Source organism: Candidatus Stoquefichus sp. SB1, from assembly GCF_001244545.1.
Lineage (GTDB): Bacteria > Bacillota_I > Bacilli_A > Erysipelotrichales > Coprobacillaceae > Stoquefichus.
In genome coordinates this window covers 346,028-403,698 of record NZ_LN852693.1, presented here as the reverse complement: position 1 = coordinate 403,698, position 57,671 = coordinate 346,028, and the positions used below count along the sequence as shown (strand labels likewise).

The 57,671-nt window shown below is 31.4% G+C and carries 59 protein-coding genes and 1 CRISPR repeat array (2 of these 60 running past the window's edge); of the genes, 48 read left to right on the top strand and 11 right to left on the bottom strand.

The features are described 5' to 3' along the window. The 7 genes in view from rlmN to BN1865_RS03090 are tightly spaced (at most 17 nt apart) and all read left to right on the top strand, a layout consistent with a single transcriptional unit that may run on beyond the window. Positions 1-392 carry the end of a dual-specificity RNA methyltransferase RlmN gene (gene rlmN, locus BN1865_RS03120; RefSeq protein ID WP_050635803.1) on the top strand. The gene continues 640 nt to the left of window position 1, outside the view, so only the last 392 of its 1,032 coding nucleotides appear in the window; its start codon lies off the left edge, out of view; it ends in the stop codon at positions 390-392. Continuing rightward, positions 389-1,144 (top strand): Stp1/IreP family PP2C-type Ser/Thr phosphatase, encoded by a 756-nt coding sequence (locus BN1865_RS03115; RefSeq protein ID WP_050635802.1) that lies wholly within the window; start codon positions 389-391, stop codon positions 1,142-1,144. The genes rlmN and BN1865_RS03115 overlap by 4 nt, the downstream gene beginning before the upstream one ends. Beyond that, positions 1,128-2,915, top strand: a complete 1,788-nt coding sequence (pknB, locus tag BN1865_RS03110; RefSeq protein WP_050635801.1) for a Stk1 family PASTA domain-containing Ser/Thr kinase — start codon at positions 1,128-1,130, stop codon at positions 2,913-2,915. The genes BN1865_RS03115 and pknB overlap by 17 nt, the downstream gene beginning before the upstream one ends. 16 nt (positions 2,916-2,931) lie before the next feature. After that, complete coding sequence (rsgA, locus tag BN1865_RS03105; protein ID WP_050635800.1) at positions 2,932-3,807, top strand: ribosome small subunit-dependent GTPase A; 876 nt, start codon at positions 2,932-2,934, stop codon at positions 3,805-3,807. Next, entirely contained in the window at positions 3,800-4,444 is a 645-nt protein-coding gene (gene rpe, locus BN1865_RS03100) for a ribulose-phosphate 3-epimerase (RefSeq protein ID WP_050635799.1), read from the top strand. The genes rsgA and rpe overlap by 8 nt, the downstream gene beginning before the upstream one ends. Further along, a complete protein-coding gene (locus BN1865_RS03095; RefSeq protein ID WP_050635798.1) occupies positions 4,441-5,031 on the top strand; it encodes a thiamine diphosphokinase in 591 nt (196 codons plus the stop codon). Before rpe ends, BN1865_RS03095 begins: the two co-directional genes overlap by 4 nt. A 17-nt stretch (positions 5,032-5,048) precedes the next feature. After that, on the top strand, positions 5,049-5,942 hold the full coding sequence (locus BN1865_RS03090; protein WP_050635797.1) for a DegV family protein: 894 nt from the start codon (positions 5,049-5,051) through the stop codon (positions 5,940-5,942). Positions 5,943-6,333: 391 nt separating this feature from the next. Beyond that, positions 6,334-7,088: a CRISPR direct-repeat array (repeat unit 30 nt; unit sequence GATTAATATCAACATATGGTGTTTTGAAAT). Positions 7,089-7,146: 58 nt separating this feature from the next. On the opposite strand, the gene BN1865_RS19060 is transcribed toward BN1865_RS03090, so the two are convergent. From BN1865_RS19060 to vanG, 5 genes are read right to left on the bottom strand one after another with little or no spacing between them, the layout of a single operon-like run. Next, the gene (locus BN1865_RS19060) at positions 7,147-8,355 is read right to left on the bottom strand and encodes a M15 family metallopeptidase (protein ID WP_050635885.1); all 1,209 of its coding nucleotides are present in this window, start codon (positions 8,353-8,355) and stop codon (positions 7,147-7,149) included. Continuing rightward, positions 8,306-9,499 carry a serine racemase VanT catalytic subunit gene (gene vanT / locus BN1865_RS03080; RefSeq protein WP_050635796.1) on the bottom strand — a complete coding sequence of 398 codons (1,194 nt, stop codon included), beginning with the start codon at positions 9,497-9,499 and terminating at the stop codon, positions 8,306-8,308. Before vanT ends, BN1865_RS19060 begins: the two co-directional genes overlap by 50 nt. Continuing rightward, positions 9,477-10,490, bottom strand: a complete 1,014-nt coding sequence (locus BN1865_RS03075) for an acyltransferase (protein ID WP_050635795.1) — start codon at positions 10,488-10,490, stop codon at positions 9,477-9,479. The genes vanT and BN1865_RS03075 overlap by 23 nt, the downstream gene beginning before the upstream one ends. Further along, a complete protein-coding gene (locus BN1865_RS03070; RefSeq protein WP_050635794.1) occupies positions 10,483-11,226 on the bottom strand; it encodes a D-alanyl-D-alanine carboxypeptidase family protein in 744 nt (247 codons plus the stop codon). Before BN1865_RS03070 ends, BN1865_RS03075 begins: the two co-directional genes overlap by 8 nt. Continuing rightward, positions 11,198-12,262 carry a D-alanine--D-serine ligase VanG gene (vanG, locus tag BN1865_RS03065; RefSeq protein ID WP_102134056.1) on the bottom strand — a complete coding sequence of 355 codons (1,065 nt, stop codon included), beginning with the start codon at positions 12,260-12,262 and terminating at the stop codon, positions 11,198-11,200. Before vanG ends, BN1865_RS03070 begins: the two co-directional genes overlap by 29 nt. Before the next feature lie 204 nt (positions 12,263-12,466). Here vanG and BN1865_RS03060 point away from each other — a divergent pair, with 204 nt between their 5' ends. From BN1865_RS03060 to BN1865_RS03015, 10 genes are all read left to right on the top strand, one after another. Further along, positions 12,467-15,037, top strand: a complete 2,571-nt coding sequence (locus BN1865_RS03060; RefSeq protein ID WP_050635792.1) for an ATP-dependent Clp protease ATP-binding subunit — start codon at positions 12,467-12,469, stop codon at positions 15,035-15,037. Positions 15,038-15,119: 82 nt separating this feature from the next. After that, complete coding sequence (locus BN1865_RS03055; protein WP_050635791.1) at positions 15,120-15,854, top strand: RsmE family RNA methyltransferase; 735 nt, start codon at positions 15,120-15,122, stop codon at positions 15,852-15,854. After that, positions 15,854-16,624, top strand: coding sequence for a hypothetical protein (locus tag BN1865_RS03050; protein WP_050635790.1), 771 nt, complete (start codon positions 15,854-15,856; stop codon positions 16,622-16,624). The genes BN1865_RS03055 and BN1865_RS03050 overlap by 1 nt, the downstream gene beginning before the upstream one ends. A gap of 11 nt (positions 16,625-16,635) precedes the next feature. Beyond that, positions 16,636-17,946, top strand: coding sequence for a tRNA (N(6)-L-threonylcarbamoyladenosine(37)-C(2))-methylthiotransferase MtaB (mtaB, locus tag BN1865_RS03045; RefSeq protein ID WP_050635789.1), 1,311 nt, complete (start codon positions 16,636-16,638; stop codon positions 17,944-17,946). Then, positions 17,930-19,405, top strand: a complete 1,476-nt coding sequence (locus BN1865_RS03040) for a UDP-N-acetylmuramoyl-L-alanyl-D-glutamate--2,6-diaminopimelate ligase (RefSeq protein WP_050635788.1) — start codon at positions 17,930-17,932, stop codon at positions 19,403-19,405. Before mtaB ends, BN1865_RS03040 begins: the two co-directional genes overlap by 17 nt. Further along, positions 19,383-20,045 carry a deoxyribose-phosphate aldolase gene (deoC, locus tag BN1865_RS03035; protein ID WP_050635787.1) on the top strand — a complete coding sequence of 221 codons (663 nt, stop codon included), beginning with the start codon at positions 19,383-19,385 and terminating at the stop codon, positions 20,043-20,045. The genes BN1865_RS03040 and deoC overlap by 23 nt, the downstream gene beginning before the upstream one ends. A gap of 645 nt (positions 20,046-20,690) precedes the next feature. After that, positions 20,691-20,873: a 30S ribosomal protein S21 gene (gene rpsU, locus BN1865_RS03030; protein ID WP_028043837.1), complete on the top strand. Its 183-nt coding sequence runs from the start codon at positions 20,691-20,693 to the stop codon at positions 20,871-20,873. 56 nt (positions 20,874-20,929) lie between these two features. After that, complete coding sequence (locus BN1865_RS03025; protein WP_050635786.1) at positions 20,930-21,133, top strand: YabP/YqfC family sporulation protein; 204 nt, start codon at positions 20,930-20,932, stop codon at positions 21,131-21,133. Beyond that, complete coding sequence (locus tag BN1865_RS03020; protein ID WP_232780304.1) at positions 21,117-22,055, top strand: sporulation protein YqfD; 939 nt, start codon at positions 21,117-21,119, stop codon at positions 22,053-22,055. Before BN1865_RS03025 ends, BN1865_RS03020 begins: the two co-directional genes overlap by 17 nt. Beyond that, positions 22,039-23,016 (top strand): PhoH family protein, encoded by a 978-nt coding sequence (locus tag BN1865_RS03015; protein WP_050635784.1) that lies wholly within the window; start codon positions 22,039-22,041, stop codon positions 23,014-23,016. Before BN1865_RS03020 ends, BN1865_RS03015 begins: the two co-directional genes overlap by 17 nt. Here the strand turns inward: BN1865_RS03015 and mutY are convergent. Next, positions 23,013-24,029 (bottom strand): A/G-specific adenine glycosylase, encoded by a 1,017-nt coding sequence (gene mutY / locus BN1865_RS03010; RefSeq protein ID WP_050635783.1) that lies wholly within the window; start codon positions 24,027-24,029, stop codon positions 23,013-23,015. The two genes, BN1865_RS03015 and mutY, sit on opposite strands and share 4 nt — an antisense overlap. A 57-nt stretch (positions 24,030-24,086) precedes the next feature. Here mutY and BN1865_RS03005 point away from each other — a divergent pair, with 57 nt between their 5' ends. From BN1865_RS03005 to BN1865_RS02965, 9 genes are all read left to right on the top strand, one after another. Then, on the top strand, positions 24,087-25,274 hold the full coding sequence (locus tag BN1865_RS03005; RefSeq protein WP_050635782.1) for a deoxyguanosinetriphosphate triphosphohydrolase family protein: 1,188 nt from the start codon (positions 24,087-24,089) through the stop codon (positions 25,272-25,274). 59 nt (positions 25,275-25,333) lie between these two features. Further along, complete coding sequence (locus BN1865_RS03000; protein WP_008789799.1) at positions 25,334-25,660, top strand: cyclic-di-AMP receptor; 327 nt, start codon at positions 25,334-25,336, stop codon at positions 25,658-25,660. Positions 25,661-25,697: 37 nt separating this feature from the next. Continuing rightward, positions 25,698-27,371, top strand: coding sequence for a GNAT family N-acetyltransferase (locus BN1865_RS02995; RefSeq protein WP_050635781.1), 1,674 nt, complete (start codon positions 25,698-25,700; stop codon positions 27,369-27,371). A 278-nt stretch (positions 27,372-27,649) separates the two neighbouring features. Further along, positions 27,650-29,215 carry a DEAD/DEAH box helicase gene (locus BN1865_RS02990; RefSeq protein ID WP_050635780.1) on the top strand — a complete coding sequence of 522 codons (1,566 nt, stop codon included), beginning with the start codon at positions 27,650-27,652 and terminating at the stop codon, positions 29,213-29,215. 171 nt (positions 29,216-29,386) lie between these two features. Then, complete coding sequence (gene ppdK / locus BN1865_RS02985; RefSeq protein ID WP_050635779.1) at positions 29,387-32,023, top strand: pyruvate, phosphate dikinase; 2,637 nt, start codon at positions 29,387-29,389, stop codon at positions 32,021-32,023. A 115-nt stretch (positions 32,024-32,138) separates the two neighbouring features. Then, the gene (locus tag BN1865_RS02980) at positions 32,139-33,134 is read left to right on the top strand and encodes a DNA-processing protein DprA (protein ID WP_050635778.1); all 996 of its coding nucleotides are present in this window, start codon (positions 32,139-32,141) and stop codon (positions 33,132-33,134) included. Position 33,135: 1 nt separating this feature from the next. Next, entirely contained in the window at positions 33,136-33,777 is a 642-nt protein-coding gene (locus BN1865_RS02975) for a rhomboid family intramembrane serine protease (RefSeq protein ID WP_050635884.1), read from the top strand. An 11-nt stretch (positions 33,778-33,788) separates the two neighbouring features. Then, positions 33,789-34,682 carry a UTP--glucose-1-phosphate uridylyltransferase GalU gene (gene galU / locus BN1865_RS02970; RefSeq protein WP_050635777.1) on the top strand — a complete coding sequence of 298 codons (894 nt, stop codon included), beginning with the start codon at positions 33,789-33,791 and terminating at the stop codon, positions 34,680-34,682. Beyond that, entirely contained in the window at positions 34,682-35,158 is a 477-nt protein-coding gene (locus BN1865_RS02965; protein WP_050635776.1) for a hypothetical protein, read from the top strand. The genes galU and BN1865_RS02965 overlap by 1 nt, the downstream gene beginning before the upstream one ends. A 20-nt stretch (positions 35,159-35,178) precedes the next feature. Here the strand turns inward: BN1865_RS02965 and BN1865_RS02960 are convergent, their stop codons facing one another. Together BN1865_RS02960 and BN1865_RS02955 are read right to left on the bottom strand one after the other, a co-directional pair. Then, positions 35,179-35,760: a manganese catalase family protein gene (locus BN1865_RS02960; protein ID WP_050635775.1), complete on the bottom strand. Its 582-nt coding sequence runs from the start codon at positions 35,758-35,760 to the stop codon at positions 35,179-35,181. Between the two features lie 18 nt (positions 35,761-35,778). Further along, positions 35,779-36,201 carry a spore coat protein CotJB gene (locus BN1865_RS02955; protein WP_050635774.1) on the bottom strand — a complete coding sequence of 141 codons (423 nt, stop codon included), beginning with the start codon at positions 36,199-36,201 and terminating at the stop codon, positions 35,779-35,781. A gap of 109 nt (positions 36,202-36,310) precedes the next feature. Between BN1865_RS02955 and BN1865_RS02950 the strand changes: the two genes are divergently transcribed. From BN1865_RS02950 to BN1865_RS02935, 4 genes are all read left to right on the top strand, one after another. Continuing rightward, entirely contained in the window at positions 36,311-36,736 is a 426-nt protein-coding gene (locus BN1865_RS02950) for a hypothetical protein (RefSeq protein ID WP_050635773.1), read from the top strand. A gap of 272 nt (positions 36,737-37,008) precedes the next feature. Then, positions 37,009-37,347, top strand: a complete 339-nt coding sequence (locus BN1865_RS02945; protein ID WP_050635772.1) for a P-II family nitrogen regulator — start codon at positions 37,009-37,011, stop codon at positions 37,345-37,347. Between the two features lie 18 nt (positions 37,348-37,365). Beyond that, positions 37,366-38,619, top strand: coding sequence for an ammonium transporter (locus tag BN1865_RS02940; protein WP_050635771.1), 1,254 nt, complete (start codon positions 37,366-37,368; stop codon positions 38,617-38,619). Between the two features lie 72 nt (positions 38,620-38,691). Further along, entirely contained in the window at positions 38,692-39,966 is a 1,275-nt protein-coding gene (locus BN1865_RS02935) for an O-acetylhomoserine aminocarboxypropyltransferase/cysteine synthase family protein (RefSeq protein ID WP_050635770.1), read from the top strand. 27 nt (positions 39,967-39,993) lie between these two features. Here BN1865_RS02935 and def read toward each other — a convergent pair whose 3' ends face one another. Both def and BN1865_RS02925 read right to left on the bottom strand, forming a co-directional pair. Then, positions 39,994-40,563 (bottom strand): peptide deformylase, encoded by a 570-nt coding sequence (gene def, locus BN1865_RS02930; protein WP_050635769.1) that lies wholly within the window; start codon positions 40,561-40,563, stop codon positions 39,994-39,996. 78 nt (positions 40,564-40,641) lie between these two features. Further along, entirely contained in the window at positions 40,642-40,854 is a 213-nt protein-coding gene (locus tag BN1865_RS02925) for a hypothetical protein (RefSeq protein WP_050635768.1), read from the bottom strand. A 123-nt stretch (positions 40,855-40,977) separates the two neighbouring features. Here BN1865_RS02925 and BN1865_RS02920 point away from each other — a divergent pair, with 123 nt between their 5' ends. From BN1865_RS02920 to BN1865_RS02865, 12 genes are all read left to right on the top strand, one after another. Next, positions 40,978-41,238 carry a UPF0223 family protein gene (locus BN1865_RS02920; RefSeq protein ID WP_050635767.1) on the top strand — a complete coding sequence of 87 codons (261 nt, stop codon included), beginning with the start codon at positions 40,978-40,980 and terminating at the stop codon, positions 41,236-41,238. Then, the gene (locus BN1865_RS02915; protein ID WP_050635766.1) at positions 41,235-42,449 is read left to right on the top strand and encodes an FtsW/RodA/SpoVE family cell cycle protein; all 1,215 of its coding nucleotides are present in this window, start codon (positions 41,235-41,237) and stop codon (positions 42,447-42,449) included. Before BN1865_RS02920 ends, BN1865_RS02915 begins: the two co-directional genes overlap by 4 nt. Before the next feature lie 28 nt (positions 42,450-42,477). After that, positions 42,478-42,786, top strand: coding sequence for a spore coat protein YlbD (gene ylbD / locus BN1865_RS02910; RefSeq protein WP_198527229.1), 309 nt, complete (start codon positions 42,478-42,480; stop codon positions 42,784-42,786). After that, complete coding sequence (locus tag BN1865_RS02905; protein ID WP_232780302.1) at positions 42,779-42,961, top strand: YlbE-like family protein; 183 nt, start codon at positions 42,779-42,781, stop codon at positions 42,959-42,961. The genes ylbD and BN1865_RS02905 overlap by 8 nt, the downstream gene beginning before the upstream one ends. An 8-nt stretch (positions 42,962-42,969) precedes the next feature. After that, positions 42,970-43,317 carry a YlbF/YmcA family competence regulator gene (locus BN1865_RS02900; protein ID WP_050635764.1) on the top strand — a complete coding sequence of 116 codons (348 nt, stop codon included), beginning with the start codon at positions 42,970-42,972 and terminating at the stop codon, positions 43,315-43,317. A gap of 8 nt (positions 43,318-43,325) precedes the next feature. Beyond that, positions 43,326-43,877 (top strand): 16S rRNA (guanine(966)-N(2))-methyltransferase RsmD, encoded by a 552-nt coding sequence (gene rsmD, locus BN1865_RS02895; protein ID WP_050635763.1) that lies wholly within the window; start codon positions 43,326-43,328, stop codon positions 43,875-43,877. Positions 43,878-43,881: 4 nt separating this feature from the next. Further along, positions 43,882-44,358 (top strand): pantetheine-phosphate adenylyltransferase, encoded by a 477-nt coding sequence (gene coaD, locus BN1865_RS02890; RefSeq protein ID WP_050635762.1) that lies wholly within the window; start codon positions 43,882-43,884, stop codon positions 44,356-44,358. Positions 44,359-44,469: 111 nt separating this feature from the next. Then, positions 44,470-45,342, top strand: coding sequence for an aspartate carbamoyltransferase catalytic subunit (locus tag BN1865_RS02885; protein ID WP_050635761.1), 873 nt, complete (start codon positions 44,470-44,472; stop codon positions 45,340-45,342). Next, positions 45,335-46,609, top strand: coding sequence for a dihydroorotase (locus BN1865_RS02880; protein WP_050635760.1), 1,275 nt, complete (start codon positions 45,335-45,337; stop codon positions 46,607-46,609). The genes BN1865_RS02885 and BN1865_RS02880 overlap by 8 nt, the downstream gene beginning before the upstream one ends. Beyond that, entirely contained in the window at positions 46,610-47,368 is a 759-nt protein-coding gene (locus tag BN1865_RS02875; protein ID WP_050635759.1) for a dihydroorotate dehydrogenase electron transfer subunit, read from the top strand. It abuts the gene before it with no gap. Next, positions 47,361-48,278 (top strand): dihydroorotate dehydrogenase, encoded by a 918-nt coding sequence (locus BN1865_RS02870; protein WP_050635758.1) that lies wholly within the window; start codon positions 47,361-47,363, stop codon positions 48,276-48,278. The genes BN1865_RS02875 and BN1865_RS02870 overlap by 8 nt, the downstream gene beginning before the upstream one ends. Positions 48,279-48,395: 117 nt before the next feature. After that, the gene (locus BN1865_RS02865; RefSeq protein ID WP_050635757.1) at positions 48,396-49,277 is read left to right on the top strand and encodes a DMT family transporter; all 882 of its coding nucleotides are present in this window, start codon (positions 48,396-48,398) and stop codon (positions 49,275-49,277) included. Here the strand turns inward: BN1865_RS02865 and BN1865_RS02860 are convergent. Beyond that, positions 49,252-50,109: an NAD(P)-dependent oxidoreductase gene (locus tag BN1865_RS02860; RefSeq protein WP_050635756.1), complete on the bottom strand. Its 858-nt coding sequence runs from the start codon at positions 50,107-50,109 to the stop codon at positions 49,252-49,254. The genes BN1865_RS02865 and BN1865_RS02860 overlap by 26 nt on opposite strands. A 186-nt stretch (positions 50,110-50,295) precedes the next feature. Here BN1865_RS02860 and rpsO point away from each other — a divergent pair, with 186 nt between their 5' ends. The 6 genes from rpsO to BN1865_RS02830 form a co-directional block, all read left to right on the top strand. Then, positions 50,296-50,562, top strand: a complete 267-nt coding sequence (rpsO, locus tag BN1865_RS02855) for a 30S ribosomal protein S15 (protein ID WP_050635755.1) — start codon at positions 50,296-50,298, stop codon at positions 50,560-50,562. Between the two features lie 156 nt (positions 50,563-50,718). Then, entirely contained in the window at positions 50,719-52,077 is a 1,359-nt protein-coding gene (gene mgtE / locus BN1865_RS02850; protein ID WP_050635754.1) for a magnesium transporter, read from the top strand. A 244-nt stretch (positions 52,078-52,321) separates the two neighbouring features. Further along, complete coding sequence (pnp, locus tag BN1865_RS02845) at positions 52,322-54,454, top strand: polyribonucleotide nucleotidyltransferase (protein ID WP_050635753.1); 2,133 nt, start codon at positions 52,322-52,324, stop codon at positions 54,452-54,454. After that, positions 54,447-55,016: a Maf family protein gene (locus BN1865_RS02840; protein WP_050635752.1), complete on the top strand. Its 570-nt coding sequence runs from the start codon at positions 54,447-54,449 to the stop codon at positions 55,014-55,016. The genes pnp and BN1865_RS02840 overlap by 8 nt, the downstream gene beginning before the upstream one ends. Next, a complete protein-coding gene (locus BN1865_RS02835) occupies positions 55,017-57,017 on the top strand; it encodes a sensor domain-containing diguanylate cyclase (protein WP_050635751.1) in 2,001 nt (666 codons plus the stop codon). Positions 57,018-57,126: 109 nt separating this feature from the next. After that, positions 57,127-57,671 carry the beginning of a 6-phosphofructokinase gene (locus BN1865_RS02830; protein ID WP_050635750.1) on the top strand. It continues 574 nt past the right edge of the window, so only the first 545 of its 1,119 coding nucleotides appear in the window; it begins with the start codon at positions 57,127-57,129; its stop codon lies off the right edge, out of view.

Genomic DNA, 57,671 nt, shown 5'->3' with positions numbered 1-57,671 from the left:
ATGCACCTAATGATGAAATTCGAGATCAGCTCATGCCAATTAATAAGCGTTATCCAATGGATGAGTTAAGAAAATCATTACAGGATTATATTCAAAAAACGAATCGTCGTGTCACATTTGAATATATTCTTTTAAAAGGTGTCAATGATGATATTATTCATGCACGACAGTTAGCCCATTATGTGAAAGGATTGAATGCCTATGTCAATCTTATTCCTTATAATGCGGTTGATGAACATGGCTATCAACAGACAGCACCAAAAGATGTTGAAATTTTTAAAAACGAACTGTTAAGATTAAAAATTAATGTGACATTAAGAAAAGAACATGGTCGCGATATAGATGGCGCTTGTGGCCAATTACGTGCAAAAAAGGTAGGTGGATCTTTTTGAAAATCATAGCAATGAGTGATGTTGGGAATGTACGAACGATTAATCAGGATTATGTGCGATATCATCAAAAAAGTGAGCAAGAAGGTTTGGTTGTTTTATGTGATGGAATGGGTGGACATAATGCTGGTGAGATTGCTTCAAAATTAACTTGTGATGATATTATAGAGCATTATCAGCAACATGGTGCTTTTCAATCAACTGAGGAAATTCATGATTGGATGGAAGAAGTTATCAATCATGCTCATCATTTGGTGATGAATGAAAGTCATACTTCAGAAAATTTAGAGGGAATGGGAACAACAGTCGTTATTGTTCTTTGTATTGATAATCATATTTATATTTCTCATGTGGGAGATTCACGTGCTTATTTATTTAAAGATAATCAATTAATCCAATTAACAAAAGATGATACTTTAGTCAATGTTCTGATTGATTCAGGAACAATTTCACAGGAAGAAGCTTTATATCATCCGCAAAAGAATATTTTGTTGCAGGCAGTAGGAGTCAGTGAACATTTAGATGTATCTTTTACAACCCAGCAAGGAAATGGGCATTTGATTTTAGTATGCTCTGATGGTTTATATAATTCATTATTTGATCCACAATTAATAGAAATTCTTCAAAAAGATATTGATTTAGAAGAAATGGGAAAAGAATTGATGGATGCTGCAAATACATTTGGTGGTAAAGATAATATCGGTTTTGCCTTAATATTAACTAAAGGAGTTGTTGAAAATGAGTCAGATAAATAAAACAATCGCAGGACGTTATGTTTTAAAAGATTTAATTGGTCAAGGTGGGATGGCGGATGTTTATCTTGCTGAAGATAAGATATTAAAAAGAACTGTAGCAGTTAAAATTATGCGTTCATCATTGACAGGTGATCCTGTATATGTGACACGTTTTCATCGTGAAGCCAGTGCAGCAGCAGCCTTATCACATAAAAATATTGTTGAAATTTATGATGTTGGTGATGAAGATGATGAATATTATATTGTTATGGAGTATGTTCCAGGACAGACATTAAAAGAATTGATCCATAAACGTGGAGCTTTACATTATGTTGAGGCTGTTGATATTATGAAACAAGTTGTGAGTGCAACAGCGAAAGCCCATTCTGTTGGGATTGTTCATCGTGATTTAAAACCACAAAATATTTTGGTGACAGATAGTGGCGTTGTCAAAATTGGTGATTTTGGAATTGCTTCTATTCAGTCTTTATCGCAAGTGACACAAACTGATACTATTATGGGGTCACTTCATTACTTGGCTCCAGAAATTGCTCGTGGTGAAAAAGCAACTGCTCAAAGTGATATTTATGCTTTAGGAATTGTTTTTTATGAACTTTTAAGAGGCGAAGTGCCATTTAATGGTGAATCACCCGTTAATATCGCATTAAAACATATGCGAGATGATATTCCATCAGTACGTGCTTTTAATCCGTCAATTCCTCAATCTGTTGAAAATGTGATTATTAAAGCCACTGCTAAAAATACAAAAGATCGTTATTTGCGAGCTATTGATATGTTTGAGGATTTAAATACATGTTTATCTCGTGAAAATGAAGAAAAATTAGTTTTTACTTACGATGATCCTGATGAAACAACAATTGTGGCAGAAGATAAAGATTTCTTTACTCAGACACAAGTCAAAATTCCAGCAGAAGAATTGATGGAAGAAGAACCTGAAAAGAAAGCTTTAGATAAAAAGAAAGTTGGAATTATAGCAGGTTGTGTGGTTGGAGCATTACTTGTATTTGGTTTGATTTATTTCTTTTTCTTAAGGCCTGCCAATACTTTCCAAATGCCTGATGTTGTAACATTGACACAGGAACAGGCTATTCAAACATTAGAAAATAGTGGTTTGAAGGTTGATGAAAATATTAAACATGAATTAAGCGATACTGTTGAGGAAGGAAAAGTGATTTCAAGTAATCCTGAAGCACGTTCGGCAGTTAAAAAAGGTGATATTGTTGAATTAACTGTATCATCTGGTAAATATATTGTTATTGATAATTATGTTGGGAAGACTTATGATGATATTGAAACGATTTTATCAAATCAGGGTTTCCATGTTGTTAAAGAAGAAGAAACAAGTGAAGAAGAAAAAGGCGTGATTTTAAAACAATCAATTGTTCAAGGTGAAAAGATTGATCCAAATTCAACTAATAAAACAATTACTTTAACTGTTTCAAAAGGATATTCAGTAACGGTTCCTAATGTTTATGGACAGGATATTAATAAAGCAGCAGATTTGTTAACAAAGGCAGGATTTAAGGTGACTTTAAAAGTCTTAACACCACCAACAACAGTTGAAGAAATTAAAACAATGAAAATCAATGTTGTTATGAAACAATCTATAGATGCATTTACAGTTGTTTATAAGAAAAACGAAAATATTACTTTAGAATATTATGATCATAAACCTGATCTTCCTAGTGATTCTCAGAATCCAAATGGCGGGACAACAGATCCAAATACTGGAACTGATAACAATACCCAATCAGGGACAACAACAAATTAATGAAAGAGGTGGATGGATGCAAAACGGAATGATTATTAAGGCGTTATCAGGATTTTACTATGTAGAGGCTGATGGCGTTATCTATCAATGTCGAGCACGAGGAAAATTTAGAAAAGATGATCAAAAGCCACTTGTGGGTGATAAATGTGAGTTTTCTATTGAAAATGAAACGGAAGGCTATATTCGAAAACTTTTACCTCGTCGAAACGTCTTAATAAGACCACCTATTTGTAATGTAGATCAGGCTCTTTTGGTATTTTCAGCTCAAGAGCCTGAAATCAATACCCTTTTATTGGATCGCTTTTTGGTTTTTATTGAACATTTGAATATTGAACCGATTATTTGTATTTCTAAAATGGATTTAGTTGTACAAGAGACCATTCAGTCAATTATGTTGCCATATGAGAAAGCAGGATATCGTGTTTATTATGTCAGTGCCAAAGAAAATCAGGGAGTTGAAGAAATTAAACATCTTTTTAAAGATAAAATGAGTGTTATTACTGGCCAAAGTGGTGTAGGAAAATCAAGTCTATTGAATGCTTTAGATATTCATTTGAATATTGATACTAATGAAATTTCTAAAGCACTTGGACGTGGGAAACATACAACTCGTCATGTTGAACTGTTAAAGATGTATGATGGCTATGTGGCTGATACACCAGGTTTTTCATCACTTGAATTGGAGATGGAACCAATTCAAGTTGCCCATAGTTTTCATGACTTTAAAGAACTGTCTTCAGCATGTAAATTTAGAGGATGTTTGCATGATAGTGAACCACATTGTGCGGTTAAAGAGGCTGTTGAAAATGGTGATATATCTTTAGAAAGATATGAGCATTATTTAATGTTTTTAAAAGAAAGTAAGGTATTAAAGGAGAAAAAATATGGTTAAAGTTGCACCATCGGTGTTGTCAGCAAATTTTGCTGATTTAAAAAGTGATTTGGATTCGATAAGAACATATGGAGCAGATTGGATTCATTATGATGTTATGGATGGACATTTTGTCCCTAATATCTCTTTTGGATATAGTATTTTAAAAGATATTGCAAAGGTGACTGATTTGTATTTGGATGTTCATTTGATGATTAGTGATCCGATGAAATATGTTGATGAGTTTATTAAGGCAGGAGCTTCTTTAATTACTTTTCATCTTGAGGCTTTGTCAGATGAAAAAGCAGTTCGTGAATTGATTAAACATATTCATAATCAGGGAGCTGATGTAGGAATAAGTATTAAACCTGCTACACCAACTCAGTTAGTTGAAAAATATTTAGACGATATTGATCTTGTTTTAGTTATGAGTGTTGAACCTGGATTTGGTGGACAAGCTTTTCAGACATCTGCAATTGATAAGATAAAAGCCCTTTATCAATTGAGAGGACATCGTCATTTTGTTATTGAAGTTGATGGAGGTATTAATGCTGAGACTGGAGCACTTTGTAAAGAGGCTGGAGTTGATGTGTTAGTTGCTGGAAGTTATGTGTTTCAATCTCCTGATCGTCAGAAAGCTATTGATTTATTAAAATGAAGATAGGTATTTATTGTGGAGTTGATGCTGGTCTAATCAAGGATGATAAAATTGATTATATTGGTGTTGATCAGGGCGTTTGCCATTTGCTGAAACAGGGAATCAAACCAATTATTGCTTTAGGTGATATGGATTCGATTGAAGATAAGAAATTATTGGAAGGGTTAGTAGTTAATGAAGTTTCATCTATAAAAGATGATACAGATACAGCATTAGCTATTGAGTATGCTATTGATAAAGGTTATGATCAAATTGATTTATATGGCGTTACTCAAAACCGAATGGATCATTTTTTAGCCGTATTATGTTTATTAGAACAATATCAGGATTATGCTATTACGATTTATGATCAGCAAAATAAAATTTATATCTTAAAACCAGGAAACCATAAAATCTTTAAAGATGATTATAAATATTTTTCAGTATTTGCATTAACCCAAAGTGTCATTACACTTCAAGAATGTCATTATCCATTAGACCATTATCTTTTAAAACGAAGTGATCCATTATGTGTTTCAAATCAGATGAATAACAAATATGCAATCATTCAAAATAGTGAAACTGTTTTATTGATTCAATCTTGTTAGAGAAAGAAGGAAAAGTTGTGTATCAAATTGTAACAGATGGTTCTTGTGATTTAGATCAAAATCTAGTTGATCAAAATCAATTACATGTTGTACCATTCTATATTACATGTGATGGAAAAAACCATCAAAAAGAAAAAGAAGAAATTTCAGTTGAAGATTTATATCAATTTATGGTTGATCATAAAGATATTTTTCCAATGACTTCAATGCCTTCAGTCGAAGATTATTTAGAGGTATTTGAACCTATTTTAAAACATGGAGATGATATTATATGTATCTGTATAACAACCAAGTTTTCAGGCTCTTATAATAGTACATATACAGCTAAACAAATATTAGCTGAAGACTATCCTCAACAACAAATAACAATTATCGATGCAACAGTGAATACTGTACTACAGGGATTGTTAGTTTTAGAGGCTGCTCAGATGCGAAAAGATGGAATGACATATGAACAAGTGATTGAGATCATTGAAAAAATAAAAACAACAGGACGTATTTTCTTTACTGTTGGAAACTTTGAGTATTTGATTCATGGTGGAAGAATTGGTAAAGTTGCTGGAGTGGCTGCAAAAACTTTAGGAATCAAACCATTAATTGTTTTACGTGATGGTGAAATTTTTGCTTCCGGCGTAACAAGGGGAAGAGAAAAGTCAAAACGTAAAGTCATTGAGAATATGATTAATCATTTTGTTGATAATCAATTAGATGTTAATCAGTATGCCTTTTGTGTTGGTTATGGCTATGATCAACAAGAAGGACAGAAATTCAAGGAATTGTTAGAAGCAACATTGCATGAAAAATTCCCTGACTTTCATCAAACTGTTCTTTTACAACATATTGGCGCTACCATTGGTGTACATACTGGACCTTATCCAATTGGAGTAGGTATTATTGAAAAGTATAAATAAAGTTTAATGCTATATTATCATAAAGAAGCAATCATCACATAAGTGGTTGCTTCTTTTATCCATATTTAATAAAAATTTTGAAATGAGTGAGAAGAGTAAATGATGCCATTAAATATCAACATAGGATGTTTACTTTAATATATTATTGATTTAGAACTCTTTTAAATTCATTTACATATATGGCTAAAAATAATATAATTATCTTAAAGTTATGTTATTTTTACCAGCTAAGAAATTAAATCAATCTAAAAAGCATTGATTATATCAATACAATTTCTGCTTTTTACAATTATTTACAAAAAGCAATATTGCCTGGTAAAATATTGAAAAAACAATGAATCTATCAACTAAATTATCAATTCTTTGTTTTTGAAATGCACATTTTATCTAGGATTAATATCAACATATGGTGTTTTGAAATGTAGCATTCGAGAATGAAAGAACCGCCTGATACTTGGATTAATATCAACATATGGTGTTTTGAAATGGATGTCAAAGAAGCTGCCATTGAGGAATTCAAGTCGATTAATATCAACATATGGTGTTTTGAAATTTGAGTATTATGCTGGTACAAGCATCTACATTCCTGATTAATATCAACATATGGTGTTTTGAAATTCTTGTATAAGAATACGTATAACCATGGAACGATTAAGATTAATATCAACATATGGTGTTTTGAAATCTACTGTAGTAAAAAAGCTTTCTACGGCCGGCAAACGATTAATATCAACATATGGTGTTTTGAAATAATTCTTCTTGTGTCGTAATTGCTTCAAATTCTGCCGATTAATATCAACATATGGTGTTTTGAAATATGAGTCTCGAGAATCCTTGATGGTATAATAATTAAGATTAATATCAACATATGGTGTTTTGAAATATGGTGGAGGAAACGTCACTGATCAGGAAGTAAAAGATTAATATCAACATATGGTGTTTTGAAATAGTCTTCATGTCCTGTTGTGTGGTATCCGTGATATAGGATTAATATCAACATATGGTGTTTTGAAATGCATATGTAAACAAGTTAATAATCATCATGGTCTTGATTAATATCAACATATGGTGTTTTGAAATAGTGGTATAATATCAAATCCTTGCTTAATGACATGCGATTAATATCAACATATGGTGTTTTGAAATACAAACGAAAAACTCACCCGAATAGGGATTCAAGTGAGTTTAATATCAATATATATTGTTATTTATTTATCTTCTGTAAAGTTGATGAAAATCCGTTGTGTAATATATAATCCTCTAATGTCCAATTGTTTTCGTAGATGATTTGTGAAACATCTTTACCAACATAACGAAAATGCCAAGGTTCATTAGCAGTTCCTGTAAGGGCAGATTTCTGACTTGGATATCTGAGAATATATCCGTAACGATGAGCATTTTTAATAACCCATTGGTATTCAGGTGTATCACCAAAAAAACGCCATTGATGATCAAGAACGCTTTGACTTGTTAAATCAACTCCTAAACCTAATTGATGTTCACTACAGCCAGGTATTGCAACGAGACCATTTGCTGTGACCTCATCGTACTTTTGATGATAGTCATCATAAATTGCTTTTTGTTGCTGATAAGTTCGATAAGCACTATTGATTGCTAAATGTAAATCTTCTTTTAAAGCATCCTGATACATATCCTCTAAAGCATTGGCAGCTTCTTTTCGCAATTGTTTATTGTCGCAATCAGGACTGTATGGTAAATTGGGTGTAACAAGATCTTTTGGTACATAATCTGATGCAATTTGAAATCCTTTTTTTATAAGGGTTGTATAAGCATTAGGTTGAACAATGAGGTAGTTTTGAGTCACTTCATTGTGTGAATCAATAAATGGATAGGATATAGATAATACTGCTTGTAAAGGTTGTTTTTGAGATTGAATATACTGATTGAGATGTTGATAAACCATTCCTTTGATTGACAAAAACGGTTTGGTTTGTTGATAATCTAAATTTTGTTGGATAAGGCTATCAAAATCTTTGATAGAAGCTGTTTCCATCATTTGTAAAAGAATATCATCAGGATAATGAAGTTGTTTGAGTTTCTCATAATGGTTTTGATAAAATGTATCGATATATGTGACAACGTCTTCTTTAGAAATATCTGGATGATATTTTTGATAAGTTATGTATTCAAGGTAGTGCTGTTGATTTTTCAAAGTGTTCCAGGTCTCTAAATGGGCTATTTTAGGCTCTTGTAAATATGTCTTGATATCTTGGTCATCTAAAGATAAAATCATTGTTTGTTCGGTTAGATTATAACCTTTTAAAATAAGTTGGATACGTGTCCATTGAAAATACGTAGTGACTCCTAAAATACCAAGAACAATTCCGATAATAACTAATTTTTTAGGAAATGACTTTGGTTTTTGATAATATTGACGTTTGTAGCGTTTCATGATTGACTCCTTTTTGATAATAAATTTTGGGAAGTCGCTGACCAACTCGACTTAATATTTCATTGCTGATGGTATTTGCGTTGTTGGCTAGTTCTTCTACCGTTATTTGTGCTTGACGATCTTTGCCAATGATAGTGACAATATCACCAACTTGACAATGAGGAAGAGAGGTGATATCAATCATTAACTGATCCATACAAATTCTTCCCACAATAGGAACTTTTTTACCATTCACAATAACATTTTGCCAAGATGATAATTGTCTAGGTAATCCATCAGCATAACCAATTGGAACTGTTGCAATTAGGCTATCTTGTTGTAAAGTATAACTTCTACCATAACCAATTGCGCTATTGGCACTCACTTGATGAATACAGGCAATATGAGAACGCATAGAAAGAACCGGTTGTAATTGGATAGGATGTTTCATAAAATCATTGGGACTTGATAAAACACCATATAAGGCAATCCCAATTCGGGCATAATCATATTGATATTCAGGATAATTAAGTAAACCATAACTACTTTGCATATGTACTTTTCCAACGTTATAGCCTAATTTTTGTAACTTTGAAATGGTTTCATTAAAATGTTGAAACTGTTGATGTGTAAAATCAATATCATCAGTTTTTGAACTATCAGCAACACAGAGATGAGAAAAAATTCCTGTCATATGTAAATGCGGTAATTCAAATATTTTTAGAATATGATAAAGATCATGATAATCTTCTCCTAAACGATGCATTCCTGAATCAATCTTGATATGAATATTTAAAGGAATATGCATTTGAGAAAGTTGTAAAGCATAATTGTAATCAATAACTGTTTGTGTTAGATGATATTGGTGAAGAAATTTAGCCAAATGTGGTGAAGTGTATCCAAGAATTAAAATCTCACTTTGGATATGATGCATTCTGAGTTCAATAGCTTCATCTAATGTTGCTACAGCAAAATAACGGATTCCAGATTTTTCTAGTGTCTGGGCAATGATAGGTGCACCATGTCCATATGCATCAGCTTTAACAACGGCCATAATTTGCGATGGCTTTTTTAATAAAGTAGAAATTTCATGAACGTTATGAATAAGGGCATCAAGATCAATTTCAATCCAGCTTCTTTCTTTATATATTTGTTGATTTATCATGATAAAGACCTCCGTTTTTAATGCAAAGACAAATATAAGAAATCATAAATGAAAAGACTGTAACAAAAAGAAAGTGTAATAAATTGTTTTGGACAAGAATATTTTCTAGATGGATGAATTTGGCTACTAATCTGATTATCACTATTACAAAAGGATGAATAATGTAAACATAAAGTGATAAGTCTTTACAAAGTGAATATCGTTTTCCACTAAAAGATATTAAAATCATGAAAAGACAATACATAACAAAAGGCAATGCTATAGTCATAGCGTCATGGCGTGGAAATTGATAATGATTTAATAAATATGCCTCTATAAACATCACAGCAAAACTCACACCACCAGCAATAAACCAAGCCTTTTTATGAATTTTTTGTGGATGTTGGGCAATGAATGCACCTAAGATTATAAAAAGAGGAGCAAAGAAAACCCCATTTCTGGTATAATCACAAAATAGAAAAATTCCTGAATAAAGATTTTTTAAGAGGGGAATTTGTACAGATAAGCCATAATATGAATCACCACCTAATCCAATAATATATAAAATCAAAACAATCAAAAAACTTTGTTTTATTGATAAATATCGCAACAAAAGATAAACAATCAAAATTCCAATCATTGAAGCAGGTAAATACCATAAATGATAAAATGTTCCATTCATCAAAAGATCTTTAAAAATGATTGATGGACTTAAAGATAAAGAATGATTATAGATTTGAATAGGTAAGTAAAGAATGATACTTATTAAATCAATCATAAACAGTTGTTTAAAGACTTTTTTTAATTTTTGTGATGAGGGTAAACCTGATTGAAAAAGAAAGAATGCTGTTGTCATAAAGAAGAAGGGAACAGCGATTCTTCCAAGAACATGAGTTGTTAAAAAATCAAATTCTTTACTGATTTGTAAAAAAGGATAAGTATGTATACCAATAACAAGAATAGCTGCTATGATACGCATGATATCAATATAAGGATAATTTTTCTTAAACATAGGCCCTCCATGATGTTACAATAAAGCCATCAACATTATTTCCGGAAATTTGATAAATGGCTTGATCAGATAAAGAAAGATGAACACTTTCTTGCGCTACAGGGACGTAGAAAATAGTAAATAATCGATTTTGATAACAATAATGTAATGGTTGATAAATAGAATATCGTTTTAAATGATCTATATATTCTTCTAAACAAAGATTATTTTCAAACATATAAAAAGAATGGGGAATACCGATATAACGAAAATGCCATGGTTCATCATCAATATTTGTGATAAATTGTTTTTCTTTGGTATATCTTTGAATAAAACCATATTCTAAAGCACGGTTTTTAAAATATTCACATGCACTATGGTCAACAAAATGAGGCGTTATCAAATCGATATCTTCATGCGATAAACTTAAATCAATAGCAAGTCCACTTTGATGTTCACTGTGTTGTGGTAGTGCGACAAAACGTTGAGTAAAATCCAGACCATTCTCTTTTAAAGAATCATTATATATTTGAGTTTGTTGGATGGCTGTACGATAACCACTTGTAGGCATAATATTCTTTTGAAGATAGGGATCATTAATGATCTGATTGTATAAATTCATCGTTGTTTTTTCTAATAAGATTTGATGCTCTTCAATAATGCGTAAATGAGGATTTTCATAATAAGGATAATCAGAATTAATAAGAATGAGTGGACCTTTATGAATATCAGTTGGATGTAAAGCGATGGTTTTCATGAGCTAACCCCATTTCAATAATAGTATCTAATATTTCAGTAAAAGAAAGTCCGATGCCTTTCATCATATTTGGAAAACGGCTATGTGATGTGAATCCTGGGATTGTATTGACTTCATTAAAAACAATTTCATTTTTAGGTGTTAAAAACATATCAACCCTTGCAAAGATTTGACACCCTAGTGCCTGATAGATTATTTTTGCTGTGTTTTGAATTTGTTTTTCGATGTTTGAATCAATTCTTGCAGGCATATGGATTTGAGATGTTTTCAGTGAATACTTTTCTGTGAAATCAAAAAATCCCTGTGATAACTCAATCTCATCTACACGTCCAACTATCAATTGATCTGTTCCCATAATAGCACATCCAACTTCAAATCCTGAAATGGCTTCTTCAATAATAATTTCATTATCATATTGGTATGCCAGAGAAATTGCTGGTTTTAATTCAGAAAAATCTGTGATTTTAGAAATTCCTAAAGATGATCCTGCTTTCATAGGCTTTACAAAAAGTGGATAGTGTAATTTTTGAATTTCTTGTTTAAATGTGTTTAAATCAGATGATGATGTTAATACCAATGCTTTAGGTGTTTTAATGCCCATTTGAGAAACAATAGCATGTGCTCTGTATTTATCCATACAAAGTGCAGAACTCATAAGTGAACAGCCAATTAATGGAATGCCAGATAATTGAACAAGAGCCTGAATCGTACCATCTTCACCATTTTGACCATGAAGAATAGGGAATACTGCATCAACATATACATAGATAAAATGATCTTTTTTCATTTCAATAAATGCATGTTGTGTAGGTTCGGGTGAAATAGTGACAGAATGTAATGGATTTTGCCACCATGTATCATCTCTAATTTGTTCAATATCCCGATCAAAGTGATACCATTTTCCCTCTTTTGTAATACCAATCATATACAAGTCATATTTTTCTTTATTGATATGGCTTAAAACAGAATAAGCTGATTCAAGCGAAACACTATACTCACTTGAATGACCTCCAAAAAGAATCGCTAATTTTTTCATAATAAACCTCCCATATTTATGAACACAATCATCTTATCAAAAGAAATATAAAATGGTTTTAAGATGGTCATAATAAAAGAGAATAAATTCATTAAGAAAGTCTTAAGAATATTTAAATTTTAGCACTTAAGTGTTGACAGTGCTAAAAATAGTGATATACTATAGTTAGCACTTAGATATGAAGAGTGCTAAAGGAGTGATTATATGAATATAGAAAAATGGACAATGGCAATGCAGGAAGCCTTACAAAAAGCAATTTCAGAGACTTTGTCAATGTCTCGGCAAGTTGTTGATATTGAAGATCTTCTGATTGCCTTATTGGAAGATACTAGTGGTATATTTTATCGTGTTTTAACAAAAGCTAATGTAGATATAAATCAATTTAGATCATTTTTGGAAAAGAAAAGAAGTCAAAAACCTCGTATTGAAGGGGTAGATGAAAGTCAGATTAGGATTTCATATGATCTTAATCAGTTGCTTATGAAAGCTCAAAATGTGATGAATGATTATAAAGATGAATATTTAAGTGTTGAACATTTAATGATGGCAATGTTTAAAGTTCAAAGTTCTTTAACTCAGGAAATTATTAAAGAGTTTCATTTGAATCAAAAAGAACTTGAAAAAACGATTAAAGAAATGCGAGGTGGGAAAATGGTAGATAATCCAAATCCAGAAAATCAATATGAAGTTTTAACAAAATATGGTCGAGATTTAATTCAAGATGTACAAGATGGAAAATTGGATCCGGTCATTGGTCGTGATGAAGAAATCAGACGAGTTGTTCAAATCTTATCACGTAAAACAAAGAATAACCCAATTTTGATTGGTGAACCAGGGGTTGGGAAAACAGCAATCGTAGAGGGATTGGCATGGCGTATTTTCAAAAATGATGTTCCTACAAGTTTGCAAAATAAGACACTTTACGAACTTGATTTAGGAGCGTTGGTTGCTGGTGCTAAATATCGTGGTGAATTTGAAGAAAGATTAAAAGCGGTTTTAAATGAAATTAAGAAAGCTGAAGGAAATATTATTTTGTTTATTGATGAAATTCATCAATTGGTTGGTGCTGGAAAAACAGATGGGGCAATGGATGCGGCTAATTTATTGAAACCTATGTTAGCGCGTGGTGAACTTCATTGTATTGGTGCAACAACATTAGATGAATATCGTTTATATATTGAAAAAGATGCAGCCCTGGAAAGACGTTTTCAAAAGGTAACAGTTGATGAACCTGATACAGATGATACAATTGCAATTTTACGTGGACTCAAAGATAGTTTTGAATCACATCATGGTGTTCAAATTACCGATAGTGCTATTGTTGGGGCTGTCAATATGTCACAACGTTATATTACTGATCGATTCCTGCCAGATAAAGCTATTGATTTAATTGATGAGGCTTGTGCATCAGTCCGCATGGAAATTGATTCATTACCAGAAGAATTAGATGTCATTACAAGAGAAAAGAATCGTTTAGAAATGGAACGTATTTCAATAGAAAAAGAAGATAAAAACGATGACAATGAAAAACGATTAGATGAAATTAAGAGTCGAATTGCTTCACTTGATGAGAAAATGATTGGTTTGACTGATAAATGGAAAGAAGAAAAGAAAGCATTAGATCATATTAAAGAATTAAAAGATCAAAAAGTACGTTTAGAAGCTTTAAAAGATAAATATGAGACAGAAGGAAATTTAGAAGAAGCTTCTAAAATTAAATATGAGACATTACCAAGAATCAATAAGGAAATTTCAGATTTTCAATCAAATGAATCAGAAGATGCACTCTTACAAGAAAAAGTCACTGTTGATACTGTTAGCGAAGTGATTGCTCGCTGGACAGGTATCCCAATGAATAAATTAATGGAATCTGAAAGAGAAAAGTTATTACATCTTGATGAAATTTTAAGACAAAGAGTCATGGGACAAGATGAAGCAATTGAAAAAGTAAGTGATGCTATTTTAAGATCACGTGCTGGTATTAATGATGAAAATAGACCAATTGGTTCTTTCCTATTCTTAGGTCCAACTGGTGTAGGAAAAACAGAAGTTGCAAAAAGTTTGGCAGAACAACTCTTTGATAGTGAAAAGAATATTGTTCGTATTGATATGAGTGAGTACATGGAAAAATTTAGTGTCTCAAGATTATTAGGTGCGCCACCAGGTTATGTAGGTTATGAAGAAGGCGGTCAATTAAGCGAAGCGGTCAGACGTGCTCCTTATAGTATTGTTTTATTGGATGAAATAGAAAAAGCACATCCTGAAGTTTTCAATGTTTTATTACAAGTTTTAGATGATGGTCGTATTACTGATTCTAAAGGAAATGTAGTTAGCTTTAAAAATACAATTATTATCATGACATCTAATATTGGTTCACAATATTTGTTGCAGGGAAATAATGAAGAAACAAGACATGAAGTTGAAATCGAATTAAAAGCTCATTTTAAACCAGAATTCTTAAATCGAATTGATGAGACTGTGATGTTCAATTCATTAGATCAACAAGTTGTATATCAGATTATTGATAAATTTGTTCATCAGTTATCTGAACGATTAGCTGATCAAAAAGTTACTATTCAAGTTTCTTCGAGTGCAAAAGAAGAAATTGCTAAGGAAGGCTTTGATCCAACTTTTGGAGCTAGACCATTAAAACGTTTTATTCAATCTCATATCGAAACTTTAATTGCTAAAGCAATGATTAAAGGTGATATTGTGCGTGGTAGTCATATTGTTGTTGATTATCAAAATGACAGGTTTACAATTATGAATGCATAAGGGAACTTATGCATTTTCTTTTTGTGCCTTTTTTCTTTTTATATTGCTAAAAATATGATAAAATAGCCAAAGGAGGATGTTTATGCAACGTTATTTTATTGATGAAAATTGTATTCAAGACAACTATATTATGATAGATGATTATAATCATAAGCATATGCAACGTGTGATGCGATATCATAATGGTGATCAAGTTGTTTGTATTTTACCATCAGGAAAAACATATATTTATGAGATTATAGATATAGTTATAGGGAAATTACAACAAAAAGAAGAATTAAATGAAGCACATGAATTAGATGTTTTTGTGACACTTGTTTATGGTTTGCCTAAAAATGATAAATTTGAACTTGTTTTACAAAAGGCTACTGAATTAGGTGTTCATCGTATTGTTCCATTTTTATCAAAAAGAAGTATTATTAAGACGGATGCTAAGACATTTACCAAAAAAACAGAACGTTATCAGCGTATTTTAAAAGAAGCAAGTGAACAATCTTATCGTCAGGTCATTCCTGAATTAATGCCATTAATGACAATCAATGATTTATCACTTTATCTCTCTGATATTAATTTAGTTGCTTATGAAGAATCAAGTAAACAGGGCGAGCATGCCCATTTTGCACAAGCACTCTTAAGTACATATCAAAGTATAACAATTATTGTTGGTCCAGAAGGTGGGTTTGATGAAAGTGAAATTGCACAAATGGAAAAATTAGATATTGTTCCGTGTTCATTAGGAAAAAGAATATTAAGGAGTGAGACAGCTCCGCTCTATATGTTAAGTGTTATAGGGTATACAAGGGAGTTGATGAAATAATGGGTTTTATTGAGAGTTTAAATAAATATGGACAAAAAATTCCTGTTTCAAAGACAGCAATTTATCAAGAAATAGAAGCAGCTAAATTGTCTTTAGAAGCAATGGGGTTAAAAGTAAAAATAAAAGATGAATTTGATTTGTTTGCTTATGAAGTGATATATCGAGGAATGTTAACCCAAAATCAAATTGAGAATATGTATGAAGTTTTTTTGAATCAACACTATGATTTATTAGATTATTTAAATTATGATGAAAAACAAAAAATGTTTAATAATGATATTGTTGAAATTTTACAAAAGGCTCCTCATTTTTTTGATGAAGTTAGTCAAACAGATATATATATCCCATATCTTGAACCCTTTGTTAATCAGCGTTATACACATGATTATCAAATTTTATTGTTGAAACAGCATCGTGAATATATTAAGAATTATCAAGTTGAAGAAAAGACGCCAGAAAACTTATATGGTCAGGGAATTTATCGTACGACTTTTTCATCATTAGAAAATGTTTTTGAAGATCATAGACATTTATGTCTTTATTATGAGGCTTTAAAAACAATTTATATTTTTCAAAAAGAAACAAAGAAATTATTAAATAAAGTTATTATTCAAGATGAAAGTAGTCATGTTGATGTTGCTTTAAGTGATGTTAAAGCAATTGCTTATAATATAGAAAATTATTTATATAAGGATTGTTTGGATTTGTTGAGAGATAAATCTCTTATTCAAGAAAAAACATATCAGAAGATATTGAAAAAATATCAATAGAAAGGAAGTTTATGAAGACAGTTGCATTTTTAACGTTAGGATGTAAAGTCAATACATACGAATCTGAAGCCATGCTGAAATTATTTCATCAGGATGGTTATCAGGAAGTTGATTTTAAAGAAAAAGCAGATGTATATGTTATTAATACATGTACAGTAACGAATACTGGTGATTCAAAATCACGTCAAATGATTAGAAAGGCAGTTCGCCAAAATCCCGATGCAATTGTTTGTGTTGTGGGTTGCTATAGCCAAATTGCGAGTGAAGAAGTAGCATCTATAGAGGGAGTTTGTGTTGTGTTAGGGACACAATATAGAAATCGAATTGTTGAATTTGTGAATATTTATAAGGAGACTCATGAACCTGTTATACATGTAGCAGATGTAATGAATTTATCTGTTTTTGAAGATTTAGATATTGATGAATTTACCAAAAATACAAGAGCCTTTTTGAAAATTCAGGATGGATGTAACAATTTCTGTACTTATTGTATTATTCCTTATGCTCGTGGACGAGTACGTTCACGTTTGCCTGAAAGTGTTTTAAAACAAGCCCAAAAACTTGTTGATCATGGTTTTGTTGAAATCGTTTTAACAGGTATTCATACAGCGGGATATGGATTGGATTTAAAAGATTATAGTTTTTATGATTTATTAGTAGATTTAACAACTAAGGTCAAAGGCTTAAAAAGATTACGCATTTCATCAATTGAAATGAGTCAAGTCTCACATGAAATTATCGATTTAATTGCAACATCACCAATCGTTGTTGATCATCTTCATATTCCGATTCAATCAGGTTGTGATGCGACCTTAAAACGTATGAATCGTCATTATACAACTGAAGAATTTTCCAAAAAACTAGATGAATTAAAATCAAAGTTACCATCTCTATCTGTAACAACTGATGTTATTGTTGGGTTTCCAGGTGAGACTAAAGAGGAATTTGAGACAACATATCAATGGATTCAATCAATGCACTTTAATCAATTGCATGTTTTCCCTTATTCACCTCGTCAGGGAACACCAGCTGCTAAAATGAAAGAACAAGTTGATGGTGAAGTCAAACATGAAAGAGTCAAAACATTGATGGCATTATCAACGCAATTACAAAGTGAATTTGCAGATACTCAAATTGGAAAAGTTTTAGAAGTTTTAATTGAAGAGCGACATGGTGATTATATGGCTGGTCATGCTTCAAATTATTTGAAAGTCAATGTTCCATTATCAGAATCTGCTATTGGTCACATATATCAGGTATATATTGAAGCACGTGATGGTGTGGAATTGATAGGAAGTGTTATCAGTGAAAAAGATAAATGAATTATTTGATGTTGAAGAAGAATTTAAAATTGTTTCGATTCATAGTGATTCACGCTATGTTGGTAAAGATTCAATATTCTTTTGTGTTGATGGATTAAGTGTTGATGGTCATAAATATATTGAAGATGCTGTTTTTCAAGGTGCAAAATGCATTGTCTATTCAAAACCTTTAGCATATAAACATCGTGATGTTCTTTATATTAAGGTAGATAATGTTTTAGACGAATTAAATCGCGTTGCTGATTTGTTTTATGATCATCCAAGTTATAAGATGACAATGATTGGAGTCACTGGTTCAAGTGGTAAAACAGTTGTTGCATTAATGATTAAAGAGGTTTTATCACATTATTTAAAAATGGGTTATATTGGAACAAACAATATTGAATATGCAGGTCATATTGAACAGTGCCCTTATACAACACCAGAAACAATTTTTTTACAACGTCATTTACATGATATGGTAAAGAGTGATATTAAAGGAGTGACATTGGAAGTTTCAAGTCATGGATTGGCTTTAAAACGCGTTGATAGTGTTCATTTTGATATTGCTATTTTTACAAATGTTTATGAAGAACATTTGGATTTTCATGGTACAATGGAAAATCTGATGGCTTCCAAAGCAAAATTATTTTCTTTGGTTGATGAAAAAGGATATGCTATTCTTAATACTGATGAGGTTCGTTTTTATACAATGGTTAAGGATTCTTTGCATTGTCATTTGTTGACATATGGAATTGAACACAAATCAGATGTTATGGCAAGAAATATTCAATTGTTTATTGATCATAGCGAATTTGATTTACAGATATATGAAGAAATGCGACATGTTTCTGTACCTGTTTTAGGACGTTTTAATATCTCTAATGTTTTGGCAGTTATTACCTCGTTATTAGCTTTAGAGATGCCAATTAGTCAGGTTTTAGAATCAATTAGCTATATAAAAGGCGTTGATGGACGAATGGAATTATTAGATCATCCTTATCCTTTTCATGTAATTGTTGATTATTGTCAACATGCTAGAAGCTTTGAGAAAGTATTTGAATTTGCCCGACACGTGAAGACAACAGGACGTATTATTGCTGTATTTGGGGCTCCTGGAAAAAAGAATTACAACAAACGTGAAAAGATAGGAAAACTGGCGAATCAGTATTGTGATCAGGTTATATTGACAGCAGAGGATAATCGTGATGAAGATATCCATGAAATTTGTTTGGATATTCAAGAATATCTGGAAAAGCCAGTCAGTGTTATTATTGAAGACCGTCGGATTGCGATTGAACAAGCTATAGAAATCGCTAATAAAGGCGACATCATATTAATCTTAGGAAAAGGACATGAACAGTTTATGGCATCCTCAATTGGAAATGAACCTTATCCAGGAGATAAATATGTAGCATTAGAAGCAATTGATAAAATATTTAAAGGAGAAGATGAAGATGAAGTACAACAAATTTATTGATCACACTGCATTAAAAGCAGACACAACACAAGCAACAATTGACAAATTATGTGAAGAAGCTAAACAATATGATTTTGCTTCTGTTTGCGTCAATCCAACTTGGGTTCATTATTGTGCCCAATATTTAAAAGATACAGATGTTAAAATCTGTACAGTTATTGGTTTCCCATTAGGAGCAAATACTTCAGAAGTCAAAGCATTTGAAGCAAAAAATGCTATTGAAAATGGTGCTGATGAAGTGGATATGGTTATTAATATTGGTGCTTTAAAAGATGGCAATACAGATCTTGTTTATAATGATATAAAAGCGGTTGTTGAAGCAAGCGGAAATTACTGTGTAAAAGTTATTATTGAAACATGTTTATTAACTGATGAAGAGAAAGTTACTGTTTGTCAGCTGGCTGTAAAAGCAGGGGCTACTTTTGTTAAAACATCAACAGGTTTTAGCACAGGCGGAGCAACACCACATGATGTTGCATTAATGAAGAAAACTGTTGGCGATAAATGTCAAGTCAAAGCAAGTGGTGGCGTAAGAAATTATGCTGATATGATGGCTGTTATTGATGCTGGTGCAACACGTATTGGAACATCAGCTGGTGTTCAATTAATGAATAACGAAGAAAGCCAACAGGATTATTAATGATCAAAAGAGGACTAATCCTTAGCATTAACAAGGATTCTCCTCTTTTTTGCAAAAATACTGTCATTTTCTTATAATGTTATAGTTTTTATAATAAATTGTTTTAAATATTTTGTTTAATATCAATATATGGTGTTTTGAAATAGGTGGAGACTTGTACTACCTTGATTTTTTGCAGAAATTAATATCAACATATAATGTTTTGAAATATGAAAGTGAAAATGAACAGACAAAATAGGATAAATGTTTAATGTTGTAAAATAAAGATATATGTTTTTGTTTTTTATATAAATGTAATACGAGAATGCTTTCATAATAGGATTATAAACTTATATGTATATGACCATAACAGTAAAATGATGTTATAAATATTAAAAAATAATGTATAATTATGAGATAGAAATTATAAAAATATTGATGAATAGATAAAAAGATATATGTTCATTGATTTTATTATGATATAAGAAATTATGTTGATGTGAAGAGGATAATTATCATTTTTATAATTTTAATCTATGCTTGGATTGGCATTTTATTTAAAAATCATAAAAAAGTCAGAAAGATTATTAACAAAAAAACTTGATTTTCTTCCATTATCCATGTATAATGACGAATGTACTTGATAGTAAAGGGGGGAAGTTCAAAATGGCAAAAACTGTAGTAAGAGAAAATGAATCTTTAGATGACGCATTACGTCGTTTCAAAAGACAAGTTTCAAGAACAGGAACCCTGCAAGAAGCTCGTAAAAGAGAATTCTATGTTAAGCCTGGTTTAAAACGCAAAATGAAATCAGAAGCTGCTAGAAAAAATAAAGGTAAACAAAGATAAGAAGAACTTGGGTTCTTCTTTTTTTGTTTTAACATATATTAAGATGAGGTGATTTCATGTTGTTGATTGATCATAATCAGATATATGTTAAAGATTATATGGAAGTAATGATAATGGATACACAATTTTTTAAGATTAAGATGAATGGATATTGTTTAAATGTAAGAGGGGAAGACTTAGAAATTTATTATTATGATCATCATGAAATTCGTTTGAATGGTCATGTGAAAGTGATTGAATATGATGAGTATAGGGTATGATTTATATGAAGTAGAAGAACATGCCATTTTCTTATTGCTTAGATTTGCTAAACAAAAAAAGATAAAGATCTTACATCTTAGAAAAAAAGCAGATATGTATTCATTTTATATTCCTACATATCAACGCTATATCTTTAAAACATTTGATCAGCCTTATACTTATTTGAAAACAATTGGTTTATTAAAATATGTTTTATTTTTATCAAAACAATATTTAAATATACTTGGTGTTATTTGTTTTTTAGGAAGTGTGATTGCATCTTCTTATTTTATATTTGATATTGAAATTATTGGAACAATGCCTTCTGTTAACCAACAAATGATAACAGATTTAAAGAAGGAAAAAGTTAATCTTTTCTCACCTCTAAAAAGTTATGAACGTTTAAATGAAATTTTAGCAGATTTTAAAACAATTTATAAGGATCATGTTGAATACATGAGTGTTTACCAGGTGGGCAGTGTTTTTCATGTTGAGTATACCAAAAGAAAGCAAGAACAAATTGAAAAAGATGATTTTAGAAATCTTTATGCAAAAAAAGATGGAATGATTGCTTCTTTTGATGTTGAAAGTGGACTCATTCAGGTTAAAAAGAATGACTATGTTAAAAAAGGCGATCTTTTAGTCAGCAATACAATTATTTCGACTCAAAATCAGACAAAGATTATTCCTGTAAAAGGTCATGTTTATGCTTATACTTTTAATCAATATGAGGCCAGTGTAAAAAATGTAAAGCAGGATCAGGCAGAGGTTTTTTATCAATTATTATTGTCCATTCGTTCTCGATTGCCTGCTGATGCTGTGATTGATAAAGAAAATGTTTTACAAATGACAAAGACTCGTAGTAAAATAACATTAAAAGTACATTATACTTTATTAGAAGATATAGCCATTAAAGGAGAAGAAAATGAAGAAAGTCATTAAATTAGATTCTTATACAATAGATGAAGTCAAAAGATTAATTGGACCTGCTGAAGAAAATATCAAGATTATGGAGGAAACTTTTGAAATTGAAATAATTGTACGTGGAGATGAAATTGTCTTTAATACTAATGAAGAACAAGTAAAGACTATAGAAGATGTATTAACAACTTTATTAAAACTTGTGAAACAAGGAAAAACAATTAGTAAAAGAGATGTCATGTATACTTTAAAATTAGCTCAAAGTCATCATTTGAATGTAATTGATGAACTTTATCAGATTAAAATTGCAAGAACAATGAGTGGGAAACTCATTTATCCAAAAACATTAGGTCAAAAAGAGTATTATCAGGCTTTAAAACATAACGATGTTGTTTTTGGGATTGGTCCAGCAGGAACAGGAAAAACATATTTGGCTGTGATTTTTGCAGTACAGGCTTTAAAAAACAATGAAGTGAAAAAGATTATTTTAACAAGACCAGCTGTTGAAGCAGGAGAAAATCTTGGTTTTTTACCTGGCGATTTAAAAGAAAAAGTGGATCCTTATTTGCGTCCACTTTATGATGCTTTGTATGATATGCTAGGACAGGAACAAACAGAGCGATTAATTGAAAAAGGAACGATTGAGATAGCGCCATTAGCATATATGCGAGGTCGTACATTAGAAGATGCTTATGTGATTTTAGATGAAGCACAAAATACAACTGATGCACAAATGAAGATGTTTTTAACACGTTTAGGATTTAATTCTAAAATGATTGTGACAGGTGATGTTACACAGATTGATTTACCAAGAGGAGTCATAAGCGGCTTGAAAAGAGCTTTGTATATTTTAAAGGATGTTGCTGGAATACGTTTTGTCTATTTAAGTGCATTGGATGTTGTTAGACACCCAGTTGTTCAAAAAATTATTGAGCGTTATGAAAGTGATGACATTCAAAAGCAAGAAAACAGAGATGATTAGTCTCTGTTTTTTAAAAAGGCTTTTAAAACTTTTAAATGGGCAGTGGAGATAGGTAATTGATTGATTTCTTCTAAAGTATATAAGCCATCAATGGGTTGACTTAAAACAAAATGATAGACATGCATTTGCCATGTTCGATGTGTAAAGACATGTTTAATATCAGTGATATGAGACACAATAGATAAAGGTATCTCATATTGCTGTTCAAATTCTTCAATAAATCGATAAGGACTTTCTTGTTCATATTGAATGAGTCCATAAAGATTTTCTAATAGTCCAGCTGGATTTTGGATGAAGAGAAATTGATCTTGATAAGTAATGATACCAGTTATGTAATGAATTTCTTTATGTTTTATATTTTTTATATTGATAGGTAGTACTTTTTGTTGATTAGACTTAAAGGCAAGACAAAAATCAGAAATAGGGCATTGTTCACAACGGGGCTGTAGTGGGCGACAGATGGTGGCACCTAAATCCATTAATCCCTGGTTAAAAGCAGAACTATCATAACCAGTTAGCAGTTTTGCAACAATATCGCTTATTTTCTTTTGGGTTTTTGTAAGCGCAATATTATCTTTAAGTAAATAGAGTCGAGACATAATTCTTAAAACATTTCCGTCAATGGCTGGAGTTGACTGATGGTAGGCAATTGAACAGATGGCTCCAGCAGTATAAGGACCAATCCCTTTTAAAGATAAGATTTCTTGATAAGTTGTTGGAAAAACACCATGATATTGTTCAGCAATTATTTGAGCTGTCTCATGAATATGTTTTGCACGACGATAGTATCCTAAGCCTTCCCAAAGCTTATAGACATCTTCTAAAGAAGCGTCTGCTAATTGTTGAATAGTTGGAAATGTTTTGATAAAACGTTCAAAATAAGGAATCACTGCTTCAGTTGTTGTTTGCTGTAACATAATTTCGCTAATCCAAATAAAGTAAGGATTCTCATTTTGACGCCATGGAAAATCACGATGGTTTTCTTGATACCATCTTATTAAATTCTTTTGCATATAATCACCGAAGGTATTATACTATAGATAATTGTTAAAAACAAAGGATGTGATATTTTGAAAAAAGAAGATAAGATTATTCACTCTTCATTAATCGCAACAAACTTGATGGATGAAAGACTTTCATCATATGCCACAAAGAATAGCCAATGTATTAAAGTGAAACACACTTTAAAGCCATCAATTGAATTTGATATTCGATGGCCATTTGAAAAAGATATTGATCGTGTTTTGTATTCAAAGAGTTATTCGCGTTATGTTGATAAAACACAAGCTTTATCATTTTTTAGTAATGTTCATATTACCAAACGTTCTTTGCATGTTCAGTGGGTTTCACGAATTGCAAGACAAATAGGAAGAGGCTTAAATTTGAATTTGGATTTAATCGAAGCAATTGCTTTAGGTCATGATCTTGGACACGCACCTTATGGTCATGTTGGAGAGCAGGCCATTAATGATTGTTTGGAAGAAAGACATTTTGGTTATTTTACTCATAATGCCAATAGTGTAAGACATTTGTTATTTATTGAAAGAAATGGTGTTGGTTATAATGTATCGCTGCAGGTTTTAGATGGTATCTTATGCCATAATGGTGAAATTCTTTCACGTATTTATAAACCAGATCGTCAAAAGACAATTGCACAATTTTGGGATGAATATGAAAAATGCTGGCATGTCAAAGATTATTCTAAGAAAATTGTTCCAATGACCTTAGAAGGATGTGTCGTACGTATTTCAGATGTCATTTCTTATGTTGGTAAAGATATTGAAGATGCTATTAAAGTTGGAATTATTAGCGAAGATGATTTACCTGATGAAGTTGTTAAGGTCTTAGGAAAAGATAACAAATCAATGATTAATCGTTTGATTGGAGATATTGTTATTCATAGTTACCGTAAGCCTTATTTAGAATTTTCGGAAGAAGTTTATCAGGCATTAGAAACGCTTTTTACATTTATTTCTACACACATTCATCATCATCCAACTTTGGTGAAAGAAAATGAAAAATTGACAAGATTAGTAAAAGAACTTTATAATGCTTTTTATGATGATTTAATGGATGAACATGAAGAAAATCATGGTATTGATAAACATGTTAAGAAAATGGTTGAAACGTATCGTCAAACACCATCTGAGTTGATTGTCAGCGATTATTTATCAGGGATGACTGATAGCTATGCCTTGCGTGTTTATGAAGATCGTTTTTTACCAAGGCAACATGGAGAAATGATTCAAGATGATTAAAAAATTGATGTAATTATTTCTAAAAAGTGATAATATATAATTAAGAAGGGGGTAATGTTATGAAATTGATAATTGCCATTGTCAATAATGATGATAGTTCTACCGTACAGTCTGCATTAACCGAAGGCGGATTCTTTGTAACTAAACTTGCCACATCAGGGGGATTTTTAAAGAAAGGGAATACAACTTTCTTTATTGGAACGAATGATGATAAAGTAGATCCAGCATTAGAAATTATTAAAGCTCATGCTAGAAAACGAGTAGAAAAAGAACCAACTGTTCCACCTACAGAAATGGGTGAATTTTTCACACCTATTATGGTAGATGTTTTGGTTGGCGGAGCAACTGTTTTCGTTGTTGATGTTGATCGTTTTGAAAAAATTTAAAAAACAGCTTAGGCTGTTTTTTCTTTAAGGAGTTATTATGGAATTTAGAATTTTAAGAGGACATGAGATAAAAGAAGCAAATCAATTAATCAAAAATGTGTTTATGGATTGTTTATCATCATCTTTTCATGAAACGGGAATCAAAACATTTTTAGAGACTTTTGATGATGGTCATATTTTATCTCTTATTAAAGAGCAACATTTGATGATGCTAGGAGCATTTGCACCCCAACTAGTGGGAGTTATTGGCATTTGGGATTTTCATCATGTTCAAAGCTTATTTGTTAAAAAAGAATATCAGAATCAGCAAATCGGAAGTGAATTATTAAACCATGCAAAAAATCTTGTGTATGGTGAATTGAGTGTGCATGCTGTTGAAAGTGCTGTAGCTTTTTATCAAAAGAATGGCTTCATAGTGAATGGTCAAAAACAATGTAAAAATGGAATTGAATATGTTTTGATGATTTATCATAGTCATGATGAAAGAAAATTTCAAAATTATGATCAAGTTCATGAATTTATAGCAAGTCAAAAAGATCGCGTTTATGCATTAGATAATTTTAAGCGTTTTATGCATGATATGGGAAATCCTCAAACTTTATTGAAAACAATTCATATTGGAGGAACCAATGGAAAAGGCTCAACAACAAACTATATTCGTTCAGTTTTACAAAAAGAAGGATATACAGTTGCAACATTTACATCTCCTGTTTTGATAACTCGCCTAGAAATTATGCGTATTAATAATGAACATATTCAAGATCAAGAAATTATTCAATATGCCAATCGCTATATGTCACTATGGTTAAAATATGAATTATCAATGTTTGAAATAGAAGTTTTTATTGCGATTATGTTTTTCTTAAAACATCGGGTTGATTTTGCTATTTTTGAAGTGGGGCTAGGGGGAGAATTAGATGCGACCAATATTGTTTCACCAATTATTGCAGCAAATACAAATATTGGTTTAGATCACATTGAATATTTGGGTGATACATATGAAAAAATAGCCCGAACAAAAGGAGGAATTATTAAGGATTATATACCTTTTGTGACAGGTGAAAAAAAACCGGAGTGTTTAAAAGTTTTCCAGGAAATCTGTCAAAAGCATCAAAGCCCATTGTTATATGTTCAACCAATTCAAAATATACAAGATCATGAAGATGAGGTTTCTTTTGATTATCGTCAATATCATGTCATATTAAAAACATCTGCTAAATATCAGAGTGAAAATAGTGCCTTAGCAATAGAAATTCTTTTGTATCTAAAAGAAAATGGCTATATTGAATTGAAAGATGAAATCTTACTTGCTGGTTTAAAAGAAGCGATTTGGTATGGTCGTTTTGAAAAAGTCCATGATAATCCATGTATCATTATTGATGGAGCACATAATAAAGAAGGAATGGAAGCTTTTTATCAATCAGCTAAAAAATATTCTCATATAAAAATTATATTTAGCGCTTTAAAAGATAAAGATACACATGCCATGCTAGAATTGTTATTAAAGCTAACTGATGATGTGACTGTCTGTGAATTTGATTTTCACCGTGCTCAAAGTGTAGAAAAATTAGCTGAAGACTTTCCAGTTAAAATTGAAAAGGACTGGCATCTGGCAGTTGATAAAGCATTTTTGCATGATGGTGTTGTCTTTATAACGGGTTCGTTGTATTTTTTAGCGCAAGTAAGGCCTTACATTCTTGCTCATCAATAATCTTCAAAAATAACCCTTGTCTTTTAAACAAGGGTATGCTATTATCACATAGAAGAAACACGACTGAAATAAACCAGGAGAACTTCCTGGTTTTCTTTATGTGTGATTCTTTGTTATTGTCAGTTTTGAAAACACAAAAGTGTCTTATATATATGTGAAAACGTTCGCCTTAGTATGTCTAGAAGTCTATGAAGAGTGTAGGTGAATGTATAAACGTCACGCACATTTGAAGTGTTACAAAGTCAACAATAGAAAAAAAGACAGAGAAAGAGGAAATTATGGACAAAATTACATTTAAAGATTTAGGGTTAGCGCAGAACGTATTAAACGGAATTGAAGCGATGGGATATGTCAGTCCTTCACCAATTCAGGAAAAATCAATTCCAGTTTTATTGGAAGGTAAAGATATTATTGGACAGGCTCAAACAGGAACAGGAAAAACATTGGCTTTTGGGAGTGTTCTTTTATCACAGATTGCTCAAAAGGAAAAGTATGTTCAAGCTTTGATTTTATCACCAACAAGAGAACTTGCATTACAGATTCATGAAGAATTAAAACGTATTGGTAAATATACAAATTTATCAATTGTGAGTGTTTTTGGTGGTAGTGATATTGAAAGACAAATCAGAGACTTAAAAAAAGGTGCTGATATTGTAGTTGGAACACCAGGACGTGTTCAGGATTTAATGAGACGAAAAGTTTTAAAGATTAATCAAATTAATCATATGGTTTTAGATGAAGCAGATGAAATGCTAAATATGGGCTTTGTTGAGGATATTGAAAATATTCTTGCAACAACACCTGAAAATAAACAGACTGTATTATTTTCAGCAACAATGCCAGCTGCCATTAAAAAGATTGCCAGCAATTATATGCAGGAAGATTATTTGCATATTCAAATTAAATCGAAAACAAGAACAGCAGCGACTGTTTCACAATACTATTTTGATGTGCCTAGAGGACATAATAAGTTTGAAATTTTATGTAGAATCTTAGATTCACGTGAAATGGATAGTACGATTATATTTTGTAAGACAAAGCGTAGTGTTGATGAAATTGTTGCCTCAATGCAACAAAAACATTATAATGTGGAAGCAATGCATGGAGACTTGTCACAGAATCAGCGTTCAAATACTTTAAAACGTTTTAAAGAAGGAAAAATACAATATTTAGTTGCGACTGATGTTGCAGCCAGAGGAATAGATGTAGATAATATTTCACATGTTATTAATTATGAAATGCCTCAAGATGAAGAATTATATATTCATCGTATTGGTAGAACAGGTCGTGCAAATAAAAAAGGTGAGGCTTATTCAATTGTATCAGGACGTGAAAAGAGTTTTTTGATGTCAATTGGGAAAAGAACGAATAGTCAGATTCAAAAAATTGAGATTCCTAGTAATGAAGAAATTTTTGAACAAAAGATGAAAGAATTATTATTTGATGTTCAAGAAGAAATGTTAAAGGGAAATAAAGAAAGTTTCAAACAGGTTATTAAAGATATTCCTGATCACTTAAAAAATGATACGATGGCAACTTTGCTTTCAATGTGTTATCAACAACGTGTTGGATTTGATTATCAGGATATTAAGAAACAATCTGGAAATTATGATCGTATTTTTATGACATGTGGAACAATGGATAGAATTAAGGTTCCTGATGTTATTAATTTCTTGGTAAGATATGGAAAAATCAAGAAAAGTGATATTGGAGATATTGCTTTAAAAAGAAAGTTTACATTTGTTGATATTAAATCAAGTGTGAGTCAAAAGGCAATTAAGGGTTGTCATAAACAGAAATTAAATAAAAGAACAGTACAATTAGAATTTGCTGGAGATCGTTAAAAAAATAAAGAAATGGAAAAAGCGCTCTTAAATTAAGCAAAAAATACAATGCAAGAACAAATCATGAAATTGATTTGTTCTTTTTTTCAGAAATTAGGAAAATTAAAGGTTGAATGTAAGCACTCACATAGTGTATAATGTTATAAGTAATAAAAAAGGAGGAACTTATAAATGGAAAAATATGTCTATCTATTTAGTGAAGGAAATAAAGACATGCGTAACTTACTTGGTGGTAAGGGTGCTAACTTAGCCGAAATGACTAATATTGGTTTACCTGTCCCTCAAGGATTTACTGTTACGACTGAAGCTTGTACTAAATATTATGAAGACGGTAAAATGATTTCTAAAGAAATTGAAGATCAAGTCTATGAAAAACTTGCTGAACTTGAAAAAATTACAGGTAAAACAATGGGGGATGCTCATAATCCTTTACTTGTTTCAGTACGTTCTGGAGCAAGAGCATCTATGCCTGGTATGATGGATACAGTCTTAAACTTAGGATTAAATGATGAAGTGGCTAAAGAGTTTGCTAAAGCTACAAATAATCCTCGTTTTGTATATGATAGTTATCGTCGTTTTATTCAAATGTTTGCAGATGTTGTTATGGGATTCCCAAAAAGTTCATTTGAAAGAATGTTTGATAAAGTCAAAGAAGAAAAAGGTGTTGAATTTGACACTGAATTAACTGCTGAAGATTTAATGGAAGTTGTTGAAATCTATAAAAGTGAATACAAAAAACATGCTGGTGTAGATTTCCCTCAAGATCCAAAAGAACAAATGATGGAATCTATTAAAGCAGTATTTAGATCATGGAATAATGATCGTGCGATTACTTATAGACGTTTAAATGATATTCCTGGAAGCTGGGGAACTGCTGTTAACGTTCAAGAAATGGTTTATGGTAACCGTGGAGATACTTCTGGTACTGGTGTTGCCTTTACAAGAAACCCAGCAACTGGTGAAAAGAAATTGTATGGTGAATACTTAATGAATGCTCAAGGTGAAGACGTTGTTGCTGGTATTCGTACACCTCAAACAATTGATACATTAAAAGAAGTTATGCCTGATTGTTATGATCAATTTGTTAAAATTAATGCTATTCTTGAAGATCATTATAAAGATATGCAAGATATGGAATTTACTATTGAAGATGGTAAATTATTCATGCTTCAAACACGTAATGGAAAAAGAACAGCTGCTGCTGCATTGAAAATTGCTGTTGATTTAGTAAACGAAGGAATGATTACTAAAGAAGAAGCTTTATTAAAGGTTGAACCAAAACAATTAGATCAATTGTTACATCCAAACTTTGATGATCTTTCATTACGTTGCGCACATGTTGTTGCAACTGGATTGGCTGCGTCACCAGGGGCTGCAACAGGACGTATTTATTTCACTGCTGAAGATGTTATCGAAGCATCTAAAAATGGTGTTCAAGATATCTTATTAGTTCGTCTTGAAACATCTCCTGAAGATATTGAAGGTATGAATATTGCTCATGGTATTTTAACAATCCGTGGTGGTATGACTTCACATGCTGCAGTTGTTGCAAGAGGAATGGGAACTTGCTGTGTTTGTGGATGCGGTTCATTAAAGATTGATGAAGAAGCAAAAGTATTAACTACACCTGATGGTAAAAAATATCATGAAGGTGATTACATGTCATTAGATGGAAGCACTGGTAATGTTTATGGTGAACAAATTAAGACTGTTGAACCAGAAATCAGTGGTGATTTTGAAACATTTATGGAATGGGCTGATGAAGTGCGTACATTGCAAGTGCGTACAAATGCCGATACACCTAGAGATGCTTTACAAGCACGTAAATTCGGAGCTGAAGGTATTGGATTGTGTAGAACTGAACATATGTTCTTTGAAGAAGAAAGAATCTTTAACTTTAGACGTATGATTACAGCTGAAACAGTCGAAGCAAGAAAAGAAGCATTAGAAAAAATCTTACCTTACCAAAGATCAGATTTTAGAGAATTGTTTAAAGCTATGGAGATTTATCCAGTTACAATTCGTTTCTTAGATCCACCTTTACATGAATTCTTACCTCATACTGATGAAGAAATTAAACCATTAGCTGAAAGCTTAGGAATGACTTTTGAAGCTTTAAAAGCACGTGTTGAATCATTAAAAGAATTCAACCCAATGATGGGACATAGAGGTTGTCGTTTAGCTGTCACATATCCTGAAATTGCTGAAATGCAAACAAGAGCTGTTATTGAAGCTGCAATTGCTGCTAATCAAGAAGGACAAAATGTTGTTCCTGAAATCATGATTCCACTTGTTGGTGATGTGAAAGAATTAAAATATGTTAAGAAAGTTGTAACAGATACAGCAGATAAGATTATTGCTGAAGCAGGAGTTGAATTACCATACAAAGTTGGTACAATGATTGAAATTCCTAGAGCTGCATTAACTGCTGACAAGATTGCTGAAGAAGCAGAATTCTTTAGTTTTGGAACAAATGACTTAACTCAAATGACTTATGGATTTAGCCGTGATGATGCTGCTAAGTTCTTAGATGATTACTATTCTAAACAAATTTTTGAAGCTGATCCATTTGCAAAAGTTGATCAAGAAGGTGTTGGACAATTAATGCAAATTGCTGCTGAAAAAGGTCGTAAAACACGCCCAGACATTAAATTAGGTATTTGTGGTGAACATGGTGGTGAAGCAAGTTCAGTTGAATTCTGTCATAGATTAGGATTAACTTATGTTTCTTGTTCTCCATATCGTGTACCATTAGCACGTTTAGCTGCTGCTCAAGCTGCTGTTAAAGAAAAAATGGGTATTCAATAATTTTAAGAAGATATGCTATTAATGGCATATCTTTTTTTGCTTAATAAAAGTTTTTTTCGGATATCGACGCACGCTGAGAACTATGATATAATAGTTTGAAAGTGCAGGTGGTATGATGAAAATACAATTAAATTTAGATAGTATAGCTGTTCTTTTATTTTGTGGTGATTTAGTTGTTGATAATACAGCACCATTATCACAAGATGAATGGTGGGATGTAGAGCGAAAATTACGGAATGCCTCTAAGAAAACACCATCAAAATTATTTGGTATGAATAGAGATACGATGGTTCAAATTTTAGGAATAGATGAATATATAGCTTATAAGTTAATGGCTAGGAAAGAAACTTTAAATGATTTAATGTTTGCATTAGCAAATCTTGAAAATGAAGGTATTTATATAACAACAAAATATGAAGATAATTATCCTAAAAATTTAACAACAACGTTAAAGAAACGAGCACCATTATATTTATATTATGTTGGAGATTTAACAATGACTGAGAATCATATGGTTTCTGTGGTTGGACCACAAAGTTTAGAAAAAAAATTGAATTCATTTACAAGAAATACAGTTACTAAGATTTTTGATGAAGAGAAAGTTCTTGTAGCAAATGGCACAAAAGGTACTGATGCATATGCATTAAAAGTATTTATGCAATTAGGTGGTAAAGTCGTTTGTTTTGTAAGTGATCATATGTTTGACAAGAAAAAAACTTACGCAAAAGCCATCAAAGAAGGAAGATTGGTATTGATAAGTGCCGTTGATCCTTTTGCTTATTTTAATGTAACAAATGCTTTGGATAGGAATATATATGTTTGTGGGTTAAGTGATTTACAGATTGTAACAGCTACACATATTAATAGTGGAGGTGTCTGGTTTACAACAATTCAAAATTTTCATTATCATTGGACAAAACAAATGGTTTTAGATGATGATAACTATAATGGAAATATCCGTTTGTTAGAAATGGGTGCTGTGAAAGTGACTTATGAAGATATGTTATCTTTGCTTACACTTGATCAAATTGTTGAAAAAAATGCAGTTGTTGAGGAGGAAGAAGAAATTCTGATTGATCAAATGTCAATTTATGAATTTCTAGATGAATGATATGCTAAATGAATTAAAGAAAAAATATAAAAAAGCACCTGTAACTATGGGATTAATAACACTTTGTATTGTTGTCTACATTATTTCTTTTTTTCTTTTTGGAGAAGAAATGAAAGTTTATGAAGGTATTCTTTTTGGTGGGTATAATCCTGTTTATGTTTATTTGAAACATGAATATTATCGTTTGATAACTGCTAATTTTATTCATTTTGGTTTATTGCATCTTGCGGTTAACTGTTATTCTTTATATGGAATTGGAATGTTTATAGAAGCTTCATTAAAACCTAAAAAATATGCTATTGTCTTATTTGTAAGTGCTTTAGCAACAACTGGTTTGCCTTATTTATTGTTTTTATTTAATGGTTTTGAAGCCAATACTGTCAGTGGTGGGATTAGTGGCGTTATATTTGGATTGATTGGTGCTTTAGGTGCATTGGCTTTAAAATATAGAAATATTTTTATGGATATATTTAAGCAGCTTGCTCCTAATGTTATATTGATGCTGGTGATTTCGTTTGTAGTACCTACGATTTCAATGTCAGGACATGTTTCAGGATTAATAGGTGGCTTTGTTGCGACATATGTTATTTTACATATGCGTCCAAAATATAAAAAAAATCACTATAGTGATTTAGTAAATTAAAGGAGATTGTTATGAAAAAACAAAAAGTAAGAAAAGCTGTTATACCGGCAGCAGGACTTGGAACAAGATTTTTACCAGCAACAAAAGCGTTAGCTAAAGAAATGCTTCCAATTGTTGATATTCCAACGATTCAATATATTATTGAAGAGGCGGTAGCAAGTGGTATTGAAGAAGTCTTGGTTATTACAAACAGTAATAAACATGCAATGGAAAATCATTTTGATGTGAACTATGAATTGGAAGAACGTTTGAAAGCATCTGGTAAACATGCTCAGGTTAAATTGATTAGAGATATTGCTGATTTAGCTAATATTTATTATATTCGTCAAAAAGAGCCAAATGGATTAGGGCATGCCATTTTATGTGCAAAAACTTTTATTGGTGATGAACCTTTTGCTGTCTTGTTAGGTGATGATGTTGTTGTGAATAAAAATAGCAAACCTGCTTTACAGCAATTAATTGATGCTTACCAACAGACAAAGTCCTCTGTAGTTGGAGTACAAACCGTTGCTAAAGAAGATGTTTGTAAATATGGAATTGTTGAGCCTGATATGATGCATTCACATAATGGTCGACTTGTTAAACTTTCAAGTATGGTAGAAAAACCATCAGTTGATAAAGCTCCAAGTCAAATGGCAGTATTAGGTAGATATGTTTTAACGCCAGAAATTTTTGAATTATTGGAAACGCAAGAAACTGGTGCAGGAGGAGAAATTCAATTAACCGATGCCATCAAACGATTAATGGATCGTCAGGCTGTTTATGCCTATGATTTTGAAGGTGTTCGTTATGATGTTGGGGATAAGTTTGGTTTTATTAAAGCAACAATTGATTTCGCTTTGGATCGTGAAGAGTTGCATGATCAAGTCCTTGCTTATATTAAACAGATAGCAGGTGAAAACTAATGGCTTTTCAAGATAAATGGAAACAGTATAAAGAACGTCAGGAAGCAAAAAAATATTTTAGATCTCATAATGATCAATTTTTAGATTCATCAGAATGGATTAAAACTATTGGTGGTGGAGTTCTTGTGGCTATTGCAACAGGAATTGTCTTGGCACTCGTTATATCAACTTTGCATATCACATCATCTTTATTTTATTTAATCAGTGCTTATATTATTGCAACTGCAGTGACTAGAATTTCACAGATTCATTCTCAACAAATAGCCATTATATCAGTTGTATTAACATTTTTAGGTTATGTAGTGAGTGAAATAACGATGAGTTATCTCGTTTTGAGTCAACTTGGAATTGATATTGGAATAGCAGCTGTTTTCCAATTCATCATTCCTAGTATAAAAAGCTTATTTGTTGGTGATTTATTTACGACAATAGTTGCTGTTATTGGTTTATTTATAGCTTATGAAATATCAAAATAAAAACCCGATTATTCGGGTTTTTAGCATTTTTGATTAAAATCTGGCTGATAATACTTTTTGACATATTCTTCATATAATTCTCTAAATCTTTCATAGTGAACAATCTCACGTTGTCTCAAGAAAGAAAGCGGGGCGAGAATATCGGGATCATTTGTCTGATCCATAAGATTTTCATAAACTGCTCTTGCTTTTTGTTCTGCTGCCATGTCTTCAGCAATATCGGCAACTGGATCACCTGTCGCAGCAAAATATGCTGCAGTAAAAGGTACACCGTTAGCATCTACTGGATAAAGTGAGCAGCCATGTTCAGTATAATAACTTTGTAATCCTGCAGCTTTAATTTCATCCATAGATGCACCTTGAGTCAATTGATAAACAATTGTAGAGACCATTTCCATATGTCCCAATTCTTCGCTTCCGATATCTGTTAACAATGCTTTTCCTTTTTCATCAGGCATTGTATAACGCTGAGATATATAACGCATTGAAGCTGCTAATTCGCCATTTGGACCTCCAAATTGAGTAATAATATATTTTGCCATCTTTAAATCTTTATTTTTGATTGAAATTGGATATTGCAATTTTTTGCTATAAGTCCACATTCCTTAAATTCCTCCTTTTTAACATTGATATTCCCAAGGCCATGGACCTTGAACCCATTGAAATGGGATTTTGTCTTGACTATCTTTTACAGATAGTGGACCAAACTCTTTTTCAAAAGCATATTTTGCTTCTTTGGCTTTTTTTGCATATTCTGTATAAAGTTGTACCATCCTTTGATTTTGAGGATGCATATCTAAATATAAATTGATTTCATGGGCTACAAAATCATACATTTGTACTTCTAATAAAGCCTGTTGTCTTTTGGTTTGTGGTTGTAAGCAATAGTTAGAGAAACCATGATATGTCATATACAAATCCTTGAAAAGATTTCCTAACATGATTGCTTCTTGTGGATCAAAGAGTTTAGGATTTTTTTCTAAATTTGTCTCAGGCATAAAAAATGGTTGAAAGCAAGTTTGATTATCTTGAAATACGTTCATAATTACCTCCTTCAACATACTATATGTTATGTTTTTTGTTGTGTGAGGACAAGTGTTTATTTTCAGTTCATATTATCTGTTTATAATAAACAAAGGAAAGGGTGATCGTATGAAAGTTCAAGTCGTATATACAGCTCATTGTAAAGATGCTAAATTATTGGCGGAAGATATGGCAAGATATGCGCGAACGTATGCGAAACCTATCTCTGATTTTTGCTTTGATGAAGATATTGATTTATTAGTTATTGGTTTTGAAGAATATCCATGTTTAAAAGATAAAGAACTAGAAGATTTTATTTTACATTTATCTCGTCAACATATTCATAATTTAGCCTTATTTAATTTGTTTTGCTTTAAAAATAAACAAATGGATAAAGTCATTCAGCTTTGTCAAAAACAGGATTTGCCATTAATGAGAGAAACTTACTCATGTAAGAAAAGTTTAAAGTCAAAGATGGTTTTAGATGATGATGTGATTTCAGGTGGAAGAATTTATATAGAGGATATGGTCAATATTTGTAATCATTATTATTGATTTTCAGTATTTGAAAATTTCGTATAATAATAAATTATCAATTTAATAAAAATATATAATTTTACAGAAGTGAGCTGAAAAGTCTCACTTTTTTTGTTATTTCATCATAGTACAATGGATAATAAATGCAATCATTATTTTGGAAATGGCTAAAATACATAATAATTTATTTTTAATATAAAAATAAATTATTGCGTTAATAAAATATTTTGCTATAATGACATCAAGATTTCCAATGAATGGTAATCTAAAAAAAGAAAAGGGGGATTTTTATGAAAAAATTAGAAATCATTATTCGTCCTGAAAAACTTGAAACTTTAAAATTGATTTTAAATGAATTAGAGATTACAGGAATGATGGTTTCCAATGTCATGGGACATGGTAATCAAATGGGTTACACTCAACAATATCGTGGGACAAAATATTCAGTGAATTTAGTTTCTAAATTAAAAGTTGAAACAATTGTCAAAGATAATCAGGTTGAAGCAATTTTAAAAATAGCAAAAGAAAAATTATCAACTGGTCAAGTTGGTGATGGTAAAATTTTTATTTATCATGTTGAAAATGCTATGCGTATACGTACTGGTGAAACTGGAGAAGATGCACTTTAAAGTGAGGGGGATGTTTTTATGTTAGAAGTGACACAATTAATTAATATTGTTTGGGTATTTCTTGGTGCTGTACTTGTTATGTTTATGCAAGCAGGATTTGCCATTTTAGAAACAGGGTTTACACGTCAAAAAAATGCTAACAATGTTTTAATGAAGAATTTAATGGATTTTTCAATTGGATCTATTATTTTCTTAGTTGTTGGTTTTGGGTTGATGTTTGGTGATTCATTCAATGGATTGATAGGAACAAGTGGATTTTTTGATCCTACTACATTGAAATTAGATGCTTTTGATTCATTATCACCAAGTGTCTTTATTTTCTTTCAAACAGTTTTTTGTGCAACGGCAGCAACAATTGTTTCTGGGGCAATGGCTGAAAGAACAAAATTTTCTTCATATTTAATTTATACACTTATTATTTCATTAATTATTTATCCGATTTCTGGACATTGGATTTGGGGTGGAGGATTTTTAAGCAAAATGGGATTTATTGATTTTGCTGGTTCAACTGCGGTACATTCTGTTGGAGGATGGGCAGCGTTAATGGGAGCAATTGTTTTGGGACCTAGAATTGGTAAATATAATGCCGATGGCAGTACCAATGCCATTCCTGGTCACAATATCCCATTAGGAACTTTAGGTGTTTTCATTCTTTGGTTTTGCTGGTTCGGATTTAATCCAGGATCATCTTTAGAAGCAGAAGGTTATGTTGGCCATATTGCTTTGACAACGAATTTATCAGCGTGTGCAGCAGCTATCACAACTTTGTTTCTGACATGGAAACGTTATGGGAAGCCTGATATTTCTATGACTTTAAATGGTGTTTTAGCTGGTTTGGTTGCTATTACTGCTGGTTGTCATATTGTTTCTTTATATGCTTCTATTGTTATAGGTGTTGTTGCTGGATTCCTTGTAACATTTGGAATTGAAATTTTAGATAAAAAATTACATGTTGATGATCCTGTTGGAGCAGTTGGTGTTCATTGTTTAAATGGTGTCTGGGGAACGTTGGCAGTGGGGTTATTTGCTTGTCATACGCCAGCTGCTGATGGTTCGGTTTTAGGTTTATTCTATGGTGGAGGTCTGGATTTATTATTAACTCAGCTTATTGGTGTGGTTAGTGTTGCATTATGGGTGTGTGGAACAAGTTTTCTTATGTTTACATTGATTAAGCATACAATTGGTTTGCGTGTTACGCCTGAAGAAGAAATCAATGGATTAGATATTGGAGAACATGGTTCAGAAGCTTATCCTGATTTTATCAAAAAGTAAAAAAGAGCGAATGCTCTTTTTTTTAATATATCAATATGATACAATACTTTCATTAAGGGGGAATAGAAAATAATGAATAAGAATTATAAATTTGAAACATTACAAATTCATGCTGGTCAAAAACCTGATCCAGTTACAAAAGCAACAGGTGTACCTTTATATCTATCTAATGCATTTACATTTGATGATGCTGATCAGGCAAAGAATATTTTTGCTTTAGAAGAAGGTGGCTATTTCTACTCACGTTTATCTAATCCAACTGTTGATGTTTTACAACAACGTATGGCAGCTTTAGATGGTGGTGTTGGGGCAGTTGCATTTGCCTCAGGAACAGCTGCTATTATGGGTTTGATTATGACAGTTTGTGAAACTGGTGATGAAATTATTGCAGCGAATAATTTATATGGTGGAACGATTGGTTCTTTATCTGGAACAATGAGAGGAATGGGGTTTGTATCTCATTTTGTAAATCCAAGAGATTTAGAAACAATGGAATCACTCATTAATGAAAAAACAAAGCTTATTTTTGTTGAATCTGTTGGCAATCCTAATGGAGATATGCTTGATTTTGATGCAATTAGTGCTATTTGTCAAAAACATCAACTTTTATTTGTCGTAGACAATACAACACCAACACCATATTTATTTAAACCAATTGAACATGGGGCAGATCTGGTTGTTTATTCAACAACAAAATATATTGCAGGACATGGTAATGTCATGGGTGGAATTATTGTTGATAGTGGTCGATTTGATTGGCATAATCCTAGATATCCATTGTTTACAAATCCGGATAAAGCTTATCACGATATTGTTTATGCTGATTTAAATGAAGCTGCTTTTTGTACCAAAGCAATTGCCAAGACATTGCGTGATTTAGGTGGATGTATGACACCATTTAATGCTTATATGACTTTATTAGGTTTAGAGACTTTATCTTTACGTATGGATAAACATGTTGAGAATTCAAGAAAAATTGCTGAATTCTTAAATCAGAATGATGCTGTTGAATGGGTAAGTTATGCTGAATTACCAAAACATGAATCTTATGAATTATGTCAAAAATATTTCCCTCGTGGTTTTGGTGGATTGTTTACATTTGGAGTAAAAGGTGGATTAGATGCTGGGAAGAGCGTTATTAATCATATTGAACTTTTTACACATGTTACAAATTTTGCTGATTCAAGAAGTTTATTGACACATCCAGCTTCAACAACTCATGCCCAAATGAGTGAAGAAGAACGTTTGGCTGGTGGAGTTGAACAGGGAACAATTCGTATTTCTGTAGGATTAGAAAATTCTGAGGATTTAATAGCTGATTTACAGCAGGCATTTGATAAAATATAAAAAAACTATTCACAAAGAATAGTTTTTTTATTCAACAACCATAGCATTTGGAATAGGTGCTTTTGGATGTTCTTTATCAATATGATCGTAAAATAATTTTCCATCAAAATGATCTAACTCATGTTGTAAACAGATAGATAAAAAACCTCTTGCAACAATTGTTATATCCTGTTTTTGAAAAATATCATATCCTTTAACTGTCACTTTTGCATAACGGGGAACATAACCGTCAACATCATCATTGACACTTAAACAACCTTCACCATCTTTAAGATATGATTTTTTTTCCGTATAAGCAACAATTTTTGGATTTACCAAACCATAGTCATCAGTTTTTTTAATATTTCCTTCATCATCATATGTAAGAACATGAATAGCACACATCCTTTTTAAGACACCTACCTGAACAGCGGCTATTCCAACAGCAGGTCTTATCTGATACTTTTCAGACATTTCTTCATCTTGAGAATTCACTAGGAATTCATGCATATCACGCAATAATTGTTCATCCTCTTGACTTAAAGGCATTTCTACTGGTTTTGAAATTTCTCGAATAAGGGGATGATGATCATCAATTATATCTTTCATTAGTAACATTGTCATTTCACCTCGCATGGATTATATTATCATAAAAATAAAAAATATGCTAGAAATCTAGCATATTTTTTATTTTGTTTAGCACATTTTTGTACATCCACAGATGATAAGCAATAAGAAGACAACTAATACGATAGCGAACCAAGTACATCCACTTCCGCCACCAAATCCACCACAACCATAATTCATTGTTGGGTAAGATTGACATCCACCACAACCAAATGGGTTGCAGGCAAATGTTGGCATATAGCTGTTACATCCACAGCCACCATAATTATAACAAGAGTTCATTGAATTCCCTCCTTTCAATTTAACATATTCCTGTTTTACAAAATTGCTAGTGTTTCTACCCAATTCTTATTTTATTTTTATGTAATATCATGTATAATAGGAAAGACAAAGGAAGTGATAGAAATGTATGATTATCCATTAGATCCTTATTGGAGTACACAAGAGATTATTGATGTGATGGCTTTATATAATGCAGTAGAAAAGGCTTATGAAGAAGGCATATCAAAAGAAGAGTTTATGAATTGTTATCGTCAATTTACATATATTGTTGATTCTAAAAGTGAACAAAAGCAAATCGATGCTGCTTTTGAGAAAGTCTCACATTATTCTATATATAAAGTTTTTCAAAAATCAAAAGACAATGATTGGATTGACATGCGATGATTAGTCTTATCAAAAGAATTTTTAAAAGTCGTGGTGTTGATAAAACAATCTATGCATGTGCTGTTATTTTGACTATTTATGGAATTGTTATGATAGGTAGTGCTTCTATTGGACAAACGGTTAAATATGGACCTACATATGCAACAATGAATATGATTAAACAGGGCATATTTGTTATTAGTGGTTTTGGCTTTATGATTTTTTTAACACGTTGTTTTAAAAAAAGTTGGGTGAATTCAACAACAACATGGGTATGGTATTTTATAGGAATTATACTTTTGGTAAGTTGTTTGATGTTTGATGATGTCAATGGTTCACATGCGTGGATTCGTTTTGGATCGTTTACCATTCAGCCAGCTGAATTTATGAAAATTATCATGATTCTCTATTTATCTTTTCATTTTGGTGAAATTGAAGAGTTTTGTCAGATTCCTAAAAATATTTCTAGACAAAAAAAGGAAGAATTACAAAAAAGAAAATTATGGTATTGTGTGGCACGTCCAATTTTAGCTATTTTATTTGCATTTATATTAATTGGTTTTATACAAAAAGATTTAGGGAGCGCATTGATTCTTGGTTTTATCTGTATGATGTTGTTCTTTGTGACTCCAAAAACATATTATTCAAAATATAAAAAACTATCATTAATTGTTTTGGTGATAGGTATTATAGTGGTGATTTTTGGTGCAACTTTTATATTGAAGCCTCACCAGTTGGGAAGAATCAGTACATGGTTAAATCCTTTAGCAGATATTGAAGGAGATGGCTGGCAATTAACAAATGCTTTGGTTGCTTTTTCAAATGGTGGTTTAATTGGTAAAGGTTTTGGTGCTTCACAACAAAAATATGGATTCATTCCTGAATCACATAATGACTTTATTGTTGCGATTATCTATGAAGAATTAGGACTTGTTGGTTTTTTATTGTTTTTGATACCTTATTGTATTATTATATTTAAGATGTTTAATTATGGAATGAAGGTTAAAGATACCAAGAGTAAAATTATCTTATATGGTGTGGGATTGTATTTCTTTACCCATTTATTTGTTAATGTAGGCGGTGTTTCTGGGCTTATTCCAATGACTGGTGTTCCATTATTATTGATATCATCTGGTGGTTCATCAACATGGGCAGGAATGATAGGCTTAGGGATTGCACAATCTATTATTGCTAAATATAATCGAGATATTTTAAAAGAACAAATGGAGTGATTATGCATATTCTAATATAGGTGAGAATATGGAAATAGATGATTTTAAAGCATTTGTAAGAACAATTCCTTCAATTAAGGATGAAGTTGTAAAAGGACGATATACATGGCAGCAATTGTATGAGTTTTATGTTTTATATGGTGCTGATGATAAAATGTGGGAACCATATAAAAAATCACAAGTCGATTTAACTGGTTTATTAGATATTATTAAAAATGTTGATTTAGATGCATTAGCAAAGAGTTTTGAAGGAATTCAAAAAGTATTGGATTTAGTCAGTGGATTTGTTGTGAAAGATGAACCAAAGTCACAAGCAAAGCAATGGTATGATGATTAATGATGAAATTAGGATGTATTTAAGGTTACATCCTAAATGGTATTTAATTCTTTCACGCTATCCACAAGAATTCCCAACGATGTTAGAACAGTATCGTATTGAAAATAAGTTAACATTGGCTGATCGGATTGAAAAAGTAGGAACAATGTTACAGATGTTAGAAATGTTATTATAGGAGACAATATGTATAAAGAAATAGATGATTTGATTAAAGCAATAACAGAAGATGAGATTTTTAAAGAATTTTGTAAAGCAGATCAGTTATTGCATGATGAAAAAACTTTAGCTTTACTATCAAGACACCAAATTGCTCAAGAAGATTATATGCGACTAAAAGCATATCAAAATTCAGATGACTTGGTATCACTTAAAGAAAATTTAAAAGCAATAAATAAAGAAATATCAAATCATCCTCAGATTATGAATTATTATCAAAAATACTATGCATTAAATGAATTGTTAGAATCAGTAACAAAAATTGTATTTGCTGATATTAGTGATGATATTTCTTTAGAAAGATTTGTATTATGAGGTAAAACATGAGAGTTATTGCAGGAAAATATAAGCGACGTCAGTTGAAAACTGTGAATTCACATTTAACAAGACCAACAACTGATAAGAATAAGGAAAATTTGTTTAATATGATTGGTCCTTATTTTAGTGGAGGTATATGCTTAGATTTATTTAGTGGCAGTGGTGGTTTAGGAATTGAAGCGATAAGTCGAGGAATGGATGAACTTTATTGTGTTGATAAGCAATATAAAGCTTATGCAACAATTAAAGAAAATATTCAAAGTCTTAATATTGATGATATAACACATGTTTATAAAATGGATTATCAAAAAGCTTTAGCATTATTTGCTGATGAAAAGATTCACTTTGATTTGGTTTTTTTGGATCCACCTTATGGAATGAAAATCAATGAAAAAATTATTTCTTTCATGGCTGAACATGATATGTTATCGGATGGGTGTCTGATTATTATTGAAGATTTAAAAGAGGAGATTTTCAATGTTTGTGAACCATTCATATTAAAAAAGCAGCAGTCTTATGGTATAACTACACTATGGATTTTAGAATATAAGGAGTAAAAAAATGAAAGCAGTTTATGCAGGAACATTTGATCCAGTTACAAATGGACATTTAGATATTATTGAAAGAGCAAGTCGTATGTATGAACATCTTTATGTAACAATTTTTGACAATCCAGCTAAACAAACAATGTTTGATTTACAAGAAAGATTGTCTTTGTTAAAGGCGGTTACAGAGAAGTTTGATAATGTAACAGTAGATTATAGCAGTGCATTGGCTGTTGAATACGCAAAAGAATTAGGCGCATCTATATTGGTGCGTGGTTTACGTGCAACGATGGATTTTGAATATGAATTGCAATTGGCATTTTCAAATCAATATTTAGATGATAGTGTTGATATGGTCTTTTTAATGACAAGACCTAATCATTCCTATATTTCTTCTTCATCTGTAAAAGAAATTGCTTCTCATCATCACAGTGTTGAAGGATTAGTACCAGATGTCGTAGAAAAAGCATTAAAAACAAAAATAAATGAATAGAATAAATTGTCAAAATATTATACATTTGATATGATATTAAAGATAAAGGTATATCTATTCATAAAAATGAATATACCTCATCAGGTATATTTTTTTTGGAAGGAGACAAAGATGAAAAATATTGTGAATTTAAGTGATTTGAGTCTTAATGAAATTGAGGAATTAATCGATGAAGCTATTGCATTTAAAAATGGTAAAGAGATAGATTATCATCAAAAAAAGGTGGTAGCTAATCTTTTTTTTGAACCATCAACAAGAACGCATTATAGTTTTGATATGGCAGCTGGTAATTTGGGTTGCCGAACTCAAAATTTTGAAGCAAGTAATTCAAGTTTAAAGAAAGGTGAAACACTTTATGATACTTGTAAGTTATTTGAAAGTATTGGGTGCGATGCGTTAGTGATTCGACATACTGATGAGGATTATTATCGTCAATTAACTGGGTTAAAAGTTCCAGTGTTAAATGCTGGTGATGGGAAAGGAAATCATCCTTCACAATCGTTACTAGATTTAATGACAATTAAAGAAGAGTTCGGTCATTTTAAAGGACTAAAAGTTGTCATTGTCGGAGATATTCTGCATTCAAGAGTTGCTCATTCAAATTATGAAGTTATGCAAAGATTGGGTATGACGGTTTATACTTCAGGACCATTAGAATATAAACAAGAAGGTTACAATTATGTCAATTTTGATGATGTGATTGAAGATATGGATGTTGTGATGTTATTGCGTGTACAGCATGAACGACATGCTGGAGATGAGAATTTTTCTAAGGAAAAATATCATGAAATTTATGGATTATCTTTAAAACGATATAATCGTTTAAAAGATACAGCAATTATTATGCATCCAGCACCTTTTAATAGAGATGTAGAAATTAAAGATGAATTGGTAGAAAGTGAGAAGAGTCGTATTTTTACGCAAATGCATAATGGGGTTTATGTAAGAATGGCGATGATTCATAAGGTATTAGAAGATGAATAATTATTTATTAAAAAATGCAAATTTATATAAAGATCAAAAATTCCAGATTGTTGATATTCTTATTGAGAATGGAATCATTACAAAAATTGATGACAATATTCAAAAAGATGTTCTTACATATGATTTAAAAGGGAAAATGGTTTCACATAATTTTATTGATATGCATGTTCATTTAAGAGAACCAGGATTTGAACATAAGGAAACCATAGCAACTGGAAGTTTAAGTGCTTTATATGGTGGTTATGGAACAATTGTAGCGATGGCCAATACCCAGCCTTGCATGGATAATTTAGATACAGTTCATGATTTTGAAAAGAGAGTAGAAAAAGATGGTCATGTGAATGTTTATACTTATAGTGCGATTACAAAAGGTTTACAAGGTAAAGAATTAGTAGATATGGCTCATCTTGTTGAAGAAGATATTGTTTTAGGTTTTTCCGATGATGGAAAAGGGGTTCAAAGTGATGAAATGATGGATTTAGCAATGCAATTAGCGAGTAATGTTGATTCAATCATTGTTGCTCATTGTGAGGATGAAAGCGAACTTCATGGGGGATGTATTCATGATGGGATTTATGCTAAGGAACATGGTTTAACTGGAATTAATAGTGCTTCTGAATATAAACAAGTTGAAAGAGATTTAGAACTTGTTCGTCATTATCAGAATCGCTATCATGTTTGTCATATTTCTACAAAGGAAACTGTTGACTTGTTAAGACAAGCAAAACATGAAGGATTGCCTGCTTCTGGAGAAGCATCACCACATCATTTGATTTTGACTGAAGAAAATATCAAAGATTGTCATCCTAATTATAAAATGAATCCGCCACTTCGTTCAAAAGCGGATCATCAGGCATTAATTAAGGGACTTAATGATCAGACAATTAAAGTGATTGCGACTGATCATGCTCCTCATGCAAGAGAAGAAAAGAATCGTCCTATTCAAGATGCACCATTTGGAATTATTGGCATTCAACATGCTTTTCCATTGTTATATACATATTTAGTGAAGAAAGATGTTGTTTCATTAGAGACGATTTTAGATGCTCTTACAATAGGACCGGCTCACGTATTGAGATTAAAAGGAACGGTTGATGAAGGGGATGTTGCTAATCTATGTGTTTTTGATTTGGAACAATCATTTGAAATTCTAGAAAAAGATATAAAGTCTAAATCTATCAATACACCATTTCTTAATGTTCAGTGTTATGGCAAGATAATAGCAAATATTATTAATGGAAAAATGATGAAAATGGAGGAGATGTAAGTGGCTCATTATCAGGGAATGATGACAATTGTGTCAAAAAAAGAATTAGTTTCAGATGTTTATGAAATGGTTTTAGAGGGAGAGGCTGCCTCATATATTACAAATCCAGGACAATTTATTAACATTAAAATTAATGACTCTTTACAGCCTTATTTAAGAAGACCAATGAGTATTTGTGATTATGATCATCAACATATAACGATTATTTTTAGAGTTGTTGGTGAAGGTACAAAAATTTTAACCCAAAAACAAATTGGTGATCAATTAGATTGTTTAACAGGTTTGGGGAATGGTTTTGAAGATATGTCATGTCAGCATGCTGTTGTGATTGGGGGAGGATTAGGTGTTCCGCCAATGTATAACTTAACAAAAAAATTATTGTCAAAAGGAACAAAAGTAACTGCTATTTTAGGTTTTAATACAAAAGAGGCTGTTTTTTATCAGAAAGAATTTGAAGCATTATGTCCGACTTTCATCGCTACAATGGATGGCAGTTTGGGTGAAAAAGGAACTGTTGTTGATGTTTTAAAAGCACATCATTTTGATATGGATATTTATTATGCATGTGGTCCTGAAAAGATGCTAGATGCATTGGTTATGTCATATCCAGATCAGGGATATCTCTCATTTGAAGCGCGCATGGGATGCGGTTTTGGTGCGTGTATGGGATGTTCATGTAAAGTCAAAACCAAACCGTATAAAAGAATTTGTGTAGAAGGACCAGTATTACATTCAAGTGAGGTGATCGTCAATGGCTAATTTAAGAGTTCAATTACCAGGACTAGATATGAAAAATCCTGTAATTCCTGCCAGTGGAACTTTTGGCTTTGGGTATGAGTTTGCTAAATTTTATGATATTAATGTTTTAGGTTCGATGATGTTGAAAGGAACCACTCTCGAACCACGTTATGGAAACCCATTGCCTCGCATTGCTGAGGGACCAAGTGGTTTGTTAAATGCAATCGGATTACAGAATCCTGGTGTTGAAGCCGTTTTGCATGAAGAATTAGAAAAACTCAAACCATTATATCATGATAAAGTCATTGCTAATATTGGCGGAAGTGCACCGGAAGATTATGTAGAAACTGCTAAAAGATTATCGGCACATGATATGGTTGGAGCATTAGAATTAAATATTTCTTGTCCAAATGTTCATTGTGGTGGTATTCAGTTTGGAACGAATCCAGAAATGGCTGCTGAATTAACACGTGCTGTAAAGGCCGTCAGTAAAAAACCAGTATATGTTAAACTTTCTCCAAACGTGACAGATATTGTGGCAATGGCAAAAGCTGTTGAAGAGGCTGGTGCAGATGGTATTACAATGATCAACACAATGATAGGAATGCGTTTTGATATTAAGAGTGGCAAACCTATTATTGCCAATAAAACAGGTGGCTATAGTGGACCAGCAATTTTCCCAGTTGCTTTGAGAATGGTTTATCAGGTTACTCAGGCAGTTGATATTCCAGTTATTGGGATGGGTGGAATTAGCAGTGGTAAGGATGCTATTGAAATGATGATTGCTGGAGCAAGTGCTGTAGCTGTGGGATGTCAAAATCTTGTGGATCCTTATGCATGTCCTAAAATCATTCAAGAAATGAATGATATCCTTGATGAAATGGGAATTCAGGATATCAATGAGATTGTTGGAAAATCACATCAATATTAAGAAGCAAAATGAACCTCATTATACGATGGTTCATTTTATTTCTATCAAATATTATTCATAAAAAATTTTTTGACTTTTAAATATTATAAAAAGGTGCATACTATTTTAGGTGATAAAATGTCTATTTATGTACAACTTCTATTAGCAAGCTTTTTTTGGGGAAGTAATGTTATTGTTATGAAGCTTTTATTGCATGAAATTCCCTTTTTATTATTGGCAACTATGCGTGTTTTTTTATCATTTGTTTTTTTAGGTGGATATTTAGCATGGAAAAAAATATCTTTTCAATATGATTATCAAAAAAAAGCTTTGATTATTGGTATTTTAGCTATTTATTTAAATTTCTTTTTTACTTTTTTAGGTATGAATGAAGTGAAGGGTATTGATAATGCTTTTATGAATGCATTAGCACCTATATTAACTTTTGTGTTTTCTATCTTATTGTTAAAACAAAAAGGGAGTCAAAAAGAATATATAGCAATTTGTCTTACTGTTTTTGCTTTTTTACTCTCGATTCGTTTTCAGATTTTTTCTATTAAGATTGGTTTTTGGTATTTGTTTATAGGTATGCTTTTATATATGTTGGCCAATGTTTTTATTCAAAAATGGAACTTACACAATTGTTTAACATTATCTTTTTATGAGTTATTATATGGTTTTATCTTTTTAAGTATTCATTGTTATTATAAGGGACAATTGCATTTTGAACCATTATTACAAATATCACTTTTTCATTGGTTATTATTTATCATCATTTCAGGAATTGGTTTTGCTTATATTCAAGTCATTTATATGAAATCTATTGGAACAATAGGAGCATTAAAAACAAGCTTTTTTTTGAGTTTGAATCCTATTATTACTTATTTTGAATCACTCTTTTTTTTAAATGAAAAATTTGATTGGTTACATTTCATTGGATTTATTTTATTAGCATTAGCCATTTATATGATTAAAGGTCAAAAAGAAAAAAGAACTACTCTTTTTCATAATAATGAATAAGAGCTTGTGTTCCTTTATCATTTTCATTGAGATTTTCATACATTTTTAATACTTGATCTAAAACTTGGAGATGTGTACTATGAATACTCATCTCTTTTTGAGCAATTTTCATATCCTTAATAAAATGTTTAATATAGAATCCTGGCTCAAAATTCTCTTCGATGATAGCTTGTCCATTATGTTCCAACTGCCAACTTGCAGCTGCTCCATGGCTTATACATTGCATCATTATGTTTGTGTCTAGATTCATTGTATGCGCATAATGAATAGCTTCTACAACACTTGCGATAGTTCCAGCTATTACAATTTGATTGGCCATTTTTGTGTGTTGACCCATCCCAGCTTCACCAACATGATGAATTGATTGACCAATACTTTCAAATAAAGCTTTTGCCTGATGAAAAGCATTCAAATCACCACCAACCATGATTGAAAGGGTTGCCTTTTGAGCACCGATATCGCCACCAGATACAGGAGCATCTAAACTATTTAACCCAGCTGATTTGGCATCAGCATAAATTCTTTGTGCTAGAGCAGGTGAGGAAGTTGTAAAGTCGATTAAGAGTGCACCTTTTTTAGCATTTTGAATGATGCCATCTTGACCATAATAAACATCCTCAACATCATGAGGATAACCTACCATTGTCATAATCACATCTTGATTTTTTACACACTCTTTTACATTATCTTTCCAAAAAATGCCTTCATCAATTAAATCAATGACTTTTTCTTTTGTTCTTGTGTAGATGGTCACACTATAGCCAGCTTTTTGTAAATTTCTAACCATAGATTTCCCCATCACACCAACGCCTATAAATCCAATTTTTTGCATAATATATCTCCTAATTGTATTTATTTTAACATGTTTTCAAGTGCTTGAAAAGAATAGAATTTGACTCCAAAAAAATCTTGACTTCTGTATAATATCCTTTATAATAACTAGTGCGGCTATATCTAGGATATAAGAGTCCTCGACCTATACCTTGGAAATAGCTAAGTTAAATAAGGAGGAAAGAAAATGTTAACTAAAGAAGAAAAAACTGCTATTATTAAAGAATATGCAACTAAAGAAGGAGATACTGGTTCTCCAGAAGTACAAATCGCTGTATTAACTGCTGATATTAATAAGTTAAATGGACATTTCAAAGTTCATAAAAAAGATCATCATTCAAATAGAGGTCTTTTAAAGAAAATCGGTAGAAGAAGAGATTTATTAAAATATTTAAAAAATAAAGATATTGATAGATATACAGCATTGGTTGACAGATTAGGATTAAGAAGATAAAAGATATTCAAAAAAAGAATATCTTTTTTTCTTTTTCTCGTTTATAATAATGATAGATTTTGTCATGAAAGGATGTGATTTGTATGTTTTATGGTAATAATGATGTTCCTGAGCCGTTATCCGTTATATATACAATAATATCTTGGAGGGACAATTATGGAAAAAAGAATAGAAGAATTAGAAATTCAAATTAAGGATTTATTGAATAATAAAAAATATCATCAAATTAGAGAATTATTAGTTGATTTAAATGAAGCAGATATTGCTGAAATCATTGAAACAATAGATAATCGAGAAGATGTTGTTCGTTTGTTTAGATTATTACCTAAAGATAGTGCAGCTGATGTTTTCTCATATATTCCAGTAGAATATGAACAAATGATTATAGAATCATTAACAAATCGTGAAATTGGACAAATTATGAATGATTTGTATTCTGATGATGCTGTTGATATGCTTGAAGAGATGCCAGCGAATGTTGTAAAGCGTGTTTTAGCAGCAACAGATAAAGAAACGCGTCAAGATATCAATAGTTTGTTAAAATATCCTGAGGATTCAGCTGGAAGTATCATGACTGTTGAGTTTGTTGATTTACGCGCTTATATGAGTGTAAGTGATGCTATTGAACGTATTCGTCAAATTGGACTTGATAAAGAAACAATTAATGTTTGCTATGTCACTGATGCGAGAAAGCATCTGTTAGGGATTGTGACATTAAGAGAAATCATTTTGGCAAGTGAAGATGAAAATATCAAAGAATTAATGACAGAAAATGTGATTACTGTTCATACATTAGATGATCAAGAAGAAGTTGCAAAACAATTCCAAAAATATGATTTTGCAGCTATGCCAGTTGTTGATAATGAAAATAGATTAGTTGGTATTATTACAGTCGATGATGTTATGGATATATTAGAAGAAGAAGCAACAGAAGATATTGAAATGATGGCAGCCATTACACCAACTGATCAGCCTTATATGAAAACAAGTGTTTTTGAAACTTATAAAAAACGTATTCCATGGCTTTTATTATTAATGATATCGGCTTCTATCACTGGAAAAATCATTCAGGGTTTTGAAACAGCATTGTCTACATATGTTATCTTAACTGCTTTTATTCCCATGTTAATGGATACAGGAGGAAATTGTGGTTCACAGGCATCTGTTTCTGTTATTCGTGCCTTATCTTTAGATGAAGTAGAATTTAAAGAACTGCCAATGGTTATTTGGAAAGAAATGAAGGTTTCGATTATTGTTGGAGGCACTTTAGCTATTGCTAATTTTGTAAAAATTTTATTGATTGATCAGACAACGACATTGGTTGCATTTGTGGTTTGTCTCACTTTATTTGTGACAGTTGTTGTTGCTAAATTAGTGGGATGTATTCTACCGATTTTGGCTGATAAAATTGGTTTTGATCCAGCAGTTATGGCAAGTCCGTTTATTACAACAATTGTTGATGCATTATCATTGCTGGTTTATTTTAATGTTGCTGGTATTTTTCTAGGAATATAAAGGTAGATTTGAATAATGATGTTTGTTATAAAATAATGTTTTTGATTGCTTTTAAAATAAAGTATATGTTTATCTTATGAAATGTTAATAGTTATTTTTTATCAACATTTGATGAATTTGGGAAAGAAACAATGAAAATTGTTTCTTTTTCTTGAATGATTGTAGAATATCTCAAAATAAATGTTTTGTTATTAAGACAATTTATGCTATAATGACTAGGATAATGAAGAGGTGGAAATATAATATGTCAAAACAAGTATTTAGTTTAGAGTTTTATGGAAAGACATTAACTGTAGAAACAGGAGAATTAGCTAAACAGGCAAATGGTTCTGTTTTGGTGAGATATGATGATACGGTTATTTTGTCTACAGCAGTTGCGGGTAAAGAACCAAAGGATGTGGATTTTTTCCCATTAACAGTTACATATGAAGAAAAGTTATATTCTGTAGGAAAAATTCCTGGAGGATTTTTAAAACGTGAAGGTCGTCCAAGTGAACATGGGACATTAACAGCACGTATGATTGATAGACCAATTCGTCCTTTATTTGCTGATGGATTTAGAAATGAAGTACAAGTTGTGAATACAGTATTGTCAGTTGATCAGGATGCATCTCCAGAAATGGCTGCAATGTTTGGAGCATCACTGGCACTATGTTTATCAGATATTCCTTTCAATGGTCCTATTGCTGGTGTCAATGTTGGATTAATTGATGGTGAGTTTACAATTAATGCCGGACCAGAGGATATGGAAAGAAGTTTAATTAATCTTGAAGTGGCAGGAACAAAAGAAGCTATTAATATGGTTGAAGCAGATGCTAAAGAAGTTGATGAAGATACTATGCTTAATGCTTTAATGTTTGGTCATGAAAAAATCAAGGAATTAATTGCTTTCCAAGAAAAAGTTGTTGAAGCTTGTGGAAAAGAAAAAATTGAAATTCCTTTATTTGAATTAGATGCTGCAATTGTTGAAGAAGTAGAAGCTTTAGCTAAAGAAAAAATGATTAAAGCTGTGTCTATACCAGGTAAATTAGAAAGATATGGTGCAATTGATGATATTAATGCAGAGGTTGTAGCGTTATTTGAAGAAAGAGAATATGCTGATTTTAAAGAAGAAGCAAATGTTATTAAACAAGTCAAAATGGTTTTACATGATTTAGAAAAAGATGAAGTAAGAAGATTAATTACTGAAGATAAAATAAGACCAGATGGAAGAAAAATTGATGAAGTGCGTCCATTAAATGCACAAGTGGATTTATTACCAAGAGTTCACGGTTCAGCGTTATTTACACGTGGAGAAACACAAGTGCTTTCAGTGTGTACTTTAGGTGCATTAGGTGAACATCAAAAAATTGATGGTTTAGGATTAGAAGATCAAAAGAGATTTATGCATCATTATAACTTCCCTCCATATTCTGTAGGTGAAACAGGAAGAATGGGTGCCCCAGGACGTCGTGAAATTGGTCATGGAGCATTAGGTGAAAGAGCTTTGGCACAAGTTATTCCAAGTGAAGATGAGTTCCCATATACAATCCGTGTAGTTTCTGAAGTCTTAGAATCAAATGGTTCATCATCACAAGCATCTATTTGTGCTTCATCTATGGCATTAATGAGTGCAGGGGTACCAATTAGCAATCCAGTAAGTGGTGTTGCTATGGGACTTGTTAAAAAAGGTGATAGCTATACTATCTTAACTGATATTCAAGGAATGGAAGATCATTTAGGAGATATGGATTTCAAAGTTGCTGGAACAAAAAAAGGTATCTGTGCTTTACAAATGGATATTAAAATTGATGGAATTACAAAAGAAATCTTGCAGGAAGCTTTAATTCAAGCAAAAGCTGGACGTCAACAAATTATGGATTGTATGTTAGGTGCTATTGATAAACCAAGAAATCAATTAAGTCCATATGCACCAAAAGTCTTTATGATGAAAATTGATCCAGACCAAATTAAAGATGTGATTGGCCCAGGTGGTAAGAATATCAATGAAATCATTGAAAAATCAGATGATGTTAAAATTGATATTGAACAAGATGGACGTGTTACAATTTATCATTTTGATCAAGAAGCAATTGAAAAAGCAGCTAAACTCATTGAAAATATTGTACGTAAAGCTGAAGTTGGTGAAATCTATGATGGTAAAGTTGTCCGTGTAGAAGATAAATTTGCGTTTGTTGAATTATTTGAAGGTACAAACGGCTTCTTACATGTTGGAGATGTGGCTCATGAAAGAATCAATAAAGTTTCAGACGTTTTAAAATTAGGTGATGTTGTGAAAGTAAAGGTTACAAAAATTACAGATAAGGGTGTTAATGTTTCACGCAAAGCATTGCTTCCTAAACCAGTAGCACCAAAGGAAGAAAAATCTGGTGAATAAAATTATTTTAGCATCTTCGTCGCCAAGACGACGTGAATTGTTAAAAAGAGAGGGCATCGATTTTATAATCGATGCTTCTTCTATTGATGAAATTATGGATCAATCATTACCTATTTCTAAAAGAATGACTCAATTAGCAGCTGATAAAGCCTATCCAATTCATCAAAAATATCCAAATGATATTGTCATTGGAGCAGATACAATTGTTTATTTTAATGAGCAAATCATTGGCAAAGCAAAAGATGAAGAAGCTGCCAGAAAGATACTTCTAATGTTGTCAGGGAAACAACATACTGTTTATACTGGTGTTGCCATTTATTTTGGTAAAGAATTGTACACTTTTGTCGAAAAAACAATAGTCTGTTTTAAAGATATCTCATCACTGATTGATGACTATATTGCTTCGGGTCAATGGCAGGGCAAAGCTGGTGCCTATGGGATTCAAGGAAGTGCAGATTGTTTTGTTGATTATATTATTGGTGATAAAGATAATGTCATTGGATTACCTGTTAAAAAAGTTAAAGAAATCTTAAAAGAATTTGAAAATCAGTCTCATCATTAGATGAGATTTTTTGATGGATTTTCAAATATTCAAAAATGTGATATGATTAATAAAGAAACATCATTGTTGAATCGGGGTATAACTATGCAGAAAATAATTCGAAAATATTTGTTGTTGATTATGATTGTAGCTATGATTGTTATTTTAATGTTCCATTATAATGCAGTGGGAATAACGCTTGTCAATGAGAAACAACGTTCTTTTCAAAATAAAATGGATCAAATGATTTCAGTTGTTCAAAATAATGATTTAGAATTAACAACTTTAACAGAAAGTTTAAATGAGGATTATTTGACACGTGCGAAAGCTTTCTCCTATATGATTCAAAAAGATGCCAGTATTCTTAAGAAAACAAATGAATTAAATCAGATCTTAAAATTATTAAATGTTGATGAATTGCATGTCACCAATGATAAAGGAATTATCGTTTATTCAACCGTTTCAAAATATGTTGGTATTGATTTCCATGATGGAAAACAGACCAGTGAATTCTTATCAATTCTTGAAAATGATTCTCAGGATAGTTATCTTATTCAAGAGATGCAGCCAAATACAGCAGAAGAGAAAATGATGCAATATGTAGGTGTTTCAAGGCCGGATGAAAAAGGAATTGTGCAAGTAGGATTAGAACCAGCACGACTGATAGAAGCTAAAAAGCGAAATACTTATGCTTATATATTTGCCAATATTCCTACGGATACAGGTGAGAGCTTATTTGCTATTGATAGTAATACAGGTGAACTTCTTGCTCATACTGATGAAAAATATGCCAAAACTGATAATATTGAAGAATTAGGTGTAACACAAACTGATTTTCAGTCAGCTACAGACGGAAAGTTTCTCACTGTTGATCAAAAGAAACGTTATATTTTAACCCAAGAATTTGATAACATTATTTTTGGGGTTGGAATTCCAGAAGAAGTATTATATGCAACACGTTTGCGTGAGACATTAACTTTTGCATTTTATCTTTTATTAATTTATGTTGTTTCATTAATTGTTGTTAATCAAATTGTTAATCGCTATATTATTAGTGGTGTTCATGAGATTATTGATGATTTACATGATATTCAAAAAGGACATTTGGATCGTATGGTTGATGTGAAAACAGCACCTGAATTAGAAACGTTAAGTCAAGATATTAATGCAATGATAGAAGGAATTCTTAATGCAACAGTTAAAGTTTCACAAATCATTGAAATGACGGATGTCCCAATTGCTGCTTTTGAATGCCGTCAGGATGTTCAAAATGTTCTCGTTACATCACGTTTAAAAAATCTTTTACATCTTGATGACGAAGAAGCCAAAAAGTTATTTGCAGATAAAAGACTTTTCTTAGAAAAGTTGGAAAGTATTTTACAAAATGAAGTTGATATCAATACTTATTGTCTTAAAGATCAATATTATGTCAAAATTCATGTTGTCTATGAAGATGATATTTTAGGTACTTGTGAAGATGTGACACAAGATTATTTGCAACGTTGTCAACTCAGATATAAATCTGAACATGATGCTTTAACTCATCTTTTCATATATAAAGCATTTATTCAACAAGTCGAAAAAATATTAATTTCTAATCATGAATTAAAATGTGCTGCTGCAATTATGCTGGATTTGGATGACTTTAAACAAATTAATGATATGTACGGTCACGATTTTGGAGATATTTATTTAACAAAGTTTGCTTATTTCTTAAATATGTTTGCACCAGACTGTTCTCTACTGTCGCGACGTTCAGGTGATGAATTTTGTATGTTTTTATATAATTTTGAAAATACAAAAGATATTGTTAATTTTGTTGAGCAATTATGGAATGAAATGTCAAAGGTTAAATTAACATTATTGCAGCATCCTGATGTCTATTTACATGCTTCAGGAGGATTGGCTTGGATAGATTCTAAGAGAAATATTTGGGAAGTTATGCATGTTGCTGATGAAATGCTATATAAAGCAAAGAATCAGCAGAAGGGAAACTGCTTTATTGAAGAAAAAGATTTTTAGAAATATTGCTTTTTCTTACAAAAATATGTAAACGTATTCATTTTTGTGTTGTAGTCTTGCTCGATTTTTATTATAATAGATAAGTAGGAAAAAAATGGAGGATGAATTTATGGAAAAGAAAGTGAAAAGAATTGCATTGCTTTCTGGTGGTGGAGACTGTCCAGGATTAAATGCTGTTATAAGAACAATAACAAAGACGGCAATCTCTAAATATGGTTGGGAAGTTATTGGCTATGTTTATGGTTATCGTGGTTTATACAATAACAATTATATTGAATTAACAGAAGAAAAAGTTGAAGATATTTATAAAGAAGGAGGAACTATTTTATTTAGTTCTAATAAAGATAACCTTTTTGATTATCTTGTTGATGATGGAAAAGGTGGTAAGGTTAAAAAAGATGTTAGTGATGTCGGTGTCGAAAATTTAAAGAAAGCAGGCGTTGATGTTCTTGTTGTTCTTGGTGGCGATGGGACACTAACAAGTGCGAGAGATTTTTCAAGAAAAGGTGTTAATGTCATTGGTGTTCCTAAGACAATGGATAATGACTTAGCAAGTACTGATTTGACATATGGATTTATCAGTGCCATGAGTGTCGGTACTGAATTTATTGATCGTTTACAAACAACTGCAAAATCTCATCATCGCGTTATTTG

Bases quoted from the DNA above. Each gene is read 5' to 3' on its own strand.
- BN1865_RS02965 (WP_050635776.1), top strand. From the start codon at position 34,682: ATGGCTTTTCAAGATAAATGGAAACAGTATAAAGAACGTCAGGAAGCA.
- deoC (WP_050635787.1), top strand. From the start codon at position 19,383: ATGAAGTACAACAAATTTATTGATCACACTGCATTAAAAGCAGACACA.
- BN1865_RS03025 (WP_050635786.1), top strand. From the start codon at position 20,930: ATGTTGTTGATTGATCATAATCAGATATATGTTAAAGATTATATGGAA.
- ppdK (WP_050635779.1), top strand. From the start codon at position 29,387: ATGGAAAAATATGTCTATCTATTTAGTGAAGGAAATAAAGACATGCGT.
- BN1865_RS02975 (WP_050635884.1), top strand. From the start codon at position 33,136: ATGCTAAATGAATTAAAGAAAAAATATAAAAAAGCACCTGTAACTATG.
- BN1865_RS03060 (WP_050635792.1), top strand. From the start codon at position 12,467: ATGAATATAGAAAAATGGACAATGGCAATGCAGGAAGCCTTACAAAAA.
- BN1865_RS19060 (WP_050635885.1), bottom strand. From the start codon at position 8,355: ATGAAACGCTACAAACGTCAATATTATCAAAAACCAAAGTCATTTCCT.
- BN1865_RS03000 (WP_008789799.1), top strand. From the start codon at position 25,334: ATGAAATTGATAATTGCCATTGTCAATAATGATGATAGTTCTACCGTA.
- BN1865_RS02935 (WP_050635770.1), top strand. From the start codon at position 38,692: ATGAATAAGAATTATAAATTTGAAACATTACAAATTCATGCTGGTCAA.
- BN1865_RS03050 (WP_050635790.1), top strand. From the start codon at position 15,854: ATGGGTTTTATTGAGAGTTTAAATAAATATGGACAAAAAATTCCTGTT.
- rsgA (WP_050635800.1), top strand. From the start codon at position 2,932: ATGCAAAACGGAATGATTATTAAGGCGTTATCAGGATTTTACTATGTA.
- BN1865_RS02990 (WP_050635780.1), top strand. From the start codon at position 27,650: ATGGACAAAATTACATTTAAAGATTTAGGGTTAGCGCAGAACGTATTA.
- BN1865_RS02835 (WP_050635751.1), top strand. From the start codon at position 55,017: ATGAGATTTTTTGATGGATTTTCAAATATTCAAAAATGTGATATGATT.
- BN1865_RS02880 (WP_050635760.1), top strand. From the start codon at position 45,335: ATGAATAATTATTTATTAAAAAATGCAAATTTATATAAAGATCAAAAA.
- BN1865_RS03015 (WP_050635784.1), top strand. From the start codon at position 22,039: ATGAAGAAAGTCATTAAATTAGATTCTTATACAATAGATGAAGTCAAA.
- rsmD (WP_050635763.1), top strand. From the start codon at position 43,326: ATGAGAGTTATTGCAGGAAAATATAAGCGACGTCAGTTGAAAACTGTG.
- BN1865_RS02900 (WP_050635764.1), top strand. From the start codon at position 42,970: ATGTATAAAGAAATAGATGATTTGATTAAAGCAATAACAGAAGATGAG.
- BN1865_RS02955 (WP_050635774.1), bottom strand. From the start codon at position 36,201: ATGAACGTATTTCAAGATAATCAAACTTGCTTTCAACCATTTTTTATG.
- BN1865_RS02885 (WP_050635761.1), top strand. From the start codon at position 44,470: ATGAAAAATATTGTGAATTTAAGTGATTTGAGTCTTAATGAAATTGAG.
- BN1865_RS02995 (WP_050635781.1), top strand. From the start codon at position 25,698: ATGGAATTTAGAATTTTAAGAGGACATGAGATAAAAGAAGCAAATCAA.
- BN1865_RS02870 (WP_050635758.1), top strand. From the start codon at position 47,361: ATGGCTAATTTAAGAGTTCAATTACCAGGACTAGATATGAAAAATCCT.
- BN1865_RS02860 (WP_050635756.1), bottom strand. From the start codon at position 50,109: ATGCAAAAAATTGGATTTATAGGCGTTGGTGTGATGGGGAAATCTATG.
- BN1865_RS02905 (WP_232780302.1), top strand. From the start codon at position 42,779: ATGATTAATGATGAAATTAGGATGTATTTAAGGTTACATCCTAAATGG.
- pnp (WP_050635753.1), top strand. From the start codon at position 52,322: ATGTCAAAACAAGTATTTAGTTTAGAGTTTTATGGAAAGACATTAACT.
- BN1865_RS03095 (WP_050635798.1), top strand. From the start codon at position 4,441: ATGAAGATAGGTATTTATTGTGGAGTTGATGCTGGTCTAATCAAGGAT.
- galU (WP_050635777.1), top strand. From the start codon at position 33,789: ATGAAAAAACAAAAAGTAAGAAAAGCTGTTATACCGGCAGCAGGACTT.
- vanG (WP_102134056.1), bottom strand. From the start codon at position 12,262: ATGAAAAAATTAGCGATTCTTTTTGGAGGTCATTCAAGTGAGTATAGT.
- mtaB (WP_050635789.1), top strand. From the start codon at position 16,636: ATGAAGACAGTTGCATTTTTAACGTTAGGATGTAAAGTCAATACATAC.
- coaD (WP_050635762.1), top strand. From the start codon at position 43,882: ATGAAAGCAGTTTATGCAGGAACATTTGATCCAGTTACAAATGGACAT.
- BN1865_RS02960 (WP_050635775.1), bottom strand. From the start codon at position 35,760: ATGTGGACTTATAGCAAAAAATTGCAATATCCAATTTCAATCAAAAAT.
- mgtE (WP_050635754.1), top strand. From the start codon at position 50,719: ATGGAAAAAAGAATAGAAGAATTAGAAATTCAAATTAAGGATTTATTG.
- BN1865_RS03055 (WP_050635791.1), top strand. From the start codon at position 15,120: ATGCAACGTTATTTTATTGATGAAAATTGTATTCAAGACAACTATATT.
- BN1865_RS02980 (WP_050635778.1), top strand. From the start codon at position 32,139: ATGAAAATACAATTAAATTTAGATAGTATAGCTGTTCTTTTATTTTGT.
- mutY (WP_050635783.1), bottom strand. From the start codon at position 24,029: ATGCAAAAGAATTTAATAAGATGGTATCAAGAAAACCATCGTGATTTT.
- rpsO (WP_050635755.1), top strand. From the start codon at position 50,296: ATGTTAACTAAAGAAGAAAAAACTGCTATTATTAAAGAATATGCAACT.
- BN1865_RS02920 (WP_050635767.1), top strand. From the start codon at position 40,978: ATGTATGATTATCCATTAGATCCTTATTGGAGTACACAAGAGATTATT.
- BN1865_RS03075 (WP_050635795.1), bottom strand. From the start codon at position 10,490: ATGTTTAAGAAAAATTATCCTTATATTGATATCATGCGTATCATAGCA.
- BN1865_RS03020 (WP_232780304.1), top strand. From the start codon at position 21,117: ATGAGTATAGGGTATGATTTATATGAAGTAGAAGAACATGCCATTTTC.
- def (WP_050635769.1), bottom strand. From the start codon at position 40,563: ATGTTACTAATGAAAGATATAATTGATGATCATCATCCCCTTATTCGA.
- ylbD (WP_198527229.1), top strand. From the start codon at position 42,478: ATGGAAATAGATGATTTTAAAGCATTTGTAAGAACAATTCCTTCAATT.
- rpe (WP_050635799.1), top strand. From the start codon at position 3,800: ATGGTTAAAGTTGCACCATCGGTGTTGTCAGCAAATTTTGCTGATTTA.
- BN1865_RS03070 (WP_050635794.1), bottom strand. From the start codon at position 11,226: ATGAAAACCATCGCTTTACATCCAACTGATATTCATAAAGGTCCACTC.
- BN1865_RS02865 (WP_050635757.1), top strand. From the start codon at position 48,396: ATGTCTATTTATGTACAACTTCTATTAGCAAGCTTTTTTTGGGGAAGT.
- rpsU (WP_028043837.1), top strand. From the start codon at position 20,691: ATGGCAAAAACTGTAGTAAGAGAAAATGAATCTTTAGATGACGCATTA.
- BN1865_RS02940 (WP_050635771.1), top strand. From the start codon at position 37,366: ATGTTAGAAGTGACACAATTAATTAATATTGTTTGGGTATTTCTTGGT.
- BN1865_RS02915 (WP_050635766.1), top strand. From the start codon at position 41,235: ATGATTAGTCTTATCAAAAGAATTTTTAAAAGTCGTGGTGTTGATAAA.
- vanT (WP_050635796.1), bottom strand. From the start codon at position 9,499: ATGATAAATCAACAAATATATAAAGAAAGAAGCTGGATTGAAATTGAT.
- BN1865_RS02950 (WP_050635773.1), top strand. From the start codon at position 36,311: ATGAAAGTTCAAGTCGTATATACAGCTCATTGTAAAGATGCTAAATTA.
- BN1865_RS02945 (WP_050635772.1), top strand. From the start codon at position 37,009: ATGAAAAAATTAGAAATCATTATTCGTCCTGAAAAACTTGAAACTTTA.
- BN1865_RS02925 (WP_050635768.1), bottom strand. From the start codon at position 40,854: ATGAACTCTTGTTATAATTATGGTGGCTGTGGATGTAACAGCTATATG.
- pknB (WP_050635801.1), top strand. From the start codon at position 1,128: ATGAGTCAGATAAATAAAACAATCGCAGGACGTTATGTTTTAAAAGAT.